Here is a 54,754-nt window from a genome sequence, read left to right on the forward strand (position 1 = left end):
GGATTCGAATTTGGGTACGCTTGCTCTGTAAATCAGCAACGGCCTGAAAATCCATGATCGCCCGCCTGCAGCAGTTCATGACCATCAATTGGCTGCTCACCATCGTGGGCTGGTTCTGGTGGGCCTGGGCACATGAATATCGGCTGGCGGCCGTGCTGGGCACGGTTTTCCTGGCGACGCTGCATGCCGGCGTGCTGGGTCTGGAACTGCTGCTCCAGTATTTTGTTTCCCGCCACGATGCCGTCCCGCCCGCATCCGTTCGCGCGCTCTTGAAAGCCTGGGCGGCGGAATGCATCACCGGCCTGCGCGTCTTCTGCCTGCGCCAGCCCTTTCAGCATGAGGCCGAACCGGACTACCTGCCGCCGCCTTCCGGCCGGCGCGGCGTGCTGCTGGTGCACGGCCTGGTCTGCAACCGCGGGGTGTGGTCCCCCTGGCTGCGCGTGCTGCGCGAGCACGGCGTCCCGGTGCTCGCGCCCAGCTTCGAACCGCCCTTCGGCCTCATAGAAAGCTGGGTGCCCGGCGTGGACGCCGCCGTGCGCCGCCTGTACGCCGCCACGGGTGAGCCCGTCCTGATCGTCGCCCACAGCCTGGGTGGCCTCGCGGTGCGTGCCTGGCTGCGCGGGGGAGGGGACGCGAGCCTGGTGGCCCGCGTCATCACCATCGCCTCGCCGCACCGCGGCACCTGGCTGGCCCGCTTCGGGACGACGCCCAACGCCCGCCAGCTTCAGCTCGGCAGCCCGTGGTTGAAAAACCTGGCGCGCGACGAAGCCGCCGCGCCCCACGGCCTGCCCATGCATTGCTTCTTCAGCGACTGCGACAACGTGGTGTTCCCGCCCTCGGTGGCCACGCTGCCGGGCGCGGAGAACCGGCTGTTGCGCGGCTGGGCCCACGTGGACCTGCTGGAGGCGGCCGAGCTGCTGGACGCCGTGCTCCAGCACGCCGGGGCCGCCCCGGACGGCAGCGTCGCCTCCCGGCGCGCCGTCCCGCCCATGGCGCGGTGACTTACTCCTCGTCGCGCACCTTGAACTGGCCCACGAGCTGCTGCTGCGTGTTGGGCGGCACCGGGTCGTAGTGCGACAGCGCCAGCGTGTAGCGGCCCTGGCCACTGGTCATGGCGTTCAGCCGTGACTGGTAGTTGCTCAGCTCCGACAGCGGCACCTGCCCGCGGATCAGCATGCTCCCCGCCGCCCCGTTGTGCGTGCCGCTGACCTGGCCGCGGCGGGAGGAGAGATCGCCCGTGATGTCGCCCATGGCGCTTTCCGGCGCCAGGATTTCCACGTTGACGATGGGCTCCAGGACGATGGGCCGCGCCTCGCGTATGGCCGTCATGAAGGCCTTGCGGCCCGCGGTGACGAAGGCGATTTCCTTGCTGTCCACGCTGTGGCTCTTGCCGTCCAGCACCACCACGCGCACGTCCACCACCGGATAGCCGGCGATGGCACCCAGGGCCAGCACTTCGCGCACGCCCTTTTCGACGGCCGGAATGAACTGCCCCGGAATCGCGCCGCCCTTGACCTGGTCCACGAACTCGAACCCGGCGCCGCGCGGCAGCGGCTCCACGCGCAGCATCACTTCGCCGAACTGGCCGGCGCCGCCCGTCTGCTTCTTGTGGCGGTGGTGCCCCTGGGCCACGCCGGTGACGGTCTCGCGGTAGGCGATGCGCGGCGGCCGCGTCTGCACCTCGAACTTGTAGACCTCGCGCAGCCGCTCCAGCAGCACGCGCAGGTGCAGCTCGCCCAGGCCGTAGACGATGGTCTCGTTGGTCGCGGGCACGTGCTCGACCTTGAGGCACGGGTCCTCGTCCAGCAGCTTGGTCAAGATTTCCCACATGCGCTGCTCGTCGCCGTGGCGCTTGGGCTCGATGGCCAGACCGTGCACGGGCACGGGGAAGTCCAGGGGCTGCAGGTGGATGTGGTCGTCTTCCGCCGCGTCGTGCAGCACGGCGTCGAAGTGCAGGTCGTCCACCTTGGCCACGGCGCAGAGGTCGCCCGGCAGCGCCTTGCTCACCTCCACGTGCTCCTTGCCCTGCAGCATGAAGAGGTGGTTGACCTTGAAGGGCTTACGGCCGTCGCCGATGTAGAGCAGGCTGTCCTTGGTGAGCGTGCCCTGGTGGATGCGGAAGATGCCCATCTTCCCGACGAAGGGGTCCACCGTGACCTTGAAGACGTGCGCCAGCACGTGCAGCGAGGGGTCGGGCTGCGCCTGCAGCGGCTGCGCCTCGTCGCCCTCGCCCTTGAGGAAGGCGGGCGGGTTGCCCTCGCCGGGGTGGGGCAGCAGTTTCACCATCACGTCCAGCAACTGCGCCAGGCCCGCGCCCGTGCGCGAGGAGACGAAACACACGGGAATCAAATGGCCTTCGCGCAGCGCCTGTTCCAGCGGCGCGTGCAGCTCGCTGGCGTCCACGTCGCCGTCGTTGAGGTAGCGCTCGACGAAGTCGCCGTCCACCTCCACCACCTGTTCCACGAGGGCGCGGTGCGCGTCCTCGACGGCGCCGAAGTCCGTCTGGCCCTCGCGGTTGAAGAAGCAGTCCACCACCTTGGCGCCGCCCTCGGCCGGCAGGTTCAGCGGCAGGCATTCGCGGCCGAAGGCCTCCTGCAGTTGCTTGAGCAGCGCAGGCAGGTCCACGCCCTGCGCGTCTATCTTGTTGACGATGACGAGCCGGTCCAGCCGGCGCTGGGCTGCGTACTCCATCATGCGCACCGTCATGGGCTCTATGCCCACCGCGGCGTTAACGACCACCGCGGCCGTCTCCACCGCCTCCAGCGCCGGCAGCGACTGGCCGACGAAGTCCGGCGCGCCGGGGGTGTCTACGAAGTGAATGCGCGTGTCCTGGTGCTCCAGGTGCATGAGCGCCGCGCTCAGCGAATGCTGCATGCGGCGCTCCAGGGGATCGAAGTCGCTGACCGTGCTGCCGCGCTCCAGGCTGCCCGCGGCGCCTATGGCGCCTGCATGCAGCAGCAGCGCTTCGGCCAGCGAGGTCTTGCCGGAGGCCGCCGCGCCGACGAGGGCAAGCGTGCGGATGGCAGCGACGGAACGGGATGGGCTCGACATGGCGGTCTCCTTCTGCGCCGGCCCCGTGGCAAGCGCGCTGCTGAGGTGGAAATCCAGCGTAAGTGATCGCCCCGGGGCGCACAAGGCGCGCGCCTTGCGCCATGTCGTGGTGCGTGTCATAGACCGTTGCGGCCCATCAAGGCGCGTGCGGCCTGGGTGGGCTGCGGCCACATCGTTCGCCTGCGTGCCCGCCGAGCCCCATTAAATGGGCGGCATTGTTCAGATTTCTGAACGATGAGGCCTGCGAAAGCGTTTCGCCCGCGCCGTGCTCAGGACTGCGGGCGGGCCGTGCGCGGCTGGCGTGCAGCGGCCGCGCGCCCCCGGCGCAGCCGCGCTTCCAGCCCCAGGTACACCAGCGCCGCCACCGCCAGCGGCAGCAGGTAGAAGAGGGCCCTGTAGGCCAGCAGCGCCGCCAGCAACTGCGCCTCGGGCTGGCGGCCCGCCAGCAGCGACATGAACACCGCCTCCAGCACGCCCAGGCCCGCGGGCACGCGCAGCGCGATCACGGCCATGCTGGTGAGCATCAAGGCACCCAGCACCGTGGGGTAGTCCACCCCGCCGTGCAGCAGCACGTAGAGCACGCCGGCCACGAAGGACCAGTGCAGGGCCGAGAGCCCAACCTGCGCCAGCGCCAGCCCCGCGCGCGGCAGCTCCAGCCGGTGGCCGCGCAGCGTCCACAGCCGCCGCCGCGACCAGCGGCAGGCCGCCAGGTACAGCCCAACCACCGCCAGCAGCGCCGCGCCCACCAGGCGCAGCGCGTGCGGGCTCAGGGGCGCGTCCGGCGGCAGGTGCACCAGCCCACTGGCGAACACCGCGCCGGCCAGTGCCGCGTACCCGATCCAGTTGGTCAGCAGGCTGATGCCCCAGACGCGCACGATGGTCGCCATGGGCAGGCCCTGGCGCGCATAGAGGCGCAGCCGCAGCGCCACGCCGCCCACCATGGAGCCCAGGTTGAGGTTGGCCGCGAAGCTCACGAAGGCCGTGGCCGCCACGCGCGGCGCGCTCAGGTGGTGGCCGCTGTAGAAGCGGCCCAGCAGGTCGTAGCCGGTGTAGAGCGCATGTGCCGCCGCCACGGTGAGCGCGGCCAGCAGCAGCGTGCCGGGCCGGTAGTCCAGCAGCGCGGCCCAAGCGGCGGCCCAATCCAGGCTGCGTGCACGCCAGGCGATGAAGCTCAGCAGCGCCAGCAGCGTCAGCACCAGCAGCGGGCGGCGCACATGGGCCCAGGCATGTGCCCAGGGGTGGGCCGGCGGCGCGTGGCGGGCCACGGCGCGCTCCATCAGTGCGGCGCGTGGTTGGGCGCCTCGGGGTGCACGTCCACCTGGCGCCGCCCAATGAAGGAGCGAATGAACTTGCCTTGCCGCGGCAGCATGTCGGCCCAACTGGGGAAGTGGCGCAGCAGGTGGAAGGCCAGCGCGCCGGTGACGTAGCGCCACATCGTCCGCTTGGGCAGCGCCTCGCGGCCCATCTCGCGGCACTCGTGGTCCATCAGGCGCTGCAGCCGGCGGCGCAGCTCGGCGGCGAAGCCGGGGTCGCGGATGAGCAGGTTGGCTTCGAGGTTGAGCGACAGGCTCAGCGGGTCCAGGTTGCTGGAGCCCACGGTGGCCCATTCGCCGTCCACCACCGCCACCTTGCCGTGCAGCGGGCGCTTGCAGTACTCGTGCACGTGCACGCCGTCCTTGACCAGCGAGTGGTAGAGCATGCGCGCGCCTATGCGCACGATGGCCATGTCCGGCTCGCCCTGCAGGATGAGGTGCACCGCCACCCCGCGCCGCGCCGCCCGGCGCAGCTCGCGCAGCAGCCGGTAGCCGGGGAAGAAGTAGGCGTTGGCGATGACGATCTCGCGCTTGGCCGTGCGTATGGCCATGCGGTAGCAGCGCTCGATGTCGTTGGGGTGGCGCTCGTTGTCGCGCGTCACCAGCGCCGCGTAGGCGTCGCCCACGGCCGGCAGCGGCGCGGGCGGGCGGGGCTTTTCCTGGCGCTTGAAACCCTGGCGCATCCAGCGCACCAGCGCGCTGCGCACGGGGGCCAGCACCTGGTGGACGAAGCCATGCACCTGCTGCACCACGGGGCCTTCGATCTGCACCGCGTAGTCCTGCTTGGACTCGGGGCCGCTGATGGCGAGGTGGTCCACCGAGAAGTTGATGCCGCCGATGAAGGCGCGCTCGCCGTCGATCACCACGATCTTGCGGTGCATGCGGCGCACGAGGTTGTAGCGCAGGCCCAGCAGGCGCGGCCGGGGGTCGTAGACGTGCAGCCGCACGCCCGCGTCGGTCAGCGCCCGGATGAACTCGTCCGAGAGGTCGGGCGAGCCGTAGCCGTCCACGGTCAGGTCCACCTGCACGCCGCGGCCGGCCACTTCCAGCAGCACGGCGTGGAGCTGTTGCCCCACCGGGTCGTCGAACAGGATGAATGTTTCGATCACCACCTCGCGCCGGGCCTGGGAGATGGCCTCGAAGACGCGCGGGTAGTACTCCTCGCCGTTTTCCAGCAGCTCGATGCGGTTGCCCGCTTGCCAAGTGAGTTTCACAGCATCACCTCCGCCGCCAGCGGCGCGTGGTCCGACAGGTGCGACCAGGGCCGCTTGGGCAAGCCAATGGGCGCGTGGCGCAGGTTGCGCACGTAGATGCGGTCCAGCCGCAGCACCGGGTGCCGGGCCGGGAAGGTGCGCGGCGCGCGGCCGTGGGCGTGGGCGTGCACCTCCTGCAGGTGCAGCTCGCGCAACAGCCGCTGGTGGGCGCACAGCCGCCAGTCGTTGAAGTCGCCCGCGATCACCAGCGGCGCCTGCGCCGGCACGGCGTCGTGCAGCAACTGGCCCAACAAATCCACCTGGCGCTGGCGCTGCGACTCGCGCAGCCCCAGGTGCACGCAGATGGCGTGCAGCGGGTATTCGGAGTTGGGCAGCTCCAGCTCGCAGTGCAGCAGGCCGCGCTTTTCGACGCCGTCCAGGTCCAGGCTCACGTCCACGTTGCGGTGGCGCAGGATGGGGAATTTGGACAGCAGCGCGTTGCCGTGGTGGCCTGAGGGCGAGACGGCGTTGCGCCCGTAGGCGTGCTGGTGCCAGATGGTGTCGGCCAGGAACTCGTACTGCGGCATGCGCGCCAGCGCCTGGGCCGCGCCGCCGGCCGCGGCCGCACCGGGCAGGGGGCGGGGCTCGTGGCGCCGCGCGCCCTTGCCGGCCAGGGTGTGCACGGCGCGCAGGTCGTGCTTGTGCGAGGCCGCGCCGGCCACCTCCTGCAGGAAGACGATGTCCGCGCCCGTGCCGCGCACCGCCTCGCGGATTTCCGAGAGCACGTAGCGGCGGTTCATGGCCGTGAAGCCCTTGTGCAGGTTGAGCGTGAGCACGCGGATGTGCGCGGCGCCGTCCAGGGCGGGCTCATCGCGGCGCAGCGGAACGGGCAGTCGCATCGCAGCCAAGGCGCTCAGGCCTGCATGGCCTGCGCGCAGGCGTTGCAGAGGTCCAGGGACGACAGCCGCTCCTCCGTCGGCCGCGGGAAAGCCTCGTCGTCCGGCGGCAGGTCGTCCAGTCCCGGCTCGCCGCCGTAGAACCAGCGCTGGATGCCGTCCAGCCGCTCCTGCAGGTCGTTCATGGGGTGCTCCTTGCGTGCTTGTGATCGCTCAGGAGCAATGGTTGCGCCCAGGGGCGCGGCCGTCAGGCGGCGGCGGCCGCATCCGTGCGTAGGAAGCGGCCTACCCGCCGCGAGGGCCGCGGCGGGTGCGGGAGAGGGCGCCTTACTGGAAGGCCACCTCGTTGAAGCTGCGCAGCTTGCGGCTGTGGAGCTGGTCCAGGCGCTGCTGGCGCAGGATGTCTATGGCCCGCATGCCTATGCGCAGGTGCTGGTCCACGCGCTCGCGGTAGAAGTGGTTGGCCATGCCGGGGAGCTTGATTTCGCCGTGCAAGGGCTTGTCGCTCACGCACAGCAGGGTGCCGTAGGGCACGCGGAACCTGAAACCGTTGGTGGCGATGGTGGCGGACTCCATGTCCAGCGCCACGGCGCGGCTCTGGCTGAAGCGGCGCTCCGGACCCGGATGCGGCAGCAGCTCCCAGTTGCGGTTGTCGGTGGAGGCCACCGTGCCGGTGCGCAGGATGCGCTTGAGCTCGAAGCCGCGCAGTTGCGTCACGTCTTCCACCGCCTGTTCCAGCGCGACCTGGATTTCGGCCAGCGCGGGGATGGGCACCCACAGCGGCATTTCCTCGTCGAGCACGTGGTCCTCGCGCACGTAGCCGTGGGCCAGCACGTAGTCGCCGAGCTGCTGCGTGTTGCGCAAGCCTGCGCAGTGGCCGAGCATGATCCAGGCGTGCGGGCGCAGCACGGCCACGTGGTCGGTGATGGTCTTGGCGTTGGCCGGGCCCACGCCGATGTTGACCATGGTGATGCCGGCGCGGTCCGGCCGCACCAGGTGGTAGGCGGGCATCTGCGGCAGCCGCGGCGGCGCGGCGCCCAGGGCATCGCCGGGTTGCGCGGCGTGGCCGGCACGGCGCGTGACCACGTTGCCCGGCTCTATGAAGGCGCAGTAGCCGTCGGCGGCCTCGTCGCCCTCGGGTGCGGCCATGAGGCTGCGGCCCAAGCGGACGAACTCGTCGATGTAGAACTGGTAGTTGGTGAAGAGCAGGAAGTTCTGGAAGTGCTCCGGCGCCGTGCCCGTGTAGTGGCGCAGCCGGTGCAGCGAGTAGTCCACGCGCGGCCCGGTGAAGAGGGCCAGCGGCATGGGCTGCCCCGGCGGCGTCTCATGCGTGCCGTTGGCGATGCCGTCGTCCATGGCCGCCAGGTCGGGCAAATCGAAGAGGTCGCGCATGCGCTGGCGGCGCTCGGCGCTCATGGTCCCCTCGATGTGGTCGTGCTCCGAGAACGAGAAGTGGATGGGAATGGGTTGAGTACTCATCCCCACCTCCAGCGCCACGCCGTGGTTGCGCAGCAGCAGCTCGAACTGCTCCAGGTAGTAGTCGCCGAAGAGGTCCGGGCGCGTGAGCGTGGTCTCGTAGCTGCCCGGTCCGGCCACGAAGCCGTAGGCCAGGCGCGAGTCGGCGCGCGCAACGGTGTCTGTGTGTACGCGGACGAAGGGATAGCAGGCGCGCACCCTTCGCGCCGGGTCGGTGCCGGCCACGAATTCCTGCAGGGACTGGCGCAGGTGCGTGATGCCGATGTCGTAGATGTGGCGGGCATGCGCCAGCGCCGCCTCGGCGCTGGTGAACGATTGGGTCGCGATGAGGGTGGGCATGAGCCATTGTGGCTTGCTCACAATGCTGCTGCATCGCAGCAAACACTTGCCGAACACTTGCCGCGATGCAAGCCCGGCGCCATGCCGGCCCGGTAAACTGCCGCCCTTTTAGGCTCGTTCCGCCCCATGGCCGCTGTTTCCGCCGGAGTGACCTCTCCCTTCGATCTCAGGAGCGCTTCGCTGACGCTGCTGGCGCTGCTGCTCAAGACCACCGACCTGGAGCTGTTGACGGCGGAGCTGACGCAGCGTCTGGCGGACACGCCTGAGCTTTTCAACCAGGAACCGGTCATGGTGGACCTGGCGGCCGTGCGCGACGACCCCAGTCCGCTGGACATGCACGCCCTGGTGGCGCTGCTGCGCCGCCACCGCATGCTGCCCGTGGCCGCGCGCGGCGGCAGCCCCGCGCAAATGGAAGCCGCCGTCGCCGCCGGGCTGGGCGACTCGCCGGATGCCGTCTCCATGGCGCCGCGCACGGAGAACGTGCGCGAGGTCGTGCGCGAAGTGGTCCGCGAAGTGCCCGTGGGCGGCACGGCGCTGCTCGTCGACAAGCCTTTGCGCTCAGGCCAGCAGGTCTATTCCCGGGGCGGGGACCTGGTGGTGCTGGCGCAGGTCAACTGCGGCGCCGAAGTGATTGCCGACGGCAGCGTGCACGTGTACGCGCCGCTGCGCGGCAAGGTGGTGGCCGGCGCCCGCGGAGACACCGCCGCGCGCATCTTCACCACCTGCCTGGAACCCGAGCTGATCTCGATCGCCGGTACCTACCGCACCGCCGAGAACCCCCTGCCGCCCGACGTGCTGGGCAAGCCTGCCATGGTGAGGCTGGAGGGGGAAAAGCTGGTGATCGAGCCGATCAAGATCTAGCGCCGCACGATGCGGCGCCTGCAATGCACACCGAACCGAACAGCTGAAAGGATGTACCTGAGATGGCCAGAATCGTCGTCGTGACCTCCGGCAAGGGCGGGGTCGGCAAGACCACGACCAGCGCGAGCTTCTCCACTGGCCTCGCCCTGCGCGGGCACAAAACGGCGGTGATCGATTTCGACGTTGGCCTGCGCAACCTGGACCTCATCATGGGTTGCGAGCGCCGCGTCGTGTATGACCTCATCAACGTGATCAACGGCGAGGCCAACCTCAACCAGGCGCTGATCAAGGACAAGCACTGCGAAAACCTCTTCGTCCTGCCCGCCTCGCAGACGCGCGACAAGGACGCGCTGACCAAGGAAGGCGTGGAACGCGTGCTGGCCGACCTGGCCGAGCAGGGGTTCGAGTACATCGTCTGCGACTCGCCCGCGGGCATCGAGAGTGGCGCCATGCTGGCCATGCACTTCGCCGACGAGGCGCTGGTGGTGACCAACCCCGAGGTGTCCTCGGTGCGCGACTCCGACCGCATCCTGGGCATGCTGGGCTCCAAGACGCGCCGCGCCATCGAGGGCGACACGGCCATCAAGGAGCACCTGCTCATCACCCGCTACAACCCGTTGCGCGTGGAAGACGGCCAGATGCTGTCGCTGCAGGACATTCAGGACATCCTTCGCATTGACCTGATCGGCGTGATCCCGGAGTCCGAAGTGGTGCTGCAGGCGTCCAACCAAGGCGTACCTGTCGTTCACATGAATGGCACGGACGTTGCCGAGGCGTACAAGGACGTGGTGGACCGCTTCCTCGGTGAGCAAAAGCCCATGCGCTTCACCGAAGCGGTCAAACCCGGCTTCTTTAAGCGACTCTTTGGCGGGAGGTAACGCGTCATGAGCTTTCTGTCCTTCCTGTTGGGTGAGAAGAAGCGCTCGGCCAACGTTGCCAAAGAGCGCTTGCAGATCATCCTGGCGCACGAGCGCAACGGCCGCAGCCGCAGCCCCGACTACCTGCCGGCGCTGCAGCGCGAGCTGCTGGCCGTCATCACCAAGTACGTGTCCATCAGCTCTGATGACATCAAGGTGCATCTGGAGCGGCAGGACAACCTGGAAGTGCTGGAAGTCAAGATCGAGTTGCCCGAGGCCGCGCGCTGAAGGCGTGCGGCCTGAGCCGCAGGCGGGTACGCGCGAGGCGTGCCATGCGTTGCGGCACGCCGTACTGACGCCGCGCAGCGGCATGCCCGTTTCACCCTGATACCCTGCCGCCATGAGTTTTCTGGCCATAGACATAGGCAACACGCGGCTGAAATGGGCGCTGTACGCCGCACCACAGCCCGGTGCTGCCGTGCTGGCCCAGGGCGCGGCCTTTCTGGAAACCATTGACGAGCTGGCCGATTCGCAGTGGCGCGGCCTGCAGCCCCCGCGCAGCATGCTGGGCTGCAACGTCGCCGGCGATGCCGTGCGCCGCCGCGTGGAAGAACAGCTGGAGCTGTGGGACCTCACGCCGCGCTGGGCCGTCTCCAACGCGCGCGACGGTGGCGTGCGCAACGGCTACGACCATCCCGGCCGCCTGGGTGCCGACCGCTGGGTGGCGCTCATAGGCGCATGGGCCCATGCGCAGGCACGCGGCGTGGACGGGCCGGTGCTGGTGGTGATGGTGGGCACGGCCGTGACGGTGGACGCGCTGGACGGCGAGGGCCGCTTCCTGGGCGGCCTCATCCTGCCCGGCCACGGCATCATGCTGCGCGCGCTGGAAAGCGGCACGGCCGGGCTGCACGTGCCCACGGGCGAGGTGCGCGACTTCCCCACCAACACCTCGGACGCCCTCACCAGCGGCGGCACCTTCGCCATCACCGGCGCCATCGAGCACATGCACCGGCGGCTGCAGCGCCACTGCGGCCGCTCACCCATCATGCTCATGACGGGCGGCGCGGGCTGGAAGGTGGCGCCCTACCTGGACATCCAGCACGAGCTGGTGGACTCGCTCATCTTCGACGGGCTGCTGGCGTTGCAGGCGCACCGGCTGGCGCTGTAAGCCGCCACGCCATCCGTCCTGGCGATGAGGCCTCGCGCAGGGGCCCCATTTCGCTTACTCGGTGACCTTCACGCCCTTCCAGAAGGCGATGCGGCCCTTGATCTCGGCCGCGGCTTCGCTGGGCTCGGGGTAGTACCAGGCGGCCTCGGGGTTGAGGTCGCCGTTGACCAGCAGCGACCAGTAGTGCGCCTGGCCCTTCCACGGGCAGCTCGTCCTGTGGTTGCTGCTCACGAGGTACTCGCGCTTGACGGCGCTCTCGGGGAAGTAGTGGTTGCCTTCCACCAGCACGGTGTCGTCGCTCTCGGCGATCACGTTGCCGTTCCAGGTTGCTTTCATGGCTGTGCGTCTTTCGTCGTTGCAAGGTCGCCGGCTGCAGGCGCGGCGCGGGGAGGTCAGGCGCCGTCGCGTGCCAGGCGCAGACCGCTGAATTGCCAGCGCGCCGCCGCCGGGAAGAAGTTGCGATAGCTCGCCCGCACATGGCCGGCCGGGCTGGCGCAGCTGCCGCCGCGCAGCACGCTTTGCGCGACCATGAATTTGCCGTTGTACTCGCCCACGGCGCCGGCCAGCGGCCTGAAGCCCGGGTAGGGCTCGTAGGCCGAGCGTGTCCACTGCCACACGGCCGAATCCGCCTGCAGCAGCCCGGGACCGTCGGTGATTGGGGCGGGGTGCAGGTGGTCCGCCAGCGCCTTGGGCGCGGTGGTGGCGGACGGCGGCGGCGCCTGCGCGGCCACGGCGGCCTCCCATTCCGCCTCGGTGGGCAGCCGCGCGCCCGCCCATTGGGCGTAGGCCGCGGCCTCGTAGAGGTTGACGTGGCACACTGGCTCGGCCGGCGCCACGGGGCGCTCGCCGCTCAAGGTGAACTGCGTCCAGGGCCCGCCCTCGCGCTCGGCGCGCCAGTACATGGGGGCCGTCGCGGCGTTGGCCTGCACCCAGGCCCAGCCGTCGCTGAGCCACAGCTCGGGTCGCCGGTAGCCGCCGTCGGCCATGAATTCCATGTAATCGCCGCAGCTCACCGGGCGATTGGCCAGCTCAAAGGGCTGCAGCCAGACGCGGTGGCGCGGCGTCTCGTTGTCGAAGGCGAAGCCGTCGCCCTGGTGGCCGATGTCCACCAGGGCGCCGTCAAAGCCCAGCCAGCGCAGCGGCGGCGTGGCGGCGGTGGCCACGCCGGCCCCGCGTGCCGCATCGTCCGCCAGATACGCCGGCTGCAGCGGGTTGAGCGACAGCAGGTGCTTCACGTCCGTGACGATCAGCTCCTGGTGCTGCTGCTCGTGCTGCAGGCCCAGCTCGATGAGCGCCGCCGCGCTCCGCAGTGCCGCCTCGTCGCCGGCTTCCACGAACTCGCACAGCGCCGCGTCCACGTGGCGCCGGTAGTCCAGCACCTCCGACAGCGCCGGCCGCGACAACATGCCGCGCTGCGGGCGCGGGTGGCGGGGGCCCAGCGCCTCGTAGTAGGAGTTGAAGAGAAAGCCGAAGCGCTCGTTGAAAGCGCGGTAGCCGGCGGCGTTGGGCGCAAGCACCAGCGTTTCGAAGAACCAGCTCGTGTGCGCCAGGTGCCACTTGACGGGGCTGGCGTCCGGCATGGACTGCAGTGCGCAGTCCTCGGCCGACAAGGGTTCGGACAAAGCCAGGCTGTGCGCGCGCACCGCCTGCAGGCGGCGCAGCAGGCGAGGGCGGTCCATCGTGCGGAGGTCCTTTCGCTGCGGGAATGGGAGGCGGCACCGGCAAGAGGCGCCGCGCGTCGCGCCGGCTGTCGGCAAGCGGGCGGCCCGGCCAGGCACCGCCGCCGCTTGCCGTAGGATTTTCAAATGCTGTTTGAAAAAACCTGCGAGGATCTCCTCGGTTTTCGAGGGAATCCCGGCTCGCTCCGTCAGGGCGTCAGAGGATGAAGCGCGACAAATCCTCGTTGCGCGAGAGCTCGCCGAGCTTGGCGTCCACGGCGGCGGCGTCCAGGCTCACGGTCTGGCCGGAGAGATTGGGCGCGTCGAAACTGACCTCGTCCAGCAGCCGCTCCATCACCGTGGCCAGGCGGCGCGCGCCGATGTTCTCGGTGCGCTCGTTCACGTCGTAGGCGATCTGCGCCAGGCGCCGGATGCCTTCCGGCGTGATCTCCAGCGTCACGCCCTCGGTGGCCAGCAGCGCCTGGTACTGTTTGACGAGGCTGGCATGGGTGGACTTCAGGATGGACTCGAAGTCGTCCACCGACAGCGAGCCCAGCTCCACGCGGATCGGAAAGCGCCCCTGCAGCTCCGGAATCAGGTCGCTGGGCTTGGCGAGATGAAAAGCGCCGGAGGCGATGAAGAGGATGTGGTCGGTGCGCACCATGCCGTACTTGGTGTTGACGGTGGTGCCCTCGACCAGCGGCAGCAGGTCGCGCTGCACGCCCTGGCGCGAGACGTCGGCGCCGCGCGACTCGCCGCTGCCGGCGACCTTGTCGATCTCGTCGATGAAGACGATGCCGTTGCCCTCGGCATTGGCCACGGCCGCGGTCTTGATCTCGTCCTCGTTGACCAGCTTGGCCGCCTCCTCCTCCACCACCAGCTTCAAGGCCTCGGCGATCTTGAGCTTGCGGGTGTGGCGCTTGGCTTGGCCGAACTGGGAGAACAGGCCCTTGAGCTGCTCGGCCATCTCCTCCATGCCCTGCGGGCCCAGGATTTCCAGGGCGGGGCGGTGGTCGGCGACCTCGATCTCGATTTCCTTGTCGTCCAACGCGCCCTCGCGCAGCCGCTTGCGCATGCCCTGGCGGGCGGCGTTGTCGGCCGGCGGCTCGTGGGTGGCCAGGCCAAAGCCCGCGGCGCGGGGCGGCGGGACGAGGATGTCGAGCACGCGCTCCTCGGCGGCGTCCTCGGCCTGGGTGCGCTTGGTGCGGATCTGGCGCTCGCGCTCCTGCTTGACGGCCACGTCCACGAGGTCACGGACGATGGTGTCCACGTCCTTGCCGACGTAGCCCACCTCGGTGAACTTGGTGGCCTCGACCTTGATGAAGGGCGCATCGGCCAGCCGCGCCAGGCGCCGGGCGATCTCGGTCTTGCCCACGCCGGTTGGGCCGATCATCAGGATGTTCTTGGGCGTGATCTCGGTGCGCAGCTTCTCGTCCACTTGCTGGCGACGCCAGCGGTTGCGCAGCGCGATGGCCACCATGCGCTTGGCCTGGGCCTGGCCGACGATGTGGCGGTCGAGCTCGGAGACGATTTCCTGGGGGGTCATGGCGCTCATGGCGTGCCTTGGGAAAAAGTTGGGAACAACGGTGTGTGTGCAACCCGCTGGGCCGCGGCTCAGGCGCCGCCCAGGGTTTCGATGGTGTGGTTCTGGTTGGTGTAGATGCAGAGGTCGCCGGCGATGGTGAGCGACTGCTTGACGATCTCGGCGGGCGACATCTCGGTGTGCTGTGCCAGCGCGCGGGCCGCGGCCTGCGCATACGCTCCGCCGGAGCCGATGGCGATGATGCCGTGCTCGGGCTCCAGCACGTCGCCGTTGCCGGTGATGATGAGCGAGGCGTCCTTGTCCGCCACGGCCAGCATGGCCTCCAGGCGGCGCAGCACGCGGTCGGTGCGCCAGTCCTTGGTCAGCTCGACAGCCGCGCGCACCAGGTGGCCCTGGTGCTTTTCCAGCTTGCCCTCGAAGCGCTCGAACAGCGTGAAGGCGTCGGCCGTGGCGCCGGCGAAGCCGGCCAGGACCTGGTCGCGGTAGAGCCGGCGCACCTTGCGGGCGCTGGACTTGACGACGATGTGGCCCAGCGTCACCTGGCCGTCGCCGCCCAGGGCGACGAGCGGGCCGCGGCGCACGCTGACGATGGTGGTGCCGTGAAAGGGTTCCATGGGGTCTTGCCTTGAGCGGCGGGGTGCCGCGAAAAACACCGTACGACTTCAGCCGGACGGCAGGGTTCAGGTGTTGTGCACGCGCACGCGGGCGTGCTCGGTGATGCCCATCGCGCCCAACAGCAGCGCGACGAGCCGGTGGGCGTCCGAGAAGCCCAGGCTGCGGTCCTCCTGGCGCCGCGCCTGCACCCATTTGAGCAGGTCGCCCGCGGCGTTGAAGTCCACGCGCACCAGCCGTGCGCAGCGCACGTCCACGCGCGTGGCGTTGCCCACTTGCTGCTGCAGCCGCCTCAGGGTCGGTCCGATGTCGCCCACCAGTTGCCCGGCGAGCTCGACCTCGGCCACGGCGTCGGCCCCTTCAGGCAGCAGCGAGTCCGGCACCATCACGTCCAGCGGCAACAGCGAGGAGGCAGGCGTGCTCACGCTGGCGCCGCCGCCGTCGCGGGTCAGGCGCACGCGGCACAGCGGCTCCTCCCAGGCCGGGGGCGAGATCTCGTAGGTGATGCAGTAGTCGATGGCGGCCTCGTCGAAGGCCTGGGCGCGGTGCAGCAGCCGCAGCGCCTGCAGCCGCAGCAGCCACAGCGCGGGGTCGGTGTCGCGCACGCCGGCGGGCGTGGCCTCGCGCAGGCGCTGCAGCAGTGTTTCGCTGCCCAGCCAGTACAGCTCCATGGACTGGCGCGCCCAATGCTGCAGCAGCGGCGCCAGCCGCGTGGGCGCGTCGGCCAGCACGTGCTGCAAGCCAGACCAGTCCATGGTCCAGGGCTGCGCGGTCTGCTTGGCGTAGTCCTGCAGCCGCTGCACGGCTGCGGCGTCCAGCACGGCCGGGCAGGTCCAGCCCTGGCCGGGGCGCGCGGGCGTGGTGGTGAGCGGGGGCATCTGCGCCAGGCGCTGCGGCAGCGAGAACCACTGCGGCGGCGAGCGGTGGAAGCGCCGCGCGAACTCGGCGGCCAGGGTCTCGAAGGCGGCCTGCGCGCCGGTGGCGCGGTAGAGGTCCAACCGCACCAGCCAGGTGTCGGCATGGTGGGCGCGCACGCCCTCGGGGCTGGTCAGGTCGGCCAGGAGCTGCTCGCAGCGGACGAACTCGCCGTTGGCGAAGGCGATGACGGCCTCGTCCAGCAGCGGGTCCTGCGCCACCTCGCTGCTGGAGGCGCAGGCGGCGCTGGGCGGAATGGGGTCCAGCGTGAGAGGGCGGGGCAGCGGGCGGTCCAGCAGGCGGCTGGCCGGCGTGGCGTCGCCCACCATCTGCTGCTCTATGGCGTCTATCTTGGCCTTGACGCAAGTGTCGGCGGGCAGGGCACCGGGGGTGGTGTCGGCGCTGCGGGGCTCGGTGTCCAGGTGCAGCGCTTCCAGCGCCGCGGGGCTGGCCACGCCGTCGCGGCGCAGCTTGCGCAGCATGTCGAACTCGCGCTTGCGCACGAAGTCGTTGCGGCGCTTGCGCTCGATCATGGCCTTGAGCTCGGAGCGCTCCAGGCCCAGCAGGGTGCTGTCCACCGCGGGGCCCTCGGCCTCGGCGCCGGAGGCGGCGGCAAAGCGGGCCGCCACCTTGCGCAGGAAGCTTGCGCCTTCCTTGGGGTCGGCCATGGGCTGCGGCGGGCGGCGGCGCTGCTTCAGTCGCCGAACATCTTCTGCTTGAGCTCGCGGCGCTGCTGCGCTTCCAGCGACAGCGTGGCCGTCGGACGCGCCAGCAGCCGGCCCAAGCCGATGGGCTCGCCCGTCTCGTCGCAGTAGCCGTAGTCGCCCGCGTCGATGCGCGCCAGCGACTGCGAGATCTTCTTGAGCAGCTTGCGCTCGCGGTCGCGCGTGCGCAGCTCCAGCGCGTGCTCTTCCTCGATGGTGGCGCGGTCGGCCGGGTCGGGGACGATGGAGGTGTCCTCGCGCAGGTGCTCGGTGGTCTCGCCGGCGTTGGACAGCAGGTCGTCCTTGAGCGCGCTCAGTCGCGTGCGGAAGAACTCCAGCTGCTTGTCGTTCATGTACTCGCTGTCCGGCATGGACAGCAGTTCTTCTTCGGTGAGCTCGCTCCCGGACTTGTTCTTCCAGGCATTGGCGAGCTTGGGGTCCGCCTTGACGGGGGGCTTGAGGGTTTCCATGGCGGGGTCGGGATAGGTTCTGGCGGCGGGTTGAGGAGAAGGGGAGAAGCGCTCAGCAAAGCGGCTGGGGGCGGTCGGGGCCGCCGCGGCGGCGGATGTCTCGATCGGGGATGACGGGCCGGCGGCAGCCGCGCTCTTGACCGGGGTCTTGCTCACATCGCTCTCCTCGAATCGACGGGGCGCCGCACGGGGGGCGCGCAGCGCGCGGCATTGTAGCCAGCGCCCTGCTTGCAGCCGCTTACACCAGGCATTGCTCCAAACCCTGCAGCAGGATGTCCCGCGGCAGGTCCACTCCAATGAACACCATCTTGCTCTGCTTCTTCTCGCCGGGAGTCCATTTGGGGCCCAGGTCGCTGCCCATCATCTGGTGCACGCCCTGGAAGACGACCTTGCGGTCGCTGCCCTTCATATACAGCACGCCCTTGTAGCGAAGCATCTTGGGTCCGTAGACCTGCACGATGGCGCCCAGGAAGTCTTCCAGCTTGGCCGGATTGAAAGCTTTATCGGCGCGGAAGACGAAGGACTTGACGTCGTCGTCGTGATGGTGGTGATGCGGGTGGTCGCAGTGCTCGCCGTGCTCGTGGTCGTGATGGTGGTGATCGTGCGGCGTGTCGTTGAGGAACTCCGGGTCGATCTCCAGCTTGGTGTTGAGGTTGAAGCCGCGCAGGTCGAACACCTCGCTGATGGCCACCTCGCCGAAGTGCACCCGGCGCTGCGGTGCGCGCGGGTTCATGTGCTTGAGGCGGTGCGAGAGCTCATCGACTTCGGCCGTCGGCACCAGGTCGGACTTGCTGATGAAGATCTGGTCGGCGAAGCCCACCTGGCGGCGCGCTTCCTGGCGGGTGTCGAGCTGGCTGTTGGCGTGCTTGGCGTCCACCAGGGTCAGGATGGAGTCGAGCAGGAAGCTCTCGGCGATCTCGTCATCCATGAAGAAGGTCTGCGCCACGGGGCCGGGGTCGGCGAGGCCCGTGGTTTCGATCACCACGCGGTCGAAGCTGAGCTCGCCGCGGCGGCGCTTGGCCGCCAGCACCGACAAGGTGGAGCGCAAGTCCTCGCGGATGGTGCAGCACACGCAGCCGTTGGAGAGCTGGATGATCTGCTCCTCGGTGTCGGCCACCAGGATCTCGTTGTCGATGTTCTCTTCGCCGAACTCGTTCTCGATCACGGCGATCTTCTGGCCGTGCGGCTCGCTGAGCACGCGCTTGAGCAGCGTGGTTTTGCCGCTGCCGAGGAAGCCGGTGAGGATGGTGGCGGGAATCAGTCCGTTGGACATGGGCTTGCAGCCTGGCCCAAAGCGCCAGGGGGGTCTGATAAGGGCGACGGACTGTCATGCAAGCTCCGTGCCCTGTCAAGCCGATCAGGTATTCTTGCCGCCTTCCCACTGTCGACACCTGCCGTGTCAGAACCTCCTCAATCCGTCAAGACCCCGCCGGCGCGGCCCTCGTCGCTGCGCCTGCCGGCCGAAAAGCGCAGCCTGTTCGAGCGCCTGGTGGAGTTCATCTCGCCGGGGCCGGATTCCAAGGCCGAGCTGATGGAGACGCTGGCCGACGCCGAGCAGCGCGAGCTCATAGAGCCCGAATCGCGGCTGATGCTCGAAGGCGTGCTGCGCATGGCCGACATGAGCGCCGGCGACGTCATGGTCGCCGCGCCGCGCATGGACCTGCTGGACATCGAGAGCCCGTACGAGGCGCTGCTGGAGCAGGTCATCGCCGCGGGGCACTCGCGCTTTCCCGTGTACGACGGGCGGCGCGACAACATCATCGGCATCCTCATGGCCAAGGACCTGCTCAAGCTGCAGCGCGCGCCGGAGCTGAGCCTGCGCACGCTGCTGCGGCCCACCGTGTTTGTCCCGGAGAGCAAGCGGCTCAACGAGCTGCTGCGCGACTTTCGCAGCAACCGCAACCACCTGGCCATCGTCATCGACGAATTTGGCAACACCGCCGGGCTCATCACGATCGAAGACGTGCTGGAGCAGATCGTCGGCGAGATCGAGGACGAGTTCGACGACAAGGACGCCGAGAGTGCCGTCTACACCCTGGCCGACGGCAGCTACCGCGTGGCCGGCGACGCCGAGATCGACGACGTCAACGAGGCCTTCGCCATCGCGCTGCCGCGCGAGGACTTCGACACCATAGGCGGCCTGGTCGCGCACGAGGCCGGCCGCGTGCCGCGCCGCGGCGAGGTGGTGGACGTGGGGGCGCTGCGCTTCACCGTCATGCTCACGCGCGGCGGTGCCGTGCGCTGGTTCAAGGTCACGCGCATACCTGCCGGCGAAGCCGCCGACGCATCTTGAACTTCAAAGCTGTACCGGGCTGGACCCGCCGGCTGGAGCTGCCGCTCCTGGCCGCGGTGGGCGCGCTGCACGCGCTCACCTTTGCCCACACCGGCGCCTGGCCGCTGCAACTGCTGTGCGTGGCGCTGCTGGCCTGGCGCGTGCAGGGCGCCGCACCGGGCCGCGCGGCGCTGCTGGGCTGGACCTTCGGCAGCGTGTGGGTGGGGGCGGGCACCTGGTGGTTGTTCGTGAGCATGCACCGCTACGGCGGCTTGCCCGCGCCGCTGGCCGTGGCCGCCGTGGCGGCGCTGGCGCTGGCCATGGGTGCCTACCTGGCGCTGGCCATGGGGCTGTACGCGCGCCTGCGGCGCGGCCGCGCCATGCCGGACGCGCTGCTGTGGGCCGCGCTGTGGCTGCTGGCCGAGCTGGCGCGCGGCGCGCTCTTCACCGGCTTTCCCTGGCTGGCCAGCGGCTACGCGCAGGTGGACGCCCCGCTGGCCGTGCTCGCGCCCTGGGTGGGCGTGTACGGCATGGGCGCGGCCGTGGCGCTGATCTCGGCGCTGCTGGTGGCCGCGGCGCGCGCGGGCTGGCGGGTGCTGGGCCTGGCGCTGGCCGGCATGGCGGCGGTGCTCACCGTGGCCGACGTGCTTGGGCCGGCCTCCTTCACGCTGGGCCACGGCACGCTGCGCGTGAGCCTGGTGCAGACCAACGTGGCGCAGGACGAGAAGTTCGCGACGGAGCACCTGCCCGGCGCGCTGGCCTGGCTGCGCCAGGCGCTGGACCAGGCCCAGGGCGACCTGGTGGTGGCGCCGGAGACGGCCATCCCGCTGCTGCCCTCGCAGCTGCAGGATTTCGACCCCACCTACTGGAGCGCGCTGCGCGACCGCTTCGAGCACTCGCCGCAGGCCGCGCTGGTGGGCGTGCCGCTGGGCGACTTCGACAGCGGCTACGCCAACGCGGTGCTGGGCCTGTCCTCGCACACGGCGGGCAAGGACCCCTACCGCTACGACAAGGTGCACCTGGTGCCCTTCGGCGAGTTCATCCCCACGGGCTTTCGCTGGTTCACGCGGCTGATGGAAATCCCCTTGGGCGACTTCGACCGCGGCCCGCTCAATGCCCCGTCCTTCGCCACGCTGGGCCAGCGCCTGGCGCCCAACATCTGCTACGAGGACTTGTTCGGCGAGGAGCTGGCGCAGCGCTTTCGCGAGCCGGCGCACTCGCCCACGCTCTTCGTCAACGTCAGCAACATCGCCTGGTTCGGCCACACGGTGGCGCTGCCGCAGCACCTCAACATCAGCCGCCTGCGGGCGCTGGAGTTCCAGATTCCCATGCTGCGCGCCACCAACACCGGCGTGACCGCCGTCATCGACGAGACCGGCCGCGTCACCGCGCAACTGCCCGCCTACAGCCGCGGCACGCTGGAGGCGCCGGTGCAGGCGCGCGAAGGCGTCACGCCCTTCGCGTGGTGGGCCGCGCGTGCCGGGCTGTGGCCGCTGCTGGCGGCGGCGCTGGGCACCATCGTGCTGGTGGTGGCGCGCGTGCGCCGCGCCTGAGGCGGCGGGGCGGGCGGCGGCGCCCGGGGTTTGGTGCGGGTCAAGGCCGGCCCTTGCCGGCGTCAGGGCCACGCGGGCGCCACCCTAGAATCAAGGGTTTACGTCCGCAACATCCACTCCATGGCCACGCTGAGCTTCCAGCAAATCATCCTTCGCCTGCAGGAATACTGGGGCGCCCAGGGCTGCGCGCTGCTGCAGCCCTACGACATGGAGGTCGGCGCCGGCACCAGCCACACCGCCACCTTCCTGCGCGCGCTGGGTCCCGAGCCCTGGAAGGCCGCCTACGTGCAGCCCAGCCGCCGCCCCAAGGACGGCCGCTACGGCGACAACCCCAACCGGCTGCAGCACTACTACCAGTTCCAGGTCGTCCTCAAGCCCGCGCCGGCCAACATCCTGGAGCTCTACCTGGGCTCGCTGCAGGCCCTGGGCTTCGACCTCAAGAAGAACGACATCCGCTTCGTCGAGGACGATTGGGAGAACCCCACCCTGGGCGCCTGGGGCCTGGGCTGGGAGGTGTGGCTCAACGGCATGGAGGTGACGCAGTTCACCTACTTCCAGCAGGTCGGCGGCATCGACTGCAAGCCCGCTACCGGCGAGATCACCTACGGCCTGGAGCGCCTGGCCATGTACCTGCAGGGCGTGGAAAACGTCTACGACCTCGAATACACGCCGGGGCTGAAGTACGGCGACGTGTTCCACCAGAACGAGGTCGAGCAGAGCACCTACAACTTCGAGCACTCCGACGTGGAGTTCCTGCTCACCGCCTTCGGCGCGCACGAGCGCCAGGCGCAGCACCTCATCGCGCAGCAGCTCGCGCTGCCGGCCTACGAGCAGGTGCTCAAGGCCGCGCACACCTTCAACCTGCTGGACGCGCGCGGCGCCATCAGCGTGACCGAGCGCGCGGCCTACATCGGCCGCATCCGCAACCTCGCGCGCTCGGTGGCCGCGGGTTACGTGGACAGCCGCGCGCGCCTGGGTTTCCCCATGGCGCCCAAGGCCTGGGCCGACGAGGTCACGGCACAACTCGAACTGAAGAAGAAGGCGGCGTGATGGCGGCTTCGGACATGAACCAAAAGAACCTGCTCGTCGAACTGTTCGTCGAGGAACTGCCGCCCAAGGCGCTCAAGAGCCTGGGCGACGCCTTCACGCAGGCACTGCTCAAGGGCCTGCAGGCCCAGGGCCTGGCCGGCGCCGACGCTGTGGCCACGCCCTACGCCTCGCCGCGCCGCCTGGCCGCGCACGTCACGGCGGTAGCGGCCCAAGCCCCCGACCGCGAGCAGCTCGTGAAGCTCATGCCGGTGGCCGTGGCGCTGAACACCGAAGGCCAGCCCACGCCCGCGCTGCTCAAGAAGCTTTCCGCGCTGGGCGCCGACGCCTCCGTGCTGCCGCAACTGCAGCGCCGCTCCGACGGCAAGGCCGAGGCGCTGTTCCTGCAGAGCACGCTGCGCGGCGCCGCGCTGGCTGACGGCCTGCAAAAGGCGCTGGAAGAGGCGCTGGCGAAGCTGCCCATCCCCAAGGTCATGAGCTACCAGCTCGCCGATGGCTGGAGCAGCGTGCACTTCGTCCGCCCCGCGCACGCGCTGGTCGCGCTGCACGGCGCCGACGTGGTGCCCGTGGCCGCCCTGGGCCTGCAGGCCGGCCGCGCCACCCACGGCCACCGCTTCGAGGCCGCCGTGGACCCGGTGGTGCTGCTGGACGCCGACAGCTATGCGCAGCAATTGCAGCAAGAAGGGGCGGTGATTGCCGGTTTCGACGCGCGCCGCGCCGAGATCGAGCGCCAGCTGCAGGCCGCAGCCGCCCGCGAAGGCCTCAAGCCCATCGAGGACGCCGCGCTGCTGGACGAGGTGACCGCGCTGGTCGAGCGCCCCAACGTGCTCGCCTGCCAGTTCGAGAAGGAGTTCCTGGAAGTGCCGCAGGAGTGCCTCATCCTCACGATGAAGGCCAACCAGAAGTACTTCCCGCTGCTGGATGCGGCTGGAAAGCTCACGAACCGCTTCCTGGTGGTGAGCAACATCAGCCCCGAGGACGCGGGCGCCGTGGTGCAGGGCAACGAGCGCGTGGTGCGCCCGCGCCTGGCCGACGCCAAGTTCTTCTTCGACCAGGACCGCAAGAAGACGCTGGCCTCGCGCGTCCCCGGCCTGGCCAAGGTCGTCTACCACGGCAAGCTGGGCACGCAGGGCCAGCGCGCCGAGCGCGTGCAGGCCATCGCCCACGCCATCGTCAACCAGTTGCGCCTGGCCACCGTGCCCTACACGGTGGACGCCAAGGACGAGTTCGACGTGCTCGACAGCAAGGCCAAGGAAGCCGCGCTGCTGGCCAAGACCGACCTGCTCACCGACATGGTGGGCGAGTTCCCCGAGCTGCAAGGGATCATGGGCGGCTACTACGCCCGCCACGAGGGCCTGCGCGACGGCGTGGCCATCGCCATCGAGGACCACTACAAGCCCCGCTTTGCCGGCGACGCGCTGCCGCGCAACCACACCGGCACCGTGCTGGCGCTGGCCGACAAGCTGGAGACGCTGGTGGGCCTGTTCGGCATCGGCCAGCTCCCCACCGGCGACAAGGACCCGTTCGCCCTGCGCCGCCACGCCCTGGGCGTGATCCGGCTGCTGGTCGAGAAGAACCTGCCGCTGTCGCTGCACGAGCTGGTGGCGCAGGCCGTGCCGCCCTTCGGCGAGCTGATCGCGAACCCGGGCGCCGCGCTGCTGGACTTCTTCTACGACCGCCTGGCCGTGAGCCTGCGCGAGCAGGGCTACAGCGCGCAGGAAGTGGACGCCGTGCTCGCCCTGCGCCCCGAGCGCCTGGGCCAGGTGCCCAAGCGGCTGGCCGCGGTGCGCGCCTTCTCGGCCTTGCCGGAAGCCGCGTCGCTTGCCGCGGCCAACAAGCGCGTGGGCAACATCCTCAAGAAGAGCGAGGGCGGCGCCGCCGCGGCGGTGGATACCGCGCTGCTGCAGGAAAGTGCCGAAGCCGCGCTGTTCGAGGCCCTGCAGGCCGTGGCGCCCAAGGCTGACTCCGCGTTCGAGGCTGGTGACTACCAGGGCTCGCTGCAGGCGCTGGCCGCGCTCAAGGCGCCGGTGGACGCCTTCTTCGACCACGTCATGGTCAACGCCGAGGACGCCGCGCTGCGCGCCAACCGCCTGGCGCTGCTGGGTGCGCTGCACGGCGCGATGAACCGGGTCGCCGACCTGTCGCGGCTGGCGGCATGACACCCGTTCCCAAGCTCGTCATCCTCGGGCGTGACGGCATCCTCAACCAGTACCGCGAGGACCACGTCAAGGAGCCCTCGGAGTGGACGCCCGTGCCCGGCGCGCTGGAGGCCGTGGCGCGGCTCAACCACGCGGGCTGGCACACGGTCATCGCCACCAACCAGGCCGGCATTGGGCGCGGGATGATCGACATGGCCTCGCTCAACGCCGTGCACGCGCACATGATGCGCACGCTGGCGATGCAGGGCGGGCGGCTGGACGCGGTCTTCCTGTGCCCGCATACGCCGGAGGAGCACTGCGACTGCCGCAAGCCCCTGCCCGGGCTGATGCTGGACATCGGCCGGCGCTACGGCGCCGACCTCACGCAGGTGCCGATGGTGGGCGACACGCCGCGCGACATGCTGGCCGCCCGCGCCGCGGGCTGCCAGCCGCACCTGCTGCGCAGCGGCCGCGGCGCCTTGCTGGACGAGGCCCAGCTTCAGCAGCTCGCGGTCCAGGTGCCGGGGCTGCAGGTTCATGACGACTTGTCGGCCTTCGCCGACTACCTGCTGCAGCGCGAGCAACCTGACGCGCCGGCGGCCACGGACGGCGAGGGGAGCCGCTGACTATGGGACGACTGCTTTCGGCGCTGCGCTCGGCGCTCTATATCGTGTTCCTGGCCCTCACGGTAGTTCCGTGGGCGCTGTCGGTGGTGGTGGTGTCCATCTTCCTGCGCGGCGAGCCGGTGTACTGGATGTGCGCGGGCTGGCTGCGCACGGCCATCCTGGGCGCGCGCTTCATCTGCGGCGTGCGCTGGCGGCTGCAGGGCATGGACCACCTGCCCAAGGGCAAGCGCGACGCCGTGCTGCTGGCGGCCAAGCACCAGTCCACCTGGGAGACCTTTGCCTTCCCGGCGCTGATGCCACACCCGCTGGCCTACGTGTTCAAGCGCGAGCTGCTCTACATCCCGTTCTTCGGCTGGGCCATGGCGCGGCTGGACATGATCCACATCGACCGCGCCAAGCGCACCGAGGCCTGGAACAAGGTCGCCACGCAGGGCCGCAAGTTCATGGCCCAGGGCACGTGGGTGATCATGTTCCCCGAGGGCACGCGCGTGCCCCGCGGCGAGCAGGCGCGCTACCAGAGCGGCGCCGCGCGGCTGGCGATGGCCGCGGGCGTGCCGGTGGTGCCCATTGCCGTCACCTCCGCGCGCTGCTGGCCGCGCAAGAGCTGGCTGCTCAAGCCCGGCGTGATCGACATCTCCGTGGGCGCGCCCATCGCCACGCAGGGCCGCAGCGCCGACGCGGTGACGCGCGAGGTCGAAGCCTGGATCGAGGGCGAAATGCGCCGCCTGGACCCCGAGGCCTACGCCGGCGGCCAGCCGCAGCGCTCCGCCACCGCCGCGCAGTCCTGAGCATGGCCGCGCCCCGGCTCGTGGCCGATGCGGCGCCGGCCGGCGCCGTGCCGCAGGGCAGCGTGTGGCGCCACCCCGAGGCGCGCCACGCCGTGCACCTGTCCGGCGCCGAGGTGGGCTACGCGCTGCGGCGCAGCGCCCGCCGCAGCATCGGCCTGGTGGTGGACGCGCAGGGCCTGCGCGTGGCCGCCCCGCGCCACGCCACGCTGGCGCAGGTGGAGCAGGCGCTGCACGCCAAGGCGGCCTGGATACTGCGCCACCTCGCCGCGCAGCGGCAGCAGTCGCTGCGCCGCCGCGAGGTGCAGCCGGTGTGGGGCCCCGAAGCCGAGCTTCCCTTCCTGGGCGAGCGCCTGTCGCTGCGGCCGCAGGCCGCGGCCTGGCAGCTCGACGCCGCCGCCGCGCTGCTGCACGCGCCGCTGCCCGCCGAGGCGCCGCCGGCGCAATGGGCCGCCGCGCTGCGCGAGTGGCTGCGCGCGCGGGCGCTGGCGCATTTCCGTGAGCGCTGCGCCCTCCATGCGCCGCTGATGGGTGTGCGGCCGTCGCGCGTGGCGCTGTCTGCCGCCGTGACGCGCTGGGGCAGCGCCAGCGCCGCGGGCGTGATCCGCCTGAACTGGCGCCTGGTGCACCTGGCACCCGCGCTCATCGACTACGTGGTGGTGCACGAGCTGGCCCACCTGCGCGAGATGAACCACAGCGCCGCCTTCTGGGCCCATGTGCGCGCCGTGCTGCCGGACTTCGCCGCCCGCCGCGCCGCGCTGCGCGCCGCGGTGCTGCCCTCGCTGGACTGAGCAAGCCGGCGGCAGCGCCCGTCAGGTTCTCGGCCCCGGCCCTCACGCCGGCAGGGCGAGCCGTGCATTAGTCACAATTTGTCACCCATTCGGGGGTCCTGCAAATGAGGGGGGTTGCTGCAGACTGGCCCTTCGCTGTCCATGACGGCGTGCACTGCGGGAGGCGCCGCGTTCGACGGCAAGGGCGGTGTACGGGCAGGGCCTGTTACTCACGTGACAGGCCCTTCTTCTTGGCGGACGGTTCAGGGCAGGGTTTTGGCGAAGTCATGGCGGGCCAGTGTTCAGTTTCGTGCCCGGTGAGCCCCCATTGAATGGGCTTCATCGTTCAGATTTCTGAACAATGCGGCCGGCGGAAAAGTGCCTTGTCCGCCTTGTAGGAGGCCCGCTCAGGGCTTGGTGAACCGCCAGACGCCGTCCGCATCCGCCTGGCGGCGCAGCCGGCCGTCCAGCCACAGCGCGTGCAGGTGGGCGATGGCTTCGCCCATGGCGAAGGTGGTCTGGTGCAGGTCCAGCGGGCGGCGGAACAGCACGGGCAGCAGCGCGGCGGCGTCCATGGGCCGCTCGGCGCAGGCCTGCAGCACTTCGCCCAGCCGCTCGTCGTGGTGCTCGCGCAGTTGCGCCACGCGCGCATGCAGCCCCGTGAAAGGCTTGCCGTGCGAGGGCAGCACCAGGGTGCCGGCCGGCAGCGGCGTGAAGCGCTCCAGCGACGCGAGGTACAGCGGCAGCGGGTTGGCTTCCGGTTCCACGTCCAGCACGCTGACGTTGGTGGAGATGCGCGGCAGCAGCATGTCGCCGGAAATCAGCACGCCCAGCGCCGGGCAGTGCAGGCTGATGTGCTCCGGCGCGTGGCCGTAGCCGGCGATGCAGTGCCAGTCGTGGCCGCCCATGGGCAGCCGCAGGCCGTCCAGCAGCCGCGCGTATTGCGCCGGCACCTCGGGGACCATGCTGGCGTAGTAGCTGCCGCGCTGTCGCACCTTCTCCAGCGCGTCCGGGTCGGTGAGGCCGTGGCTGCCGAAGAAGGCCGCGGCGCTGTCGCCGCCATGGCCGGTGCTGCTGCGGCTGCCGTGTTGGGCGGCGAGGTAGTCGGTGGCGCTGATCCACAGGCGGCAGCCCCAGCGCGCGGTGAGCCACTGCGCCAGGCCGATGTGGTCGGGGTGCATGTGCGTCACCACCAGGCGCAGCAGCGGCAGCCCGTCCAGCCCGGTTTCGAAGACCTGTTCCCAGGCGGCGCGGGTGGCGTCGCTGGCGATGCCGGTGTCCACCGCCGTCCAGCCCTCGCGGCCGTCCACGCGGTCGCGCAGCAGCCACAGATTGATGTGGTCCAGCGCGAAGGGCAGCCCCATGCGCAGCCAGCGCACGCCCGGGGCGATGTCCAGGGCCTGGCCCGGCGCGGGCAACTGGTCGCCCAGGGGGTAAGTCAACGGAGAAGGCTGGGGGCGGTGCTGCGGGGCGGTCATGCGCGGGCAGTGTAGTGACCCCCCCTTAAAATCCGGGGATTCGCGCCGAGTACCCGGAGGAGGATTGATGAGCTTCGTTCCCGCAGACGCCGGCTATGCACAGCGCGTGCGCGACAACTTCGCCCGCCAGGGCGCCATGCGCACGCTCGGAGCCTCGCTGGAGGTGGTGGAGCCGGGCCATGTGGTCATCGTCGTGCGCCACAAGCCGGAGCTGGCCCAACAGCACGGCTTCATGCACGCCGGCATGCTCACCACCGCGCTGGACTCCGCCTGCGGCTACGCCGCCTTCTCGCTCATGCCGGCCGAGGCCTCGGTGCTGTCGGTGGAGTTCAAGGTCAACCTGCTGGCGCCCGCGCAGGGCCCCTGGCTGCGCTGCGAGGCCCGCGTGCTCAAGGCCGGGCGCACCATCAGCGTGGTCGAGGGCCGCGCGCTGCAGCACGACGGCGGCGGCCCCGAAAAGCTCGTGGCCACCATGACCGCCACCATGTTCACCGTGCAGGGCCGCCCCGACGTCCAGGGCTGACGCCGCCTCACCGCCCGCCGCCGGTGCGCTCGCAAGCGCTGTGCGCGGCCCCGGATCGCGCCGCCAGAAGATTTCCCCCGTTCCATAAGAAATGACTCCCCGCCATGTCCAATGAACTGAAAGACCTCTTCGAGCGCAACCGCCAGTGGGCCGACGAGACCGAGGCCCGCGAGCCGGGCTTCTTCTCCCGGCTGCTCAAGCAGCAGACGCCGCAGTACCTGTGGATAGGCTGCGCCGACTCGCGCGTGCCGGCCAACGAGCTGGTGGGGCTGCTGCCGGGCGAACTGTTCGTCCACCGCAACGTGGCCAACGTGGTGGCGCACTCGGACCTCAACTCCCTGTCGGTGCTGCAGTTCGCGGTGGACGCGCTGCGGGTGCAGCACGTCATCGTGGTGGGTCACTCCAACTGCGGCGGCGTCAAGGCCGCGCTGCACGACCTGCGCGTGGGCCTGGTGGACAACTGGCTGCGCCACGTGCAGGACGTGCGCGACAAGCACCGCGACTGGCTGTTCAGCATTCCGGCCGATCTGCGCACCGACGCGCTGTGCGAGCTCAACGTGCTGGAGCAGGCGCTCAACGTCTGCCAGACCACGGTGGTCAAAGACGCCTGGCAGCGCGGCCAGAGCGTGGTGGTGCACGGCTGGGTGTACGGCCTGCACAACGGGCTGCTGCAGGACCTGCGCATGACCGTGGGCAGCCCCGACGACGTGGCCCCGGCCTACGAGCAGGCGCTGCGCGCCGTGAAGGCCCGCGCGGCGGCGCAGCAGGCCGACATCGCCCCGGCCCCCGCGCCGGCTCCCGCACCGGCCCCGGTCGCCGATGCCGACGCCCAGACCGGCAGCGGCGCTGCCGACCTCGGCCCGCTGAGCTCCTGACGGGGCGGCGGGCCAGCCCCGCAGCAGGCCGGCCCTGCACAAGACACAAGATCCCAGGAGACAAGGCCGTGACCCACAACCCCCCCAGCCTCTTTCCGCGCGTGCTGGACGATGGCCGTGCCTACGCCATCGCCGGTGCGCTGCTGGAGGGTTTCAACCGCCACTACCGGCTGTTCCGAGAAACCAGCGCCGCGGCCAAGCAGCGCTTCGAACAGGCGGACTGGCACGGCCAGCAGCGCGCGCAGCGCGAGCGCATCGAGTTCTACGACGTGCGCGTGGAGGAGGCCGCCGAACGGCTGCAGACCGAGTTCCAGGCCTCCTCGCTGCCCATGGACACCTGGCAGCAGGTGAAGCTCCACTACATCGGACTGCTGGTGAACCACCACCAGCCCGAGCTGGCCGAGACCTTCTTCAACTCGGTCACCACCAAGATCCTTCACCACAACTACTTCCACAACGACTTCATCTTCGTCCGCCCGGCCGTCTCCACCGAGTACATCGAGAACGACGAGCCCGCCGCGGCGCCCACCTACCGCGCCTACTACCCCACGCCCGCGACGCTGCGCGAGACGCTGCAGCGCATCGTCCACAACTTCCAGCTCGCGCTGCCCTTCGAGGACTTCCAGCGCGACCTGGACGACGTGCTGGAGGCGCTGCGCCGCCAGTTGGGCGACGTGCGCTGGCGCACCAATTTCCAGATCCAGGTCCTGTCCTCGATGTTCTTCCGCAACAAGGGCGGCTACATCGTGGGCAAGATCGTCAACGGCTTCCACGAGACCTCGTTCGTGTTGCCCATCCTGCACGCGCAGGAGGGCCAGTCGCTGGCGATAGACGCGGCGCTCTTCGGTGAGGAGGAGCTGCTGCTGCTGTTCAGCTTCGCGCGCGCCTACTTCATGGTGAACATGGAGATTCCCGCGGCCTACGTGCAGTTCCTGCGCAGCCTCATGCCGCGCAAGCCGCGCTCGGAGCTCTACAGCGCGCTGGGTTTGCAGAAGCAGGGCAAGAACCTGTTCTACCGGGACTTCCTCTATCACCAGCGCCATTCCGGCGACAAGTTCCGCATCGCGCCGGGCATCAAGGGCATGGTGATGCTGGTGTTCGACCTGCCGAGCTTTCCCTTTGTCTTCAAGGCCATCAAGGACTTCTTCCCGGCGCCCAAGGAGACCACGCGCGAGCTGGTGCAGGGCAAGTACCAGCTCGTGAAGACGCACGACCGCGTGGGCCGCATGGCCGACACGCTGGAGTACAGCAACGTGGCCTTCCCGCGCGTGCGCTTCGAGGACGCGCTGGTGCAGGAGCTGCTGCACCACTGTCCAAGCCAGGTGGAAATTTCCGACCGCGACGGCGACGGGCAGGTGGAGGTCATCCTCAAGCACGTCTACATCGAGCGGCGCATGATCCCGCTGAACATCTACCTGCAGGAGGCCACGCCCCAGCAGCTGGAGCACGCGGTGATCGAGTACGGCAACGCCATCAAGGACCTCGTGGCCGCCAACATCTTCCCCGGCGACATGCTGTGGAAGAACTTCGGCGTGACGCGCCACGGCAAGGTGGTGTTCTACGACTACGACGAGATCGAGTACCTCACCGACTGCAACTTCCGCCGCGTGCCCACGCCGCGCAACGAGGAGGAGGAGATGTCCGGCGAGATCTGGTACCACGTCGGCCCAAAGGACGTGTTCCCGGAAACGTTCGAACCCTTCTTGCTGGGCAACGCCAGCGTGCGCGAGGTGTTCATGAAGCACCACGCCGACCTGCTCGACGCCGACTTCTGGAACACGCACAAGCAGCGCATCCTGGCCGGGCACGTGCACGACGTGTTCCCCTACGAGCCGCACAAGCGTTTCATCCACCAGCGCGCGGCGCGCGCCGCCGCCGAGGCCGGCACGGACACCGGCGCAGCCCAACGGGGCTGAGCCCGCCCGGCTTGCGTCCCGCCGCCGCCACACGGACTGACCGAGAGAAGAGGAGCGCAACCATGGCTGATTCCGTCGTCATCGTCTCCGCGGCCCGCACGCCCATTGGGGGCCTGTTGGGCGATTTCGCGTCGCTGCAGGCCTGGGAGCTGGGCGCCGTGGCCATACGCGCCGCCGTGGAGCGCGCCGGGCTGCCCGGCGACGCGGTGGACGAGGTACTCATGGGCAACTGCCTCATGGCCGGCCAGGGCCAGGCGCCCGCGCGCCAGGCCCTGCGCCGCGCGGGCCTTCCCGACGCCACCGGGGCGGTGACCCTCTCCAAGATGTGCGGGTCGGGCATGCGCGCCATGATGTTCGCGCACGACATGCTCCTGGCCGGCAGCGCCGACGCCCTGGTGGCCGGCGGCATGGAGAGCATGACCAACGCGCCGCACCTGATGTTCGCCCGCAAGGGCGTGAAGTACGGCGCCGCCGCCCTGTACGACCACATGGCCCTGGACGGCCTGGAAGACGCCTACGACCGCGGCAAGGCCATGGGCGTGTTCGCCGAGACCTGCGTGTCGCAGTTCGGCTTCACCCGCGAGGCCATGGAGGCCTACGCCATCGCCTCCACCCAGCGCGCCAGGCAGGCCAACGAGGACGGCCGTTTCGATTGGGAAATCGCCCCGGTGACCGTGGCCGGCCGCGGCGGCGACACCGTCTTCAAGCACGACGAGCAGCCCTTCAAGGCCAGGCTGGACAAGATCGCCGGGCTGAAGCCGGCGTTCAAGAAGGACGGCACCATCACCGCCGCCACCGCCTCCAGCATCTCCGACGGCGCCGCCGCGCTGGTGCTCCTGCGCGAGTCCACCGCGGCGCAGCGGGGCTTGAAGCCACTGGCGCGCATCGCCGCGCACGCCGTGCACGCGCAGGCGCCGGAGCTGTTCACCACGGCGCCGGCGGGCTCCATTGAGAAGGTGTTGAAGAAGGCCGGCTGGCGCAAGGAGCAGGTGGACCTGTGGGAGGTCAACGAGGCCTTTGCCGCCGTGACCATGGCCGCGATGTCGGCGCTGGAGCTGCCGCACGACATCGTCAACGTGCACGGCGGCGCCGTGGCGCTGGGCCACCCCATTGGTGCCAGCGGCGCGCGCATCGTCGTGACGCTCCTGGGCGCGCTGCGCCAGCGCGGCCTCAAGCGCGGCGTGGCGTCGCTGTGCATTGGCGGCGGCGAGGCCACGGCGCTGGCGCTGGAGCTGCTCTGAGCACGCCTGCGCGCCCCGAACGAAACACCACCGAGGAAACACAGATGCAAAAGGTTCTGGTGATTGGCGCCTCGCGCGGCATTGGCCTGGAGTTCGTGCGCCAGTACCGCGAGGCGGGCGCGCAGGTCTGGGCCACGGCACGCGGTGAGCATTGCGCGGCGGTGCAGGCCCTGGGCGCCACCTGCTGGGAGCTGGACGTGGCCGACGCCACCAGCGCCTCTTCGCTGAGCTGGCGGCTGGACGGATTGAACCTGGATGCGGCCATTTACTGCGCCGGCCTGTACGGGCCGGACACGGCCGGGCTGGAGCCGCCCACGCAGGCCGACTTCGACACGGTGATGCACGTCAACGTGTTGGGCGCGATGCGGCTGCTGCCGGCCATGGCCGAGGGGCTGAAGCCCGGCGGCACGCTGGCGGTGCTGTCCTCGGTGATGGCATCCATAGGCGGGCGCTCATCGACTTCCGGCTGGCTCTACCGCGCCTCCAAGGCGGCGCTGAATTCCGTGCTCAAGGACGCGGCGCTGGCGCTGCAGGGCCGCGCGCTGTGCGTGGCGCTGCACCCGGGCTGGGTGCGCACGGACATGGGTGGGCCGGCGGCCTCGCTGTCGGTGCAGGACAGCGTGGCCGCGCAGCGCCGCGTGCTGGCCGGGCTCACGGCCCAGGACCATGGCGGGTTCCTTGGGCCGCAAGGGGAGGCGATTCCCTGGTGAGGACGTGACAAGGGCCGCTTCGGTGAGCGGCCCTTTGTTCGTGGAAGGCGTGGACGGCAGCTTGGGCCGCGGGTGCCTTCAGCGCGGCGCCGCCGGCAAATACCGCCGGTCGGAATAAGTCGCCATCCACTGCGGCCGCCAGGCCACGAAGATGGCGCAGATCATGCCGCTGAGCACCGCGTCGCTCCAGGCCACCAGCCAGCGCCCGGTGAGCACGATGGCCACGTCGCTGTTCGGGGGCAGCGGGTGGCTCAGCACCCACAGCCCGCCGGTGAGGGCCATGGCCAGCAGCGTGGCGCCAAAGCCCCGGGCCAGGATGTAGACCATCAGGTGCTGCGGCAGCCAGCGCCGCGTCACGAGGCCCAGGCCCAGGCCCATCGTGGCCGGCAGCACGCCGTTCCACACGGCCTGGTGCAGGGCGGCGAGGGCGCCGCTGCCGTCGATCAGCGTCGTGCACGCGGCCACCGGCACGCAGGTGAGCACGGCCAGCGGCCAGCCGAACATCAGCACCAGCAGCGCCGCGCAGGAAAGTTGCAGCGGCGGGCCGTCCGGCAGCGAGCCCTGCAGCGACCACACCCAGGGCAGCACCACCAGCGCGGCCAGCCAGGGGTTGCGCAACTCGTCGGCGCGCAGCGTCGCCCATGGCCTGAAGCACAAGGCCACGCCACAGGCGGCGAGCAGCACGGCGAGTTCGAGCAGCATGTTCATATCCGGCATCCATCGTGCCCGTGTTTTTGCGTGGCACCTTGTCCGCAGCGCAAGGGAATGCGCTGTTGCGGGCGGGCTTTCCCTGCCGCCAGCATGCGTGGATGAGCTTCCCCACCCCCATCGATGTCTGGTTCGACTTTTCCTCGCCGTATGCCTACCTGGCCTCGACGTGGATAGAGCCATTGGCCGCGCGCCATGGCCGGCGCGTGCGCTGGCACGCCATGCTGTTGGGCGCCACGCTGGCCGCGGCCGAGCTGCGCCCGCCCGTGGCCTACCCGCTCAAGGGCGACTACATGCGCCGCGACTTCGAGCGCTCGGCGCGCTTCGAGGGCGTGCCCTACCGGCCGCCGCCGCGCTTTCCCATCGCCACGCAGAACGCGGCGCGCATCTTCTGGTGGCTGCAGGCGCAGGACGACTCCCGCGCCGCCGGCTGGGCCCGCCGCGCCCTGGCCGCCTACTTCGCCGAGGGCGTGCAACTCGACGAGATGCCCGCGCTGCTGGCGCTGGCCGGGCGCTGCGGCCTGGACCCGGCGCAAGCCCAGGCCGCCTGCGCCGACCCGCAATGGAAGGCGCACCTGAAGCAGGTCAACGACCAGGCCATTGCCGCGGGTATCTTCGGCGCGCCCTGGATCGTCGTGGACGGCGAGCCCTTCTGGGGCAACGACCGCCGAGCGCACATCGAGCGCTGGCTGGCGTCGCCCTTCTGACAAGAACCACCCTGGAGAACGAGACATGAAAAAGACCGCCCAACAAATGGTCGAGGAGGCCATGGCGCTGGTGCGCACCTGCACGCTGGACGAGGCGCTGGCGCTGCACGGTCGCGAGGACGTGCAGTTCATCGACCTGCGCGACATCCGCGAGCTGGAGCGCGAGGGCACCATCCCCGGCGCCTACAACACGCCGCGCGGCATGCTGGAGTTCTGGGCCGACCCCGAGAGCCCCTACCACAAGCCCGTGTTCGCCCAGGGCAAGCAGCTCGTCCTGTTCTGCGCCGCGGGCTGGCGCTCGGCGCTGGCGACCAAGACGCTGCTGGAGATGGGCTTCGACAACGTGGCCCACGTGGACGGCGGCTTCAAGGCTTGGAAGGAGGGCGGCGGCCCCGTGGCGCCGCTGCCGCCCAAGCGCTGAAAAGGGGCTGCCGGCGCTGGCTATAGTCCTGCGCTCGCCGCCACCCGCAGCGGCGCGAGGACGACATGGACGACGATTTCAAGCAGCGCCCCGAGGGCTTCCAACGCGTGGCGCAGGCCCTGGCGGCGCAGGGCCACCCGCATCTGCCGCTGTACCTGGAGACGGCCGCGCGCACCGCGCAGGAGGCGGCCGATGCGCTGGGCGTGTCGGTCGGCCAGATCGCCAAGAGCGTCATTTTCAAGTTGCGCGCCGACGAGCGCGCGGTGCTCGTCGTGGCGTCCGGCGACCGCCGCGTGGACGAGAAGAAGGTTGCCGCGCTGGTGGGTCCCGTGGGTCGGGCCGATGCGGACTTCGTCAAGGCCCGCACGGGTTTCTCCATCGGCGGCGTCTCGCCGGTGGCGCATGCCACGCCGCCGCTGACGCTCATCGACCGCGAGCTGTTCCGCTTCGACGAGATTTGGGCCGCCGCCGGCCACCCCAACGGCGTGTTCCGCTTGAGCCCAAGCCAGTTGGAGGCGCTCACCGGCGCCCCGGTGGCCGACGTGGTGCAGCAGCCGTGACGCCACCGCCTTTGCACACTCCCGCCGCCGCCGCCGCCCAGGCCCAGCCCGGGGACATCGCCCCGGCGCCGCCCGCGCCCGTGGGCTCGCCCTGCACCGGCGTGTGCAAGATGGACGCGGCCACCGGCTGGTGCCTGGGCTGCGCCCGCGGCATCGACGAAATCGCTTCGTGGTCGCGCCTGGACGACCCCGCCAAGCGCGCCGTGTGGGCACTGCTGCCGGCGCGGCAGGCGCAGTTGAGAACGCTGCACGGCGAGCTGCCGCCGCCGCCGCGGAGCACGCGATGAAGACGCTGGACTTCTGGTTCGACACCGTCTCGCCCTACGCCTACCTGGCCTTCGAGCGGCTGCCGCAGGCGCTCGAAGGCATTTCCTACAGCGTGCGCTACCGCCCGCTGCTGTTCGGGGCACTGTTGAAGCACTGGGGGCAGCTCGGCCCGGCCGAGTTCGAGCCCAAGCGCGCCTGGACCCTGCGGCAGGTGCACTGGCAGGCGCGCGAGCTGGGCGTGGAGCTCGCCTTGCCGGCGCAGCACCCGTTCAATCCGCTGGCGCTGCAGCGCCTGGCGCTGGCCTGCGGCGATGTGGACGGCCTGCCCAACCGCCGCGTGGTGGAGGCGCTGTTCCACCACGTCTGGCGCGGCGGCGGGGCGGACGCCAGCGACCCGGCGCGGCTGCAGGCGCTGCAGGCCGAGCTGCGCCCGGCCCTGGACCCGCAGGGCGGCGAAGTCAAGCAGCGGCTGCGCGCGCTGACCGAGGAGGCCATCGCGCTGGGCCTCTTCGGCGTGCCCACCATCGCCTTCGAGGGCAAGCTGTTCTGGGGGCTGGACGCGCTGCCCATGCTGCGCGCGGCGATGTTGGGCGACGCCTGGTTCGACGGCCCGTGGAACGAGGTGGCGCGGCCCCAGCCGGGGGTGCGTCGGCGCTGAGGGACGCCACACCCGCCGCGCCCGCGTCCCGTGCGGGAAGCGGGCGTCGCGCATGTCCGGTTGGGCCGCGGGGTGAGGCGTGCTGGATCAAGTCCGCGTCAGCCGGCGCTGCACAAAATGGCCGGCTATGCCCAGCGCTTTCAACTTCGACGCATCCCCCTTCGACTGCCTCGACGCCGAGGAACGCCAGCTCGTGCGCAACAGCGTGGACATCGCCTACTTCCGGGCGGGCGAGGCCATCCTGGAGCCGGGCATAGCGCCCGGCCACCTGTTCGTCCTCATCAAGGGGCACGTGCAGCAGTTCGACGAGGAACAGCAGGTCATCACCACCTACGGCCCCGACGACACCTTCGACGGCCGCGCCCTCGTGGCCGGGCGCGTCACCAACCGCTTCGTGGCGCAGGAGGAGGTGCTGGCCTACCAGCTCGCGCGCAAGGCGGTCAACGAGCTCATCGCGCGCAACGCCACCTTCGGCGCGCTGCTGTTCTCCGACCTCTCCAACAAGCTCTCGGCGCTGGCGCAGCGGCGCAGTCAGCACGAGATGCAGTCGCTGACCATGGCGCGCGTGTCCGAGGCCGGTGTGCGTCCGGCGGTGATGGTGGAGGCCTCGACGTCCATCATCGATGTGGCCCGCGTGTTCCAGGAGCGCAAGATTTCCAGCGTGCTGGTTCATGACGACCAGGCCACGCCGCCGCGGCTGGGCATCTTCACCAACACCGGGCTGCAGCGCGCCATCCTCGACGGCACGCCGCTGGACCGGCTGCCCGTGGGCCGGCTGGCCACGTTCACGCTGGTGTGCATGAAGCTGTCGGACCCGGTGGGCGAGGCGCTGGCGCTGATGCTGCGCCACAACGTGCACCGCGTGGTGGTGCGCGATGACGACGGCAGCGTGCAGGGCGTGCTGGAGGCGCTGGAGGTGTTCAGCTTCCTCTCCAACCACTCCTACCTGGTGGGCGTGCAGATCGCGCAGGCGCGCGACCTCCAGGGGCTGGCCGAGGCGGCGCGGCAGATCACCAAGCTCATCGCCATCCTGCACCGCGGCGGCACGCGCGTGGGCATGATTGCCCGCCTGGTGAGCGAGCTCAACGCCAAGCTGTTCGAGCGCACCTGGCAGATGGTGGCGCCCAAGGAGCTCATCGCCAACAGTTGCCTCTTCGTCATGGGCAGCGAGGGCCGCGGCGAGCAGTTGCTCAAGACCGACCAGGACAACGGCCTGGTGCTGCGCGACGGCTACGCGCCGCCGGCGGAGCTGGAGGACATCTGCACGCGCTTCACGCAGGCGCTCATCGACTTCGGCTACCCGCCGTGCGCGGGCGGGATCATGATCAACAACCCGGCCTGGCGGCAGCCGCAGTCCACCTTCCGCGAGACGGTGCGGCGCTGGATGCTCATGCCCAACGCCGACAGCCTCATGTCGCTGGCCATCTTCCTGGACGCGCATGCCGTGTGCGGCGACGCGGCGCTGCTGGAGCCGCTGCGCGACGAGGTGTTCTCCCTGGCCGCCGACAGCGACGCCTTCAAGGCCCGCTTCGCCGCGGCCATCACGCTGTTCGACGAGCACAGCGGTTGGTGGAACCGGCTGCTCACCCTGGGCGACAACGACCCCGACCGGCTGGACCTCAAGAAGGCCGGCATCTTCCCGCTGGTGCACGGCGTGCGCAGCCTGGCCATGGACAAGCGCATACGCGAGTGCGGCACGGCCGAGCGCGTGCAGGCGCTGGTGGCCGCGGGCCACATGGCGCCAGAGATCGGCTCGGACGTGGTGCAGAGCCTGCACTTCTTCATGGGCCTCAAGCTCAAGGCGGGGCTGCAGGACATCGAGCTGGGCCGCGACGTCAGCGGCGGCGTGAAGCCCGACCAGCTCAACAGCCTGGACCGCGACCTGCTGAAGGACACGCTGGGCGTGGTCAAGCGCTTCAAGGCCACGCTGCGGCTGCGCTACCACCTGGACGCGCTGCAGTGAAGTCCACCGTCAATCTCCTTGGGCCGCTGGCCGCGCCCCTGGGCAAGCTCAAGAAGGGCTGGCTGCTCTACCACCTGGCCGACGACAACTACCGCTTCATGTTCGAGCCGCCGCCGCCCGACGAATGGGTGTCGTTGGACTGCGAAACCACCGGGCTGGACCGGCGGCGCGACGAGATCGTCTCCATAGGCGCGGTGCGCATCGCCGGCAGCCGCGTGCTCACCAGCGAGCGGCTGGAGCTGCTGGTGCGGCCGGAGAAGCGCCAGGTGTCGGCCGCGGCGGTGAAGGTGCACCGGCTGCGCGAGCAGGACGTGGCGCAGGGCATGGCGCCGGAGGCGGCCATGGCGCAGCTCATGCGCTTCATAGGCAGCCGCCCGCTGGTGGGCTACTACCTGGAGTTCGACGTGGCCATGCTCAACCGCGTGGTCTGGCCCATGCTGGGCCTGCGGCTGCCGCAGCCCAAGATCGAGGTCTCGGCCCTGTACTACGAGTGGAAAAACCGCCAGCTCCCGGCCCACGAGCGGGGCAACCGCAACGTGGACCTGCGGTTTTCCACCATGCTGGCCGACCTGGAGTTGCCGCAGTACGAGGCCCACGACGCGATGAACGACGCCGTCATGGCGGCCCTGGCCTTTACCAAGCTGCGCCGGCTGCTGGGCCATACCTGAACAGCCGCGCTGCACGGCGGACGTAAAAAAGCCCGCTGCGGCGGGCTTTTTCCTGGGGTGAGGGCCGGGGCCTTGCAGCCCCTGGCTCATCGCCTCAGGCCGCGGCGGGCGCCGGGGTGCGGATGAGGTGGTCGAAGGCGCTGAGCGCGGCGGCCGCGCCGGCACCGGCGGCGATGACGATCTGCTTGTACGGCACCGTGGTGCAGTCGCCCGCGGCCATCACGCCGGGCACGTTGGTCTGGCCCTTGGCGTCGATCACGATCTCGCCGAAGCGGTTGAGCTCCACCGTGCCCTTGAGCCACTCGGTGTTGGGCACCAGGCCGATCTGCACGAACACGCCTTCCAGCGGCACCAGGTGCTCCTGGCCGGTGGCGCGGTCCTTGTAGCGCAAGCCGTTGACCTTGCCGCCTTCGCCGGTGATCTCCGTGGTCTGGGCGTTGGTGAAGATCTGCACGTTGGGCAGGCTCTTGAGCTTGTTGACCAGCACGGCGTCGGCCTTGAGCTGGTCGGCGAACTCCACCAGCGTCACGTGGGCCACGATGCCGGCCAGGTCGATGGCCGCTTCCACGCCGGAGTTGCCCCCGCCGATCACCGAGACGCGCTTGCCCTTGAACAGCGGGCCGTCGCAGTGCGGGCAGTAGGCCACGCCCTTGTTGCGGTACTCCTGCTCGCCGGGCACGCCCACGTTGCGCCAGCGCGCGCCGGTGGACAGGATGACCGAGCGGGCCTTGAGCACGCCGCCGTTGGCCAGCTTGACCTGGACGAGGCCGGAAGCGTCGGCGGGCGTGAGCTGCTCGGCGCGCTGCGTGTTCATGATGTCCACGTCGTAGGCCTTGACGTGCTGCTCCAGCGCCTGGGCGAACTTCGGCCCCTCCGTCTCCAGCACGGAGATGTAGTTTTCGATGCCCAGGGTGTCCAGGGTCTGGCCGCCGAAGCGCTCGGCCAGCACGCCGGTGCGTATGCCCTTGCGCGCGGCGTACACGGCCGCGGCCGCGCCGGCGGGGCCGCCGCCGACGATGAGCACGTCGTAGGGCGCCTTGGCGCTGAACTTGGCGGCATCGCGCTCGGCGGCCTTGGTGTCCACCTTGGAGAGGATTTCCTCCACGCTCATGCGGCCCTGGCCGAAGAGCTTGCCGTTGAGGAAGACCATGGGCACAGCCATGATCTGGCGCTCTTCCACTTCCTTCTGGAACAGGCCGCCGTCGATGGCGGTGTGCTTGATGCGCGGGTTGACGGCCGCCATCAGGTTGAGCGCCTGTACCACGTCCGGGCAGTTGTGGCAGGACAGCGACATGTAGGTCTCGAAGTGCAGGTCGCCGTCGAGCGAGGCGATCTGCTCGATGACTTCACGCTCGACCTTGGGCGGGTAGCCGCCCACCTGCAGCAGCGCCAGCACCAGCGAAGTGAACTCGTGGCCCATGGGCAGGCCGGCAAAGCGCACGCCGATGTCGGTGCCCACGCGGCGGATCAGGAAGGAAGGCTTGCGCTCGGCGTCGCCGCGGCTCTCGACCAGCGTCACCTTGTCGGACTGCTCGGCCACGTCGCGCAGCAGCGCCAGCATGTCCTGCGAGCCCTTGGAGTCGTCCAGCGAAGCCACCAGCTCGATGGGCTGCGTGAGGCGCTGCAGGTAGCCCTTCAACTGGGCCTTGAGATCGGCGTCCAACATGGCGGTGTGTCCTTCGGATCGAAAGCGTTGGCTATAGGGGTTCGTTTGCGGGCTCGTGGCCGCATGGAAAGCGCCCTGGGGGCGTGTGCGCGGGTGGCGCTTTCCGGGAGGCCCGGCTGGATAGACCGCGGCAGCAGGGCTGCCGCGACACAGAGAAGGGCGGGCGAAGACCGCCCGCTTCTCCGACTTAGATCTTGCCCACGAGGTCCAGCGACGGCTTGATGGTCTGGGCGCCTTCCTGCCACTTGGCGGGGCAGACTTCGCCCGGGTGGGAGGCCACGAATTGGGCCGCCTTGAGCTTGCGCAGCGTTTCCTTGACGTCGCGGGCAATGGCGTTGTCGTGCACTTCCATCGTCTTGATCACGCCCTCGGGGTTGATGACGAAGGTGCCGCGCAGGGCCAGGCCTTCTTCCTCGATGTGGATGTCAAAGGCGCGGGTCAGCTGGTGCGTGGGGTCGCCCACCAGCGGGAACTGGGCCTTGCCCACGGCCGGCGAGGTCTCGTGCCACACCTTGTGGGAGAAGTGGGTGTCGGTGGTGACGATGTAGACCTCGGCACCGGCCTTCTGGAACTCGGCGTAGTTGTCCGCGGCGTCTTCGACTTCCGTCGGGCAATTGAAGGTGAACGCAGCCGGCATGAAGATCAGGACCGACCACTTGCCCTTCAGGTCCTCATTGGTCACCGGCACGAACTTGCCGTTGTGGAAAGCGGTGGCCTTGAAAGGTTTGACTTCGGTGTTGATCAGGGACATTGCGTATTTCCTGTGGGTGGTTGAAGGGACGGGTTGAATACTATAGCCATCGACCTTCCGTTTGGAAAAGTTAATCAAATGGGGCCGATTGACTGCGCCTATCGCCCCCGTTAGCGAGGGTTGGGCGATGGGCGATGCCCAACCGAGGGCTGGACATCCCGGCTACGTTAGCGCAGGCGGCCGGGTCTTGCAGCGCGGGCAAGGCGGCGGCCTGACCTGGGTCACTGCGGCTGCCGCCACAAGGCTTTGGCGGCGCCGGATTGCCCGCAGCATCCGCCAGGGAACCGCATCCCTGCGACAGGCGGATGACCAGGGCGCCGCGGCCCTTGGGGTGCCCCGGCCGCGGCGGCCGGGAGCCCGGCGCGCGCCGGGGAGGGAGCCGGCAGGGCGCCGGCTCACCATGGGATCAAGGCGTGGCCGTGTGCCAGACCTGATTGAAACCGTCGCCGGTACGGTCGCCGGGCTTGCCGTCCTTGGTCCAGTAGTACAGCGGCTTGCCCTTGTAGGCCCACTGCTTGGAGCCGTCGTCGCGGGTGACCACGCTCCAGTCGCCATCGGCCTTGGCGTCGGCCGCGGCCATGAGCGGCGGCCAATTGGTGGCGCAGGGGCCGTTGCACACGCTCTTGCCGCTGCCGGCAGCGTCCTTGTCGAAGGTGTAGAGCGTCATGCCGTTGGAGCCCACCAGGGCGCCGTCGGCCACCTTGGCCGGAGCGGTGCCGCCTGCGGTAGCGCAACCCTGCAGCAGCAGGCCCGTCAGTGACAGCGCGGCCAGGAATTTCAGCTTCATCACGTCCTCTCCTCTTGGCTAAGGGACAGGCCGTGTACGCGCGGCGCGCCGGTTTTATTCCCGGGCGGTGCTGGCCTGGGCGGCAGCCGCCGTGGCGACGCTGGTGCCGGGCACCTGCACGGCAGCGGGCCAGTCGTGGCCCAGCAGCACGCGCACGCCACTGCGCTGCGAGGCGTCCGGCATCAGGGGCGCCGACAGCGGCAGCGCCCGCGCCACGCGGCGTGCCGCCGCCTCGTGGCCGGGCCGGTAGCTCACCACCGTGTGCGGCTGGCGGTAGGGCGGCTGGTTGCCCAGGCGTTGCACCGCCAAACCCTGGCGCTGTAGTTGCTGGAGCAACTGCTGCGCCACGCCGCGGCGCCCCATGCCGTTGCTGATCTCCAGGGTGAAGGCGGTCAAGGGCGGCTCAGGCGCGGTGGCGTTCACCTTGGACGGGGATGCGTCCGCCTGGGGAGTGGGTGCCGCTGGCGTGCCGCTTTCCTGGCGTACCAGGGACGCCAGCGTGGGCTGGTCCGTGACCTGCAGGACCAGGCCGGTCGGTGTGTGCGGTGGCGCCACGGCGGCCGGGACCGCCGCCGTTGGCGTTGGCTTCGCCGCTGCCGTGACGGCAGGCGCCGTGGCCGCGGCCTGCGCCGTGGAAGGCGCGGGCGTCGCGGGGGCGCGTCCCTGGGCGAGTTGAAGATTGGCCTGCGCGACGCGGTCTTGCGGGTCCAGCGCCAGTGCAGTGTGCAGCGCGGCTTGCGCCTCCTGCGGGCGCTGCGCCAGCAGCAGCAGGAAACCCAGGTTGCTGTGCAGGTCGGCGCGCTGCGGCGCGGCGGCCAGCGCCTGGCGCAGTTGCGCTTCGGCGTCGGCCAGGCGGCCCAGCCGCGCCAGCGCCACGGCCAGCGCGTTGCGCGCGTCCACGTGTGCGGGATCGGCCTGCAGCGCCTGGCGGTAGGCGTCGGCGGCGCGGGCCCAGTCGCGCGAGCGCTCGATGTGGCGGCCTATGGCGTAGTAGCCGTCGGCCGAAGGCGCTCCGTGCGACACCGTCTGCACCGGCTCGATGCGCCAGGCGGTCTTGACCGGCTTGGTGGCGCAACCGCCCAGGGCCAGCAGCAGCGCCAGGGACAGCGGCAGGGCTGCGCGGTGTGATGCGGTGGGGTTCATGCCCGTCGCGTCAGTGTTTGAAAAGCGTGGGCAGTGTGGCCATGATGCGCAGCATGGCCGGGCCCAGCATGACCAGCAGCAGCGCCGGCAGGATCATGAACACCAGCGGCGCCAGCAGCTTGGTGCCCACGCGCGCGGCGGTTTCCTCGGCGCGCTGGCGCCGCCGCGTGCGCAGCATGTCCGCGTGCACGCGCAGCGCCTGGCCGATGCTGGTGCCAAAGCGCTCGGCCTGCACGAGCATGGAGACGAAGCCTTCCACCTCTTCCACGCCGGTGCGCAGGGCCAGGTTGTGCAGTGCCCGCTCGCGGGGCGCGCCCGCGCGCATCTCCAGGGCCACGAGCTGGAACTCCTCGGCCAGCACGCGGCTGCGGTGCACCAGCTCCTCGGTCACGCGCTGCAGCGCCGCCTCTATGCCCAGCCCGGCCTCCACGCAGATGATCATGAAGTCCAGCGCATCGGGAAAGCTTTCAAAGATTTCCCGCTGGCGCTGCGCCACCAGGCGCGCCAGCACGGCGTTGGGCAGGTAGTAGCCCAGGGCGGCGGCGGCCAGCAGCATGCTCATCAGCGCCTGGCCTTGCGGCGGGTGCGCCGACAGGGACAGCGCCGCCAGCAACAGCGGCGGCAGCACCATGGCCAGCGCCGTCTTCATGCCGAAGAACGCCGTGGGTGCCATGGGATGGCGCAAGCCCGCGTTGAACAGCCGCCGGCGCAGCGCCGAGTTGTCGCCTCCCTCCTCGGCGGACAGCTTGGCCAGTGTCCTGGTGCTGCGCGCCATGCGCTCTATCCAGTGCGTCTTGCCGGGTGCGGCGCCCGCCTCCTCCAGCAGTTGCCGGGCGCGCTGGTCCACGGGCGGTTTGGTAATGAGCCGGCCGACCAGCAGCACCAGTGCCGACGAGGCCACGAACACGCCGACCAGCAGGCTGATTTCCATGATGTCCATGAGATCTCCTCAGACACGGATGCGGATGATTTGCCGCATCCACACTGCGCCCAGCGCCATCATGACCAGGGCGCTGCCCACGAGCTTGCGCCCCGTCGGATCGGTCCACAGCGTGGCCATGAACTCCGGGTTGGCGAGTTGCATGAAGCCGGACACGGCAAAGGGCATGACGCCCAGGATCCAGGCCGACAGCCGCCCCTCGGCCGAATAGGTGCGCACCTGCCCAAAGAGCTTGAAGCGCGAGCGCACCAGTGCCGCCAGGCTGTCCAGCAACTCCGTGAGGTTGCCCCCCGCCTCGCGCTGGATCATGACGGCCACGGTGAGGTAGCGCACGTCGTCCAGGGGCACGCGTTGCGCCATCCGCGACAGCGCCTCCGGCATGGACATGCCGAAATTCACCTCGTCGCAAAGCTGCCGGAACTCGCTGCCCAGCGGGTCGGCCACTTCGTCGCCCACCATCTTGAGCGCCGAGGACAAGGTGTGGCCGGCACGCAAAGCGCGGCCCATGAGGTCCAGCGCCAGGGGAAGTTGCTGCTGCAACCGCTCGATGCGCTTGGCGCGGCGCTGTGACACCCACAGCCAGGGCAGGGCGGCGAGCGTGGGAGCGCAGGCCAGCGCGACCATGCCGCCCGCGCCGCGCAGCAAAGGCACGAGAGCACCGGCCAGGAACAGCGCCACGCTGGCCAGCAGCAACTGTCCCAGCGTGCGCCGGGTGCCCGCGCTGCGTACCCAGTCGTGCAGCCGCTGCAGGGGCTGGAATTCCCCGAGCGCGCCGCCATGCAGCCAGCCCTGCTGCTGCGCCGCATCGCGGCGGTCCAGGCTCAGGGGGGCCTGCGGCGGCGCGCCTTCTAGCCTGCGCAGTCGAGCCGCCAGGCGCTTGGCTTCGGCGCTGTGGCGCGTGGCCCAGAGTTGGTAGAGGCCTTCGAGCGCCAGGACGACGGCCACGAACAGCAGCACGCCGAAGAGGATGAAGCCCTGGTCCATGGCGCTTACTCCCAGCGTGTGTAGGGGTCGAACATCGTCTCCGGCAGCACCAGCCCGCGGGCCTTGAGCCGCTCGGCAAAGCGCGGGCGCACGCCGCTGGCCTGGAAGTGGCCCTTGACGCTGCCATCGGCTTCCACGCCCGTCTGCTTGTAGGTGAAGATTTCCTGCATGGACACCATGTCGCCCTCCATGCCGGTGATCTCGGCAATGCTGGTGACCTTGCGCCGCCCGTCGCTCAGGCGGTTGGCCTGCACCACCACGCCTATGGCCGAGGCGATCTGCGCGCGCGCCACGCGCGGCGGCGCATTGAAGCCCGCGATGGAGAGCATGGCTTCCAGCCGCGAGAGCGCGTCGCGCGGCGTGTTGGCGTGGATGGTGGTCATGCTGCCCTCGTGGCCGGTGTTCATGGCCTGCAGCATGTCCATGGCCTCGGGACCGCGGGTCTCGCCCAGGATGATGCGGTCCGGGCGCATGCGCAACGCGTTGCGCAGCAGATCGCGCTGTGAGACCTCGCCGCGGCCCTCGATGTTGGGCGGGCGCGTTTCCAGCCGCACCACGTGGGGCTGGCGCAACTGCAGCTCGGCCGCGTCCTCTATGGTGACGATGCGCTCGCCCGCGTCAATGAAGCCCGACAGGATGTTGAGCAGCGTGGTCTTGCCGCTGCCCGTGCCGCCGGAGATCAGCAGGTTGACCTCGGCGTTGGCCAGGGCCTGCAGCATCTGCGCCATGGGCGGCGTGAGCGTCTTGTACTCGACCAGGTCGTCCATGGTCAGCGGCACCACGGCGAAGCGCCGTATGGACATCTGCGCCCCGTCCAGCGCCAGCGGCGGGATGATGACGTTGACCCGCGAACCATCGGGCAGCCGCGCGTCGGCCATGGGGCAGGACTCGTCCACACGGCGGCCCACGCGCGAGACGATCTTGTCGATGATGCGCATGAGGTGCTCGTCGTCGGCGAACACCACGTCGGTGAGGCTGAGCTTGCCGCGGCGCTCCACCCAGACCTGGCGCGGCCCATTGACCAGGACGTCGGAGATGGTCGGGTCCGCCAGCAGCGGCTCCAGCGGCCCAAGTCCCAGCATCTCGTGCTGCACGTCGCGCACCAGGCGGCGCCGCTCGGCGGCGTTGAGCACGAGATTTTCCTCTCCCAGCACGCGCTCCACCAGCACGCTGAGCTCCTGGCGCAACCGCTCGGGGGCCATGGTTTCCAGGGCCTGCAGGTCCATGCGCCCAAGCAGCAGCCGGTGCACGTCGGACTTCATGCGCTGGTAGGCCTGCTGGTCGTGCGCCGGCGCTTCCATGGGTGCCGCCGGTGCGGCGGCAGCCGGCGCCTGGGGCTGCTCCACGGACAGCAGTGAAGCGAACTGTTGTCGCAGGTTCATGGGCCTTCCTTGCGGCGTTATGTCGTTCTTCAGCGGCTGCCCAGCAGTTGCGCCAGCCAGCCTTCCTTGCGCGGTGCTTCCTGGGGCAGCAGCGTGCGGGCCATGTCGTCGAGCGCGCGGGCCACCGGGCTGTTGCGCGCGATGGGCTGGCCCTGGTTCACCGCGGTGGAGACCGCGTCGAAGTGGTTGGGCACGGTGCTTACCGGCGTGCCGTCCAGGGCCTGCACCAGAGACTGCAGCGGCAGCTCGCCATGCCGGTCGTAGCGGTTGACGATCCAGTGCACCTTGTGTGGGGGCACCTCCAGCGAGTTCAGCAGCGCACGCAGCCGGCGGGCGTCGCGCAGTTGCGGCAGCTTGAGCTGCAGCACGGCGTAGATGTGCGCTGAGAGGTCCAGGGCCTGCAGCGTGAGCGGGTCTATGCGGCCGCCCAGGTCCAGCACCACGAAGTCGAACATCTGGCGCGCCTGCTGGACGATGGCCTTGACCTGCGCGGCCTTGACCTCCAGCGCCTGGCCGATGTCCTCCGGCGCGGGCAGGACGAACAGCGTTTCGTCCACCTGCACCATGGCCGCGCGCAGCAGGTCGGCATCCAGCCGCTGCACGTTGCGCGCGACCTCGGCCACGTCGCTGCTGGCGCGCTGGTCGCTCAGCAGCAGCAGCGAGTTGCCGCTTTGCAGGTCCAGGTCTATGAGGGCCACGCGGCGCGCGCCGTTGCCGGCCAGTCGGTACGCCAGGTTGGCCGCCAGCACGCTGGTGCCGTTGCCGCCCTTGCAGCCGAGAAAGGACAGCACCTGCGCCGGCGTCGTCGAGGAAGCCGCAGGCGGCGCGCGGCGGTGCAGGGCGCGCTGCACCGCCGCGCGCAGTGCCGCGGCGTCGGCCGCGGCGGGCAGCACTTCGCGTACGCCGGCCTGCATGGCCTGCAGCAGGAAGTCCGGCGATATCTCGGCCGACAACACCAGCGTGTCCACCTGCGGGTGCTCGTGCGTGAAGCGGCTCACGGCGCCCAGCGCCGAGGCGTCCACGCCGTCCAGCACCAGCAACGAAGCCATGCTGGCGTTGACGGCTTGGGGCAGGGCGTGCAGCGCTGCCGTGCTGCCTTGAACCTCCAGCAAGTCCATGCCGTTGAGCATCTGCACAGCCTGGGCCGTGCGCTTGGGGTCCGGGGAGATGACCTGGATCTTCATGGGTGTGGCCGGTGTGAGAGGGTTCAGCAACTGCTGTCCATGACCTCGCGCGGCAGCGAGGTCGTGAAGGAAGGCAAGGACACGGTCAGCGCTGGCAGCATCGGCAGCGCCACCGTCTGCTGGTAACCCGACAGCGACACTTGCACCACGCGGCACGCGGTGGCGCCGCTGGCGGTGCAGCTCGTGGCGCCGGGACGCTCGTAGGCGATCACGATGTTGTCGTCCTGCAGCCAGGGCATGACTTCGCGCATGCGCGTCTTGATGGCCGCGGAATTGAGGCCGCAGACGGCCGCCTTGCGCGCGCCCAACAGCGTGGCCTCGCTGGCAGCATTCCATGCCCAGGCCAGCTTGCAGAACTCGGGCAGCGCCAGCACCAGCACCATGAAGGGCACCATGGCCGCGGCCAGTTCCAGCGCGGCCATGCCACGGGTGCCAGTGCGATTTGACGAAGGTTTCAGATGAGCGCGGCGCATGATGTGCTCGTTGACGCAAAGGTGGGCGTTGCGGTCGCAAAAGGCCAGCCGCGCATCGTGAGCCTGATGGGCTCCAGCGCCAGTTGGCCGCCTTGCAGTACCGAGGCGGGCAACACGCTGCCCAACAGGGGTGTGTAGCGGTAGCCGCTGATGGTGACCCTCACCCAGCTGATGCCGCAGTTGGTGCCGCAGCCGCTGCTGCTGTTGCCGTAGACGGTGCTGACCAGCCTGCCGCTGGTGTCGATCTGCACCATGGAACTGGTCAGCCCGGTCAGCAGCGGCGTGCTGCCGCCGGCAAGGGTGCCGAACAGCGCCAGCTGGCAGGCTTCCTGCCGGGCCTGCGTCCACGCAGCGCTGGAGGCGTTGCTGCTGTCGGTCAGGGCCAGGTGCCGCGTGGCGCTGCGCACGGCCTTGGTGATCGTGTTGTAGGTGTAGAGCACACGGCCGAACTCCACCGACAGGCCCGCCAGAAGTGCCAGTATCGGCACCACGGCCACGAGCTCCAGCAGGGCACTGCCGCGCCAATGTCGCTGGCTGGAGCGGGGGCTTGCAACACGATGCATGGCCATGGCCTTCTAGAACACCAGGCTGGGAGCCTGGTTGCAGTTGCCTGTGGACGCGCCGCAGTTGGTGGAGCCGGCAGCCGGGATGGCGGCCGTGGCTTCTGCGCTGATCTGGAAATGGTCGAGCCCACCCACGACTTGCAGGAACCAGCTTTCGATGTTTGCTCGCCTGATCTTGCAGCGCACGAGCGAGGCGCCGGGAACGGCCGACGCCGCGGTGTTCCAAACGCCACCCGAAAGAGACGTTCCGAACTCAACGGTCACGCTGCTCGTGGGGATGGCCGTGGCCTGCAGATTGGACTTGTTGATGGCGGCAATCCACCTGCCGCCGTTGGTGGCGCCGGTGAAGGCCGCAGCGGTGACGGGGGTGGTCTGCAGGTGCCAGGCTGCCGACAGCGCACAGGCATCGGCAGCGCCCTGCAGCTCGGTCTTGTTGATGTAGATGCGGCTCAGGTCCAGCGCCAGCCCCATGAAACCCATGATCGGCACCATCAGCAACGCGAACAGCAGCGCAATGCCGCCGCGCTGCGCCTGGCGGCGCACTGCAAGGGATGGATGCCGTCGCACCAGCGCTCTCCCGCGTTCATTGGCCCCCGGGGGTGCCGGGCACCAGGGTGATGACCAGCGCGGGCGGTGCCGGTTCGCGCAGCGAGTAGCCGTAGGAGATGCCCAGCGCGCGCATCACGCCCACGCTGGCCTTGCCGTCCAGGCCGGCCAGCGCGGCGGCGCGCTGGCCGGCGGCCGGGTCTATGGTTTGTTGGGCGCGTGCCTGGCGCACGCTGTCGCCAAAGCGCTCGTCCCAGCCGGGTGTGGTCTGTGCGCAGCCGGCCAGGATGGCCAGCAGGGGCGGCAGCAGCATCGCGGGGCTTTTCATGGCGGGTGTCCTCACTTGAGCTGGAAGCCGGCGGCAGGCGTGGCGGCGGCGGGCTCGGACGGGGCCGCCGTGCCTGGCGCTTCCTCCTCGCGGCGGCTGCCTTCCAGGCGGCCGTGCAGGTGCACGTCGGTGCGGCTGGGGGGGAGGTAGCGGTCGGTGGGCAGCGCGTAGTCCGGCGGCAGCGGCTTGACCAGGCGCGGCGTGATCACGAACACCAGCTCCGACTTGTCGGTCTGGTAGTCGGTGCTGCGAAACAGCGCACCGATCACCGGCAACTCGCCCAGCACCGGGAAGGCGCGCACGTTGGTGGTCATGTTGTTCTTGATCAGGCCGCCGATGGCGAAGCTCTGGCCGTCGGCCAACTGCACCGTCGTCTTGGCCCGGCGCGAGGTGAACGAGGGCAGCACGGCCAGGCCCGACGCGCCCGGCACGGTCAGGCCCACGCCCTCGCGGTTGAGCTCCGAGACTTCCGAGGCCACTTCCAGGTTGATGCGCCCGCCGTCCAGCACCGTGGGCAGAAAGCCCACCGAGACGCCGAACTCCTTTTCCTCCAGCGTCACGGTGCGGCCGCCGCTTCCGTTGTCCACGGCCACGGGAATGAAGATCTTGCCCCCGGCCAGGAAGCTGCCCTTCTGGCCGCTGATGGCCATCACCGTGGGCTCGGCCAGGATCTTGACCACGCCGTCGGTCTTCTGGGCATTGACGCTCAGGTTGGTCACGCCGCGCGCGGGCACGGTGCCGTAGGTGGTGGTGTAGACCGGGACGACCTGGCCGTTGATGGTGGTCAGCGTCTGCGTGACGTTGCCTGCGCTGCCGATGCTCGACGGGATGGAGCCGCCCACCACCGAGCCTACCGAGCTCAGCGGCGTGCCGGTGCCACCGGCACCGGCGATCTGGCCCAGCGTGGCGGCGCCCCCGCCCAGCAGGCCTGAGAGAAAGCGGATCGTGGAGCCGTCGGCGCTGGCGTAGGCGCGCGAGAAGTCGATGCCGAACTGGTCCAGTATCGACTTGGACACTTCGGCCACCTTCACTTCCAGCATCACCTGCTGCGGCGCGCCCGTGCCCATCAGGTTGATGATGCGAGGGTTGACGCCGTAGAGGCTGGGCGGCGGCGCCGTGCCGTGGCCCGGGCCGCGCACGTAGGCGTTGGCCAGCTCGTAGATGCGCGCGGCCGCGGCGGCGGTGCTGGCGGTGCCCGAGAGCACAAGGGATTCGAAGGCCGCGGTCACGCGCACGTCCTTCTCTTCGGGCATGAGTTGAGCCAGCAACGACTGCAGTCCCGTGACGTCCAGGCTCACCACCACGTCCACCGCCGTGCAGCGGCCCGACTGTTCCTGCAGCACCACGTTGGTCGAGCCCAGCGTCTTGCCCAGCAGGAACACCTCGGTGGGACCCAGCAGCAGCACGTCCACATCGGCCACGCCCGGGCGCTGGCGCTCCTGGGCCGGGGTCATGCCCGCCGCAGGCTTGGCCTCATGGCTGGTGTCGGCGGCGGTCTCGCGCGGGGCGCCGCCGCGCGAGCCTTCGGCATTGCCCAGCAGGATGCGGCTGATGGGGCCGGCCGGGCGCAGCACGGTGGACTTGCCCACGCTGATCTGCACCGGCGGTGCGATCTCCAGCCGGCTGCAGCGCGCCGGTGCGGCCGTGCTCGCTGCCGTTGCCGCGCCGGACGCCGCGGCGGCCTGCCCTGACAGCAGCGTCAGCACCATGCCGGCCAAGGCTGCCTGGTGCAGTACGGCGTGCCGGCGGCTGCGGCAGGTGTGCGTGAGGGTACTCATGGGGGTGTACTGCGCCGTCATCAAAAGCATTCGCGGGTTTTAGTGACGCCCCGGATCACGTCCACGCAGTCCTGCTTGGGAGCGGGCGTGGGCTGCGCGGCGGGGGCTGCCGCCATGCGCCGCGCCGGCGCCGCAGCGGCAATGGGCGCTGCCGTGGACACGGGCTGCACCTGCACGCCCAGCAAGCTGCCCTTGGTGGCGCCGACGGTGCTGCTGGGTTGCGGATCGACTTGGTTGCGCAACACCAGCGACAGGGTGCCGACGCTGCGGGCCAGGTCCAGCGCCTCGGCCTGCGCGGGCAAGAGCTCCAGCGTCACGGCGTTGACGACCTTGGGCTTGGTTTCGTCACGGTTGGCTTCCTGGGCCACGGCCAGCACCAGGATGCGCTCCAGCACGATCTTGCTGATGGAGCGGTCCTGTTCGTCCTCGTGCCGCGCGCCCGGGCTGCGGGTGTTGACCATGATGTCCACGTAAGTGCCCGGCAGCGCGAAGCCGGCCACGCCGATGACGTCGTTGACGCGCACGGTCATGGCGCGCTTGCCTTCGCCCACCACGGCGGAGAGCCCGCCCTTGGTGCCGACGGGCGCCAGCCGGGCTTCAAGAACGGGCTCGCCGTGCGCCAGGGCCGTGCGGGTCACGCGGCCTTCCAAGGCCTTGACGTCCGTGAACGCCCCCGGGGGCACGCTGGTGCGGGGCCAGTCCACCAGTTCCACGGCCTCGGCCGAAAGCTTGGCGCCGGTGTCCATGTCGGCACGGACCACGGCGATGCGATGGCTGACCGCGGCCCGTCCGTTCATCCACCGCGCCGCGACCAGTACCGAGGCCAGGCCGACCAGCAGCGCCAGCAAGAGCACGAGAATTCCGCGGGTGCGCTTGGTCATGGTGAAAAACTCCTGGCCTGGTTCAGGCTGACAGCAGCAGGCGGGCCATCTCTACGCCGCTGCCCGCGGCGATGGCCAAGCCGTAGGGCAGCCGGCCGGTAGCGGCCGTGCCCTGCGGCGTTGCGCCGCTTGCACAACGCAAGGACGCGAGAGTGAAAAGGGTGCGGAGGTTGCGGCCCACCGTGCGCAGCGAACCGGTGGCCAGCATCACGCCCAGCGACAGCAGCGCGCCGGCAAGCACCGTCCACAAAGCAACTTGCAGCACGGCCGTGGCGCCCAGCCACACGCCCACCATGGCCAGCAGCTTGACGTCGCCGGCGCCGAGCATGCGCAGGGCGTAGAAAGGCAGGAACAACGCCAAGCCGGCCACGCCGCCCAGCAGCGCCGCCGCCACACCCTGGCTGCCATCCTGCAGCAGCCCCTGGCCTGCGGCAGCAAAGGCCTGGAACGCCAGGCCCAGCGCCATGCCGTACAGCACCAGCGCATTGGGAATGCGGCGCTGGTGCAGGTCGCAAGCCACTGCCGCCAGCAGCAGTGCGGCGAGAAAGGACAGCGACAGCAGTTGCAGGCTCATGGTGCGGGTCCGTGGACGTGGCGTTGTGCGGCAGGGAGCAGCGGCCAAGCGTGAGGCCTCAAGGTTCCAAGCGGCTCATGGACATATGGTTGCGGCATCAAGCATGCCGGCAGGCAGAGTCCGCCGGCATGCGAGCTTCATGCGCCCTTGCGGCGTGGCCGTCGCCTGTTTCTGCTTAAAAGAGGCCGCTCACGGTTTGGGCCAGCGCTTCGATGCTGCTGTTGATATTGCCGCCCAAAGTCCCGAGGCCGGCGGCCACCACCACGCCAACCAGCGCCAGCACGAGGCCGTATTCGACGGTGGAGATGCCGTCTTCGTCACGAACGAAACGCTTGATGGAGTTGATGAAGTTCATGGTCTTTCCTCTCTGGTAAACAAGACAGATGCCGTTGCCGGCGCGGGTCAGGCCTGTCTTTGTGGGTCCACGGCGCTTTGTGAAGTGCCGGGATGACGGGCCTCATGGACAACGCCCCGGCCGTTGAGCACCCCATGGCAGCGGGGAGCTTTGCGGTGTGTGTGTTGCGTTGCCATGGGTATCAATGTAGGCAGCCACCCCAGGGGGCACCATCGGACCCTTGAACTAGTCGCAGTGGGTGTCCTATCCCTAGGCGGCCGGTACAAAACAGCCCCCCGCAGCTCAGGGGACGCTCAAGGCCTGTGCCGTCTTGACGCGCAGTGAGCGTGGACTTTTGGCTGTTGGCGAGCTGGGCGAGCTGGGCGAGCTGGGCGAGCCGCCAAGGCCGCGTGGACCGGCGAGGCTGGGGAAGACGTGGAGCGAGGGCGTGGCCTGGGCGCGTGGGACGGCCGGCCAGGGCGCCGGTGTGGGGCGCTCAGCCCCTACGGGCGAGGCTGACAAGTTGCTCAAGCAACTCTGTGGCGGGCGCGGTCTTGAGCATGAAGCCGTGGGCACCCAGGCGGCGCGCACGCTGCGCCACCTGCTCGTCGGCCATGGAGGTGAGGACGAGCACGCGGCAGCAGGGCGCGATGCCTTGCAGCAGCGGGATGAGCGCCAGGCCGTCCTCGTGGCCCAGGTTCACGTCCAGCAGCACCACGTCGGGCTGCAACTGGCGGGCCAGGGCCAGCGCCTGCTCGCCGTTGGCCGCGGAGCCGACGCTGCGCAGCCGTGGCCGCTCGGCGTCTATGAGCAGCGTCAGCCCCAGGCGCAGCCCGGGTTGGTCGTCCACCACCAGCACCGATACGAAGCGTGCCGGCACGGATTTGCTGGCATTTGCGGGGGCGGATGCAATGGTTTCCATGCGTTGCAGGCTAGGCCGCGCCCGCGAGCTTGCACAGAGCGGAAGTGCCCGTAATGGCGTGGGATGTTTGTCCTTGAGCCGCCGCAAGCAGGCTCAGGCCGGGTCGAAATCCTTGAGCGACTGCCGCGAGGTGCTGGTGCTCAGCGTGGCCAGCCCGTGCTCCAGCGCGAAGGCGTAGAGGTCCAGCCGCCCGTGCAGGTTGAGCTTGCTGTAGATGACCGTGAGGTGGTTGCGCAGCGTGTGCTCGCTCATGCCCAGCGTTTCGGCCACCACCAGCCCCTTGGCGCCGCGGTGCTGCACCACGGCCTGCACCACCTGGCGCTCCTTGGGCGTGAGCGATGCGATGCGCTGCGCGTGTTCGCTGGGCACGGCCGGGGCATGCGCGGCGCCTCCGCTGGCGGCCAGGCCGGAGACGTTGCCCAGCACCTGCGCCATCAGCGCGCGCTCCACCCACACCTCGCCGGCATGCACGCGCTCTATGGCGCGCAGCAGCATGTCGGTGGGATGGGACTTGAGCACCACCCCGCGCGCGCCCTGCATCACCGCCTGCAGGTGCTGCGCGGCGTTGAGGTTGCC

Annotated in this window: 57 protein-coding genes (1 of these 57 cut by a window edge); 24 read left to right on the forward strand and 33 right to left on the reverse strand. The window is 70.0% G+C overall.

Going from position 1 to position 54,754, the window contains the following annotated elements:
* The first annotated feature begins 53 nt into the window (after positions 1 to 53).
* The gene (locus tag SM757_RS19670) at positions 54 to 1,001 is read left to right on the forward strand and encodes an esterase/lipase family protein (RefSeq protein WP_066333515.1); all 948 of its coding nucleotides are present in this window, start codon (positions 54 to 56) and stop codon (positions 999 to 1,001) included.
* Position 1,002: 1 nt separating this feature from the next.
* On the opposite strand, the gene fusA is transcribed toward SM757_RS19670, so the two are convergent.
* From fusA to SM757_RS19700, 6 genes are all read right to left on the reverse strand, one after another.
* Positions 1,003 to 3,051 carry an elongation factor G gene (gene fusA, locus SM757_RS19675; RefSeq protein ID WP_066333517.1) on the reverse strand — a complete coding sequence of 683 codons (2,049 nt, stop codon included), beginning with the start codon at positions 3,049 to 3,051 and terminating at the stop codon, positions 1,003 to 1,005.
* A gap of 269 nt (positions 3,052 to 3,320) precedes the next feature.
* The gene (locus SM757_RS19680) at positions 3,321 to 4,328 is read right to left on the reverse strand and encodes a lysylphosphatidylglycerol synthase transmembrane domain-containing protein (protein ID WP_322466795.1); all 1,008 of its coding nucleotides are present in this window, start codon (positions 4,326 to 4,328) and stop codon (positions 3,321 to 3,323) included.
* Positions 4,328 to 5,578: a cardiolipin synthase ClsB gene (gene clsB, locus SM757_RS19685; protein ID WP_066333519.1), complete on the reverse strand. Its 1,251-nt coding sequence runs from the start codon at positions 5,576 to 5,578 to the stop codon at positions 4,328 to 4,330. The genes SM757_RS19680 and clsB overlap by 1 nt, the downstream gene beginning before the upstream one ends.
* Positions 5,575 to 6,456, reverse strand: coding sequence for an endonuclease/exonuclease/phosphatase family protein (locus SM757_RS19690; RefSeq protein WP_066333522.1), 882 nt, complete (start codon positions 6,454 to 6,456; stop codon positions 5,575 to 5,577). The genes clsB and SM757_RS19690 overlap by 4 nt, the downstream gene beginning before the upstream one ends.
* 14 nt (positions 6,457 to 6,470) lie before the next feature.
* A complete protein-coding gene (locus SM757_RS19695; protein ID WP_322466796.1) occupies positions 6,471 to 6,638 on the reverse strand; it encodes a hypothetical protein in 168 nt (55 codons plus the stop codon).
* Between the two features lie 142 nt (positions 6,639 to 6,780).
* Positions 6,781 to 8,268, reverse strand: coding sequence for an AMP nucleosidase (locus tag SM757_RS19700; RefSeq protein WP_066333732.1), 1,488 nt, complete (start codon positions 8,266 to 8,268; stop codon positions 6,781 to 6,783).
* A 126-nt stretch (positions 8,269 to 8,394) separates the two neighbouring features.
* On the opposite strand from SM757_RS19700, the gene minC reads away from it, so the two are divergent.
* The 4 genes from minC to SM757_RS19720 all read left to right on the forward strand — a co-directional run bounded on the left by minC (position 8,395) and on the right by SM757_RS19720 (position 11,154).
* Entirely contained in the window at positions 8,395 to 9,129 is a 735-nt protein-coding gene (minC, locus tag SM757_RS19705; RefSeq protein WP_322466797.1) for a septum site-determining protein MinC, read from the forward strand.
* Positions 9,130 to 9,191: 62 nt separating this feature from the next.
* Entirely contained in the window at positions 9,192 to 10,007 is an 816-nt protein-coding gene (gene minD / locus SM757_RS19710) for a septum site-determining protein MinD (RefSeq protein ID WP_066333529.1), read from the forward strand.
* A gap of 6 nt (positions 10,008 to 10,013) precedes the next feature.
* Positions 10,014 to 10,274 (forward strand): cell division topological specificity factor MinE, encoded by a 261-nt coding sequence (minE, locus tag SM757_RS19715; protein ID WP_066333531.1) that lies wholly within the window; start codon positions 10,014 to 10,016, stop codon positions 10,272 to 10,274.
* A gap of 112 nt (positions 10,275 to 10,386) precedes the next feature.
* The gene (locus SM757_RS19720; RefSeq protein WP_066333533.1) at positions 10,387 to 11,154 is read left to right on the forward strand and encodes a type III pantothenate kinase; all 768 of its coding nucleotides are present in this window, start codon (positions 10,387 to 10,389) and stop codon (positions 11,152 to 11,154) included.
* 54 nt (positions 11,155 to 11,208) lie between these two features.
* Here SM757_RS19720 and SM757_RS19725 read toward each other — a convergent pair whose 3' ends face one another.
* The 7 genes from SM757_RS19725 to SM757_RS19755 form a co-directional block, all read right to left on the reverse strand.
* Positions 11,209 to 11,490, reverse strand: coding sequence for a DUF427 domain-containing protein (locus tag SM757_RS19725; protein ID WP_322466798.1), 282 nt, complete (start codon positions 11,488 to 11,490; stop codon positions 11,209 to 11,211).
* Between the two features lie 56 nt (positions 11,491 to 11,546).
* Positions 11,547 to 12,833: an ergothioneine biosynthesis protein EgtB gene (egtB, locus tag SM757_RS19730; protein WP_322466799.1), complete on the reverse strand. Its 1,287-nt coding sequence runs from the start codon at positions 12,831 to 12,833 to the stop codon at positions 11,547 to 11,549.
* 196 nt (positions 12,834 to 13,029) lie between these two features.
* Entirely contained in the window at positions 13,030 to 14,367 is a 1,338-nt protein-coding gene (hslU, locus tag SM757_RS19735; RefSeq protein ID WP_066333540.1) for an ATP-dependent protease ATPase subunit HslU, read from the reverse strand.
* Between the two features lie 59 nt (positions 14,368 to 14,426).
* Positions 14,427 to 14,969, reverse strand: coding sequence for an ATP-dependent protease subunit HslV (gene hslV / locus SM757_RS19740; protein ID WP_066333544.1), 543 nt, complete (start codon positions 14,967 to 14,969; stop codon positions 14,427 to 14,429).
* Between the two features lie 66 nt (positions 14,970 to 15,035).
* Positions 15,036 to 16,550 (reverse strand): hypothetical protein, encoded by a 1,515-nt coding sequence (locus SM757_RS19745; RefSeq protein ID WP_322466800.1) that lies wholly within the window; start codon positions 16,548 to 16,550, stop codon positions 15,036 to 15,038.
* 26 nt (positions 16,551 to 16,576) lie between these two features.
* Positions 16,577 to 17,212, reverse strand: a complete 636-nt coding sequence (gene dksA / locus SM757_RS19750) for an RNA polymerase-binding protein DksA (protein WP_238455706.1) — start codon at positions 17,210 to 17,212, stop codon at positions 16,577 to 16,579.
* Between the two features lie 82 nt (positions 17,213 to 17,294).
* The gene (locus tag SM757_RS19755) at positions 17,295 to 18,329 is read right to left on the reverse strand and encodes a CobW family GTP-binding protein (RefSeq protein WP_066333552.1); all 1,035 of its coding nucleotides are present in this window, start codon (positions 18,327 to 18,329) and stop codon (positions 17,295 to 17,297) included.
* 123 nt (positions 18,330 to 18,452) lie between these two features.
* Here SM757_RS19755 and SM757_RS19760 point away from each other — a divergent pair, with 123 nt between their 5' ends.
* The 7 genes from SM757_RS19760 to SM757_RS19790 all read left to right on the forward strand — a co-directional run bounded on the left by SM757_RS19760 (position 18,453) and on the right by SM757_RS19790 (position 26,268).
* Positions 18,453 to 19,349 carry an HlyC/CorC family transporter gene (locus SM757_RS19760; protein WP_084267263.1) on the forward strand — a complete coding sequence of 299 codons (897 nt, stop codon included), beginning with the start codon at positions 18,453 to 18,455 and terminating at the stop codon, positions 19,347 to 19,349.
* A complete protein-coding gene (gene lnt / locus SM757_RS19765; RefSeq protein WP_322466801.1) occupies positions 19,346 to 20,881 on the forward strand; it encodes an apolipoprotein N-acyltransferase in 1,536 nt (511 codons plus the stop codon). The genes SM757_RS19760 and lnt overlap by 4 nt, the downstream gene beginning before the upstream one ends.
* 120 nt (positions 20,882 to 21,001) lie before the next feature.
* Positions 21,002 to 21,931: a glycine--tRNA ligase subunit alpha gene (gene glyQ / locus SM757_RS19770; RefSeq protein ID WP_066333557.1), complete on the forward strand. Its 930-nt coding sequence runs from the start codon at positions 21,002 to 21,004 to the stop codon at positions 21,929 to 21,931.
* A gap of 14 nt (positions 21,932 to 21,945) precedes the next feature.
* On the forward strand, positions 21,946 to 24,087 hold the full coding sequence (gene glyS / locus SM757_RS19775) for a glycine--tRNA ligase subunit beta (RefSeq protein ID WP_322466802.1): 2,142 nt from the start codon (positions 21,946 to 21,948) through the stop codon (positions 24,085 to 24,087).
* Positions 24,084 to 24,692 carry a D-glycero-beta-D-manno-heptose 1,7-bisphosphate 7-phosphatase gene (gene gmhB / locus SM757_RS19780; protein ID WP_066333561.1) on the forward strand — a complete coding sequence of 203 codons (609 nt, stop codon included), beginning with the start codon at positions 24,084 to 24,086 and terminating at the stop codon, positions 24,690 to 24,692. Before glyS ends, gmhB begins: the two co-directional genes overlap by 4 nt.
* Before the next feature lie 2 nt (positions 24,693 to 24,694).
* Positions 24,695 to 25,480, forward strand: a complete 786-nt coding sequence (locus SM757_RS19785) for a lysophospholipid acyltransferase family protein (protein ID WP_322466803.1) — start codon at positions 24,695 to 24,697, stop codon at positions 25,478 to 25,480.
* Positions 25,481 to 25,482: 2 nt separating this feature from the next.
* The gene (locus tag SM757_RS19790; RefSeq protein WP_066333565.1) at positions 25,483 to 26,268 is read left to right on the forward strand and encodes a M48 family metallopeptidase; all 786 of its coding nucleotides are present in this window, start codon (positions 25,483 to 25,485) and stop codon (positions 26,266 to 26,268) included.
* A 386-nt stretch (positions 26,269 to 26,654) separates the two neighbouring features.
* On the opposite strand, the gene SM757_RS19795 is transcribed toward SM757_RS19790, so the two are convergent.
* Positions 26,655 to 27,725 (reverse strand): MBL fold metallo-hydrolase, encoded by a 1,071-nt coding sequence (locus SM757_RS19795; RefSeq protein ID WP_322466804.1) that lies wholly within the window; start codon positions 27,723 to 27,725, stop codon positions 26,655 to 26,657.
* Positions 27,726 to 27,792: 67 nt separating this feature from the next.
* On the opposite strand from SM757_RS19795, the gene SM757_RS19800 reads away from it, so the two are divergent.
* From SM757_RS19800 to SM757_RS19820, 5 genes are all read left to right on the forward strand, one after another.
* Positions 27,793 to 28,248 (forward strand): PaaI family thioesterase, encoded by a 456-nt coding sequence (locus SM757_RS19800; RefSeq protein WP_066333570.1) that lies wholly within the window; start codon positions 27,793 to 27,795, stop codon positions 28,246 to 28,248.
* Positions 28,249 to 28,352: 104 nt separating this feature from the next.
* Positions 28,353 to 29,123 carry a carbonate dehydratase gene (can, locus tag SM757_RS19805; protein WP_322466805.1) on the forward strand — a complete coding sequence of 257 codons (771 nt, stop codon included), beginning with the start codon at positions 28,353 to 28,355 and terminating at the stop codon, positions 29,121 to 29,123.
* A gap of 68 nt (positions 29,124 to 29,191) precedes the next feature.
* A complete protein-coding gene (gene aceK, locus SM757_RS19810; protein ID WP_066333572.1) occupies positions 29,192 to 31,039 on the forward strand; it encodes a bifunctional isocitrate dehydrogenase kinase/phosphatase in 1,848 nt (615 codons plus the stop codon).
* 62 nt (positions 31,040 to 31,101) lie between these two features.
* A complete protein-coding gene (locus tag SM757_RS19815; protein ID WP_322466806.1) occupies positions 31,102 to 32,280 on the forward strand; it encodes an acetyl-CoA C-acyltransferase in 1,179 nt (392 codons plus the stop codon).
* A gap of 44 nt (positions 32,281 to 32,324) precedes the next feature.
* Positions 32,325 to 32,990, forward strand: coding sequence for an SDR family oxidoreductase (locus SM757_RS19820; protein ID WP_322466807.1), 666 nt, complete (start codon positions 32,325 to 32,327; stop codon positions 32,988 to 32,990).
* A 78-nt stretch (positions 32,991 to 33,068) separates the two neighbouring features.
* On the opposite strand, the gene SM757_RS19825 is transcribed toward SM757_RS19820, so the two are convergent.
* A complete protein-coding gene (locus tag SM757_RS19825; protein ID WP_322466808.1) occupies positions 33,069 to 33,692 on the reverse strand; it encodes an energy-coupling factor ABC transporter permease in 624 nt (207 codons plus the stop codon).
* 107 nt (positions 33,693 to 33,799) lie between these two features.
* Here SM757_RS19825 and SM757_RS19830 point away from each other — a divergent pair, with 107 nt between their 5' ends.
* The 7 genes from SM757_RS19830 to SM757_RS19860 all read left to right on the forward strand — a co-directional run bounded on the left by SM757_RS19830 (position 33,800) and on the right by SM757_RS19860 (position 38,942).
* Positions 33,800 to 34,405, forward strand: coding sequence for a 2-hydroxychromene-2-carboxylate isomerase (locus SM757_RS19830; protein WP_322466809.1), 606 nt, complete (start codon positions 33,800 to 33,802; stop codon positions 34,403 to 34,405).
* A 25-nt stretch (positions 34,406 to 34,430) separates the two neighbouring features.
* Positions 34,431 to 34,826 (forward strand): rhodanese-like domain-containing protein, encoded by a 396-nt coding sequence (locus SM757_RS19835; protein WP_322466810.1) that lies wholly within the window; start codon positions 34,431 to 34,433, stop codon positions 34,824 to 34,826.
* 65 nt (positions 34,827 to 34,891) lie between these two features.
* Positions 34,892 to 35,386, forward strand: coding sequence for a YbaK/EbsC family protein (locus tag SM757_RS19840; RefSeq protein ID WP_322466811.1), 495 nt, complete (start codon positions 34,892 to 34,894; stop codon positions 35,384 to 35,386).
* Entirely contained in the window at positions 35,383 to 35,673 is a 291-nt protein-coding gene (locus SM757_RS19845) for a DUF1289 domain-containing protein (RefSeq protein ID WP_407655785.1), read from the forward strand. The genes SM757_RS19840 and SM757_RS19845 overlap by 4 nt, the downstream gene beginning before the upstream one ends.
* The gene (locus tag SM757_RS19850; protein ID WP_322466812.1) at positions 35,670 to 36,311 is read left to right on the forward strand and encodes a 2-hydroxychromene-2-carboxylate isomerase; all 642 of its coding nucleotides are present in this window, start codon (positions 35,670 to 35,672) and stop codon (positions 36,309 to 36,311) included. The genes SM757_RS19845 and SM757_RS19850 overlap by 4 nt, the downstream gene beginning before the upstream one ends.
* A gap of 127 nt (positions 36,312 to 36,438) precedes the next feature.
* Positions 36,439 to 38,274, forward strand: a complete 1,836-nt coding sequence (locus tag SM757_RS19855; RefSeq protein WP_322466813.1) for a DUF294 nucleotidyltransferase-like domain-containing protein — start codon at positions 36,439 to 36,441, stop codon at positions 38,272 to 38,274.
* Positions 38,271 to 38,942: a 3'-5' exonuclease gene (locus SM757_RS19860; RefSeq protein WP_084267266.1), complete on the forward strand. Its 672-nt coding sequence runs from the start codon at positions 38,271 to 38,273 to the stop codon at positions 38,940 to 38,942. The genes SM757_RS19855 and SM757_RS19860 overlap by 4 nt, the downstream gene beginning before the upstream one ends.
* Positions 38,943 to 39,036: 94 nt before the next feature.
* Here SM757_RS19860 and ahpF read toward each other — a convergent pair whose 3' ends face one another.
* The 18 genes from ahpF to SM757_RS19950 form a co-directional block, all read right to left on the reverse strand.
* Entirely contained in the window at positions 39,037 to 40,608 is a 1,572-nt protein-coding gene (gene ahpF, locus SM757_RS19865; protein ID WP_322466814.1) for an alkyl hydroperoxide reductase subunit F, read from the reverse strand.
* Positions 40,609 to 40,795: 187 nt separating this feature from the next.
* On the reverse strand, positions 40,796 to 41,359 hold the full coding sequence (gene ahpC / locus SM757_RS19870; RefSeq protein WP_066333600.1) for an alkyl hydroperoxide reductase subunit C: 564 nt from the start codon (positions 41,357 to 41,359) through the stop codon (positions 40,796 to 40,798).
* Between the two features lie 406 nt (positions 41,360 to 41,765).
* The gene (locus SM757_RS19875) at positions 41,766 to 42,146 is read right to left on the reverse strand and encodes a COG4315 family predicted lipoprotein (RefSeq protein WP_066333601.1); all 381 of its coding nucleotides are present in this window, start codon (positions 42,144 to 42,146) and stop codon (positions 41,766 to 41,768) included.
* A gap of 54 nt (positions 42,147 to 42,200) precedes the next feature.
* Complete coding sequence (locus tag SM757_RS19880; RefSeq protein ID WP_322466815.1) at positions 42,201 to 43,289, reverse strand: tetratricopeptide repeat protein; 1,089 nt, start codon at positions 43,287 to 43,289, stop codon at positions 42,201 to 42,203.
* Positions 43,290 to 43,299: 10 nt separating this feature from the next.
* Complete coding sequence (locus SM757_RS19885) at positions 43,300 to 44,229, reverse strand: type II secretion system F family protein (protein ID WP_322466816.1); 930 nt, start codon at positions 44,227 to 44,229, stop codon at positions 43,300 to 43,302.
* A 9-nt stretch (positions 44,230 to 44,238) separates the two neighbouring features.
* Positions 44,239 to 45,213 (reverse strand): type II secretion system F family protein, encoded by a 975-nt coding sequence (locus SM757_RS19890; RefSeq protein ID WP_066333613.1) that lies wholly within the window; start codon positions 45,211 to 45,213, stop codon positions 44,239 to 44,241.
* A 5-nt stretch (positions 45,214 to 45,218) separates the two neighbouring features.
* Complete coding sequence (locus tag SM757_RS19895; RefSeq protein WP_322466817.1) at positions 45,219 to 46,595, reverse strand: CpaF family protein; 1,377 nt, start codon at positions 46,593 to 46,595, stop codon at positions 45,219 to 45,221.
* 29 nt (positions 46,596 to 46,624) lie between these two features.
* Entirely contained in the window at positions 46,625 to 47,779 is a 1,155-nt protein-coding gene (locus SM757_RS19900) for an AAA family ATPase (RefSeq protein ID WP_322466818.1), read from the reverse strand.
* A 23-nt stretch (positions 47,780 to 47,802) separates the two neighbouring features.
* Complete coding sequence (locus SM757_RS19905) at positions 47,803 to 48,201, reverse strand: pilus assembly protein (protein WP_322466819.1); 399 nt, start codon at positions 48,199 to 48,201, stop codon at positions 47,803 to 47,805.
* A gap of 32 nt (positions 48,202 to 48,233) precedes the next feature.
* Positions 48,234 to 48,815 carry a TadE/TadG family type IV pilus assembly protein gene (locus SM757_RS19910; protein ID WP_322466820.1) on the reverse strand — a complete coding sequence of 194 codons (582 nt, stop codon included), beginning with the start codon at positions 48,813 to 48,815 and terminating at the stop codon, positions 48,234 to 48,236.
* A 12-nt stretch (positions 48,816 to 48,827) separates the two neighbouring features.
* On the reverse strand, positions 48,828 to 49,382 hold the full coding sequence (locus SM757_RS19915; protein WP_322466821.1) for a pilus assembly protein TadG-related protein: 555 nt from the start codon (positions 49,380 to 49,382) through the stop codon (positions 48,828 to 48,830).
* Positions 49,383 to 49,398: 16 nt separating this feature from the next.
* Complete coding sequence (locus SM757_RS19920) at positions 49,399 to 49,689, reverse strand: hypothetical protein (protein ID WP_322466822.1); 291 nt, start codon at positions 49,687 to 49,689, stop codon at positions 49,399 to 49,401.
* Positions 49,690 to 49,700: 11 nt separating this feature from the next.
* Positions 49,701 to 51,467 carry a type II and III secretion system protein family protein gene (locus tag SM757_RS19925; protein WP_322466823.1) on the reverse strand — a complete coding sequence of 589 codons (1,767 nt, stop codon included), beginning with the start codon at positions 51,465 to 51,467 and terminating at the stop codon, positions 49,701 to 49,703.
* A 20-nt stretch (positions 51,468 to 51,487) separates the two neighbouring features.
* Complete coding sequence (gene cpaB, locus SM757_RS19930) at positions 51,488 to 52,348, reverse strand: Flp pilus assembly protein CpaB (protein ID WP_322466824.1); 861 nt, start codon at positions 52,346 to 52,348, stop codon at positions 51,488 to 51,490.
* A 22-nt stretch (positions 52,349 to 52,370) separates the two neighbouring features.
* A complete protein-coding gene (locus SM757_RS19935; RefSeq protein WP_066333636.1) occupies positions 52,371 to 52,922 on the reverse strand; it encodes an A24 family peptidase in 552 nt (183 codons plus the stop codon).
* A gap of 175 nt (positions 52,923 to 53,097) precedes the next feature.
* Positions 53,098 to 53,277 carry a Flp family type IVb pilin gene (locus tag SM757_RS19940; protein ID WP_322466825.1) on the reverse strand — a complete coding sequence of 60 codons (180 nt, stop codon included), beginning with the start codon at positions 53,275 to 53,277 and terminating at the stop codon, positions 53,098 to 53,100.
* 475 nt (positions 53,278 to 53,752) lie between these two features.
* The gene (locus SM757_RS19945; protein WP_066333646.1) at positions 53,753 to 54,178 is read right to left on the reverse strand and encodes a response regulator; all 426 of its coding nucleotides are present in this window, start codon (positions 54,176 to 54,178) and stop codon (positions 53,753 to 53,755) included.
* Positions 54,179 to 54,271: 93 nt separating this feature from the next.
* On the reverse strand, positions 54,272 to 54,754 hold the 3' portion of the coding sequence (locus SM757_RS19950; RefSeq protein WP_322466826.1) for a response regulator transcription factor. The gene runs 267 nt beyond the window's last position; 483 of the gene's 750 nt are visible here — the last part of the coding sequence; the start codon falls outside the window, past its right edge — the gene reads right to left on this strand; its stop codon occupies positions 54,272 to 54,274.

This window comes from Azohydromonas lata (assembly GCF_034427735.1).
Classification (GTDB): domain Bacteria; phylum Pseudomonadota; class Gammaproteobacteria; order Burkholderiales; family Burkholderiaceae_C; genus Azohydromonas; species Azohydromonas lata.

Bases quoted from the DNA above. Each gene is read 5' to 3' on its own strand.
- can (WP_322466805.1), top strand. From the start codon at position 28,353: ATGTCCAATGAACTGAAAGACCTCTTCGAGCGCAACCGCCAGTGGGCC.
- SM757_RS19725 (WP_322466798.1), bottom strand. From the start codon at position 11,490: ATGAAAGCAACCTGGAACGGCAACGTGATCGCCGAGAGCGACGACACC.
- ahpC (WP_066333600.1), bottom strand. From the start codon at position 41,359: ATGTCCCTGATCAACACCGAAGTCAAACCTTTCAAGGCCACCGCTTTC.
- SM757_RS19825 (WP_322466808.1), bottom strand. From the start codon at position 33,692: ATGCTGCTCGAACTCGCCGTGCTGCTCGCCGCCTGTGGCGTGGCCTTG.
- SM757_RS19745 (WP_322466800.1), bottom strand. From the start codon at position 16,550: ATGGCCGACCCCAAGGAAGGCGCAAGCTTCCTGCGCAAGGTGGCGGCC.
- SM757_RS19900 (WP_322466818.1), bottom strand. From the start codon at position 47,779: ATGAAGATCCAGGTCATCTCCCCGGACCCCAAGCGCACGGCCCAGGCT.
- egtB (WP_322466799.1), bottom strand. From the start codon at position 12,833: ATGGACCGCCCTCGCCTGCTGCGCCGCCTGCAGGCGGTGCGCGCGCAC.
- SM757_RS19880 (WP_322466815.1), bottom strand. From the start codon at position 43,289: ATGAACCCCACCGCATCACACCGCGCAGCCCTGCCGCTGTCCCTGGCG.
- SM757_RS19850 (WP_322466812.1), top strand. From the start codon at position 35,670: ATGAAGACGCTGGACTTCTGGTTCGACACCGTCTCGCCCTACGCCTAC.
- SM757_RS19940 (WP_322466825.1), bottom strand. From the start codon at position 53,277: ATGAACTTCATCAACTCCATCAAGCGTTTCGTTCGTGACGAAGACGGC.
- SM757_RS19695 (WP_322466796.1), bottom strand. From the start codon at position 6,638: ATGAACGACCTGCAGGAGCGGCTGGACGGCATCCAGCGCTGGTTCTAC.
- minC (WP_322466797.1), top strand. From the start codon at position 8,395: ATGGCCGCTGTTTCCGCCGGAGTGACCTCTCCCTTCGATCTCAGGAGC.
- SM757_RS19795 (WP_322466804.1), bottom strand. From the start codon at position 27,725: ATGACCGCCCCGCAGCACCGCCCCCAGCCTTCTCCGTTGACTTACCCC.
- SM757_RS19755 (WP_066333552.1), bottom strand. From the start codon at position 18,329: ATGTCCAACGGACTGATTCCCGCCACCATCCTCACCGGCTTCCTCGGC.
- SM757_RS19925 (WP_322466823.1), bottom strand. From the start codon at position 51,467: ATGAGTACCCTCACGCACACCTGCCGCAGCCGCCGGCACGCCGTACTG.
- SM757_RS19945 (WP_066333646.1), bottom strand. From the start codon at position 54,178: ATGGAAACCATTGCATCCGCCCCCGCAAATGCCAGCAAATCCGTGCCG.
- ahpF (WP_322466814.1), bottom strand. From the start codon at position 40,608: ATGTTGGACGCCGATCTCAAGGCCCAGTTGAAGGGCTACCTGCAGCGC.
- SM757_RS19840 (WP_322466811.1), top strand. From the start codon at position 34,892: ATGGACGACGATTTCAAGCAGCGCCCCGAGGGCTTCCAACGCGTGGCG.
- SM757_RS19890 (WP_066333613.1), bottom strand. From the start codon at position 45,213: ATGGACCAGGGCTTCATCCTCTTCGGCGTGCTGCTGTTCGTGGCCGTC.
- cpaB (WP_322466824.1), bottom strand. From the start codon at position 52,348: ATGACCAAGCGCACCCGCGGAATTCTCGTGCTCTTGCTGGCGCTGCTG.
- SM757_RS19700 (WP_066333732.1), bottom strand. From the start codon at position 8,268: ATGCCCACCCTCATCGCGACCCAATCGTTCACCAGCGCCGAGGCGGCG.
- SM757_RS19920 (WP_322466822.1), bottom strand. From the start codon at position 49,689: ATGAAAAGCCCCGCGATGCTGCTGCCGCCCCTGCTGGCCATCCTGGCC.
- SM757_RS19785 (WP_322466803.1), top strand. From the start codon at position 24,695: ATGGGACGACTGCTTTCGGCGCTGCGCTCGGCGCTCTATATCGTGTTC.
- SM757_RS19670 (WP_066333515.1), top strand. From the start codon at position 54: ATGATCGCCCGCCTGCAGCAGTTCATGACCATCAATTGGCTGCTCACC.
- SM757_RS19790 (WP_066333565.1), top strand. From the start codon at position 25,483: ATGGCCGCGCCCCGGCTCGTGGCCGATGCGGCGCCGGCCGGCGCCGTG.
- SM757_RS19875 (WP_066333601.1), bottom strand. From the start codon at position 42,146: ATGAAGCTGAAATTCCTGGCCGCGCTGTCACTGACGGGCCTGCTGCTG.
- SM757_RS19885 (WP_322466816.1), bottom strand. From the start codon at position 44,229: ATGGACATCATGGAAATCAGCCTGCTGGTCGGCGTGTTCGTGGCCTCG.
- SM757_RS19800 (WP_066333570.1), top strand. From the start codon at position 27,793: ATGAGCTTCGTTCCCGCAGACGCCGGCTATGCACAGCGCGTGCGCGAC.
- SM757_RS19820 (WP_322466807.1), top strand. From the start codon at position 32,325: ATGCAAAAGGTTCTGGTGATTGGCGCCTCGCGCGGCATTGGCCTGGAG.
- SM757_RS19720 (WP_066333533.1), top strand. From the start codon at position 10,387: ATGAGTTTTCTGGCCATAGACATAGGCAACACGCGGCTGAAATGGGCG.
- SM757_RS19830 (WP_322466809.1), top strand. From the start codon at position 33,800: ATGAGCTTCCCCACCCCCATCGATGTCTGGTTCGACTTTTCCTCGCCG.
- SM757_RS19895 (WP_322466817.1), bottom strand. From the start codon at position 46,595: ATGAACCTGCGACAACAGTTCGCTTCACTGCTGTCCGTGGAGCAGCCC.
- SM757_RS19855 (WP_322466813.1), top strand. From the start codon at position 36,439: ATGCCCAGCGCTTTCAACTTCGACGCATCCCCCTTCGACTGCCTCGAC.
- SM757_RS19835 (WP_322466810.1), top strand. From the start codon at position 34,431: ATGAAAAAGACCGCCCAACAAATGGTCGAGGAGGCCATGGCGCTGGTG.
- glyS (WP_322466802.1), top strand. From the start codon at position 21,946: ATGAACCAAAAGAACCTGCTCGTCGAACTGTTCGTCGAGGAACTGCCG.
- SM757_RS19680 (WP_322466795.1), bottom strand. From the start codon at position 4,328: ATGGAGCGCGCCGTGGCCCGCCACGCGCCGCCGGCCCACCCCTGGGCA.
- SM757_RS19905 (WP_322466819.1), bottom strand. From the start codon at position 48,201: ATGGCCGCGCTGGAACTGGCCGCGGCCATGGTGCCCTTCATGGTGCTG.
- fusA (WP_066333517.1), bottom strand. From the start codon at position 3,051: ATGTCGAGCCCATCCCGTTCCGTCGCTGCCATCCGCACGCTTGCCCTC.
- gmhB (WP_066333561.1), top strand. From the start codon at position 24,084: ATGACACCCGTTCCCAAGCTCGTCATCCTCGGGCGTGACGGCATCCTC.
- minE (WP_066333531.1), top strand. From the start codon at position 10,014: ATGAGCTTTCTGTCCTTCCTGTTGGGTGAGAAGAAGCGCTCGGCCAAC.
- glyQ (WP_066333557.1), top strand. From the start codon at position 21,002: ATGGCCACGCTGAGCTTCCAGCAAATCATCCTTCGCCTGCAGGAATAC.
- SM757_RS19690 (WP_066333522.1), bottom strand. From the start codon at position 6,456: ATGCGACTGCCCGTTCCGCTGCGCCGCGATGAGCCCGCCCTGGACGGC.
- hslU (WP_066333540.1), bottom strand. From the start codon at position 14,367: ATGAGCGCCATGACCCCCCAGGAAATCGTCTCCGAGCTCGACCGCCAC.
- SM757_RS19815 (WP_322466806.1), top strand. From the start codon at position 31,102: ATGGCTGATTCCGTCGTCATCGTCTCCGCGGCCCGCACGCCCATTGGG.
- SM757_RS19935 (WP_066333636.1), bottom strand. From the start codon at position 52,922: ATGAGCCTGCAACTGCTGTCGCTGTCCTTTCTCGCCGCACTGCTGCTG.
- hslV (WP_066333544.1), bottom strand. From the start codon at position 14,969: ATGGAACCCTTTCACGGCACCACCATCGTCAGCGTGCGCCGCGGCCCG.
- SM757_RS19910 (WP_322466820.1), bottom strand. From the start codon at position 48,815: ATGCATCGTGTTGCAAGCCCCCGCTCCAGCCAGCGACATTGGCGCGGC.
- minD (WP_066333529.1), top strand. From the start codon at position 9,192: ATGGCCAGAATCGTCGTCGTGACCTCCGGCAAGGGCGGGGTCGGCAAG.